Genomic DNA, 57,671 nt, shown 5'->3' on the forward strand with positions numbered 1-57,671 from the left:
CCTCCGGCGACCTGGCGTTCGACGACGTCCGCGTCACCGGGCCCATCAGCCCCACCCCCACGCCCTCGGCCACACCCACACCCACCCCCACCGCTTCCACGACCCCGTCCCTCACCCCGACCGCGACCCCGACGCCCAGCGCCACCCCCACGCCCTCGGCCACGCCCACCGCCCGCAAGACCCCGACGCCGTCGGCGACACCGACCCCGTCGGCCACGCCCACGCCCAGCGCCACTCCGACGGCTACGCCCAGCGCCACCCCCACCTCCAGCGTTACCCCGACACCCTCGGCCACGCCCACGGCCAGCGTCACTCCCACACCCAGCGCCACCCCGACCCCGTCGGTTACACCCACTCCATCCGTGACTCCCACAGCTTCGATAACGCCTACGCCCTCGGTCACCCCAACGCCTTCGGTCACGCCCTCGCCTACCGTGACCGCCTCCATCACCACGACCCCCACGTGCACTCCCACGCCTTCGGTGACCCCGACCCCGAGCAAGACCCCAACACCTTCGGCTACACCCACGCCCAGCGCCACCCCCACGGTCACTCCCACGCCGTCCGTCACCCCCACCCCGATCACCCCGACTCCTTCCCCCTCCCCGATTATCCCCACGCCTTCCATGACCCCGACCGTCACCCCGACGCCTTCGGTCACGCCCACCCCGAGCGTAACTCCGACGCCATCGGTGACGCCCACACCCAGCGGCACGCCGACCCCGTCGGTTACCCCCACCCCCTCGGCCTCGCCCACGCCCTCGGCTACCAGCACCCCGAGTATTACTCCGACGCCCAGCATTACCCCCACGCCTTCGGCCACTCCGACTTCAACCGCGACTCCGACTCCCTCGGTCACCCCCACTCCCAGCGTCACTCCGACCCCGTCGGTGACGCCCACGCCCAGCGCCAGCCCGACTTCCTCGATCACCCCGACCCCGAGCGTTACGCCCACGCCCAGCGCCACCCCCGCCACGTCGCCCACGCCTTCGGCCTCGTCCACCCCGACGGCGGCCAGCCCCTCGCCCACTCCTTCGCCGCGGGCGACGGTTCCCTACCTGGCCGTGGGCGGCGACGATTATGACGGGGACGGCACCACCGATATCGCCCTCTGGCGGCCGATCTCGGGGAAGTGGCTCTACAAGGCCAGCGGCAGCGGCCTCACCGTCACGCAGAAATGGGGATCTTCCATCGACGTGCCCGTTCCCGGGGATTACGACGGCGACGGGACCGTCGACCTGGCCTACTTCCGACCGCCGCTGGGCATGTGGTACGTGCGCGGGCTGACCAATTTCTCGTGGGGGGGCACCGGCGACATCCCGCTCCCCGGGGATTACAGCGGCAACGGCACGATCGAACCCGCCTTCTGGCGCCCCAGCGAGGGTAAGTGGTACATCCTCCCCGATCCCGACGATCCCGGGACCGGCTACGAGATCCAGTGGGGTCTGGGTTCGGCCGGCGACATTCCCATCCCCGGGGATTACGACGGCGACGGTTCCGAGGATTTCGCGGTCTACCGCCCCAAGATCGGCGGCTGGCTCGTCCACGATATCTACCGCCTGCGCTGGGGGGTGGCCTCCGACCTGCCCCGGCCGATGGATTACGACGGCGACGGCGTGACCGACCGCGCGGTCTGGCGCCCGGGCGTCCAGACCTGGCTCATCGACGGAGCCGCCAAAGTCAGGCTGGGAGCGGCCACGGACTGGCCCGTGACCGGCGATTTCGACGGGGACATGGTCAGCGACATCGGTATCTTCAGACCCGCCAGCGGGATCTGGTTCATCCGCTACGACGCGGTCACCACCGAGACGGTCAACTTCGGCCTGAACGGCGACGAGCCGGTGGTCGGCCGGCCCTATTAACCGGCCGCCTTCCCTACTCCCCCCGATGACGGGAACGCCCGTTGCGGTGCGTTGCGCTCCGTGTTACCTTTAAGAGAAACCGGAGAGCATCTGATGAAAATCCCGTATTCGTCTCTTATACTGGCCGCAGCCGTGATCGTGGGCGCCATCCCCGGCCCTGCGGGAGCGACCGCGACCAGGATCAGCGTCATGGCCGCCAACATCACTTCCGACGGACAAAAATACGGCCCCCCCGGAATCCGCTGTTTCCAGGGCCTGGCCCCCGACATCGTCCTCATCCAGGAGTTCAACCCTCCCGACGGGCAGACCCTGGAGCAGTTCGTCATGACCGCCTTCGACTCCTCCTTCGAATTCTACTGCGAACCCACCGGGAGCATCCCCAACGGGATCATCAGCCGCTACCCCATTCTCTCTTCCGGCTACTGGACCGACAGCCAGGTCCCCGACCGCAACTTCGTCTGGGCCGTGCTCGACATCCCCGGGGAGATCGACCTGCAATGCGTCAGCGTTCATCTTAAAAGTGAAGAAAGCGGCACCCAGAACATCGAGGCCAACGCCATCAAGGACTACGTCGCCGCCAACTTCGACCCCGACCAGTACATCGTGGTCGGGGGCGACCTCAACACCTCCTCCGAGGGCGCTTCCGCCATCGGCACCTTCGACACCTTCCTCAACGCCAGCAACCACCGGCCTCGTGACCAGGAAGGTGATAAAGACACCAATGAAAATCGAAACGCACCCTACGACTGGGTGATGCCCAACGCCCTCCTGGACGCCCGCAACACCGGGGTGGTCTTCCCTTCCCGGACCTACAACGACGGGCTGGTCTTCGATTCCCGGGTCTTCACCCCCCTCTCGGAAGTCTCCCCGGTCCAGGAAGGCGACTGCCAGCAGTTTCAGCACATGCCGGTGATGAAGTGCTTCAACATCCCCGTCACCACCCCCACCCCCGCTCCCTCGCCCTCGCCGCGGCCGACCATCGCCCCCCCCTACCTCCTCGACGAGGGTTTCGACGGCTACCAGACCGGGACCCGGCCCGCGGGCTGGACCTTCACCGGCTGCGGCCAGGACTCCGACACCTACCTGGAGACGGGCTATTACGGGCGAACCGCGCCCTCGCTCAAGCTGGACGGCGACGGGGACCGGATCGAAACCTCCGCCTTCGCCGGGCCCCGGCAGCTGACGTTCTGGTACCGCGGGGTTTCCGCCGGAGGCGGCGACGCCCTGGCATTGGAAGAGTTCTACGGCGCTTCCTGGCAGGCGATCGAGACCCTCTACTACCTCCCGGAAGGTGGAGACCAGAGCGGCCCCTGGGACTTGAACCCCTCCACTTCCCAGCTCCGCTTCACCTTTTATCGGACCTCCGGGGCCCTGGCTTTCGACGACGTCGCGGTCAACGCCATCGTCATCACCCCCTCCCCGACCGCCAGCCCGCCCCCCACCACGAGCCCCACCGCCAGCCCGGTCCCCACCGCAACCGCCGTTCCCACCTGCACTCCCCCTTCCAGCCCGACCCCATCGTCTACCCCAGCCCCCACCCCGACCCCGCCGCCGCGGCGTGCGGTGGCCGGCGACTACACCGGCAACGGGACCACCGATGTCGCCCTTTTCCGGCCCTCGTCCGGGCTCTGGCTGATCCGCGGCTTCACCCGGGCCTACTTCGGCGCCGGCACCGACTCCCCGGTGCCCCGCGACTACGACGGCGACGGGGCCTGGGAGATCGCCGTCTTCCGCCCCGCCAGCGGCAAGTGGGCGGTTGCGGGCGGAGCCACCGCCTACTATGGGGCGGCCTCCGACGTCCCCGTTCCCGGCGATTACGCCGGCAACGGCACCGACGCGATCGCGGTCTTCCGTCCGTCGATCGGGAAATGGCTGGTCCGGGGCTCGACCGGGGTCTATTACGGGTCGTCCTCGGACCGGACGGTGCCGGCGGACTACGACGGAGACGGATCCGTCGAGGTCGCCGTATTCCGTCCGTCGATCGGAAAGTGGCTGATCCGGGGCGGTAGCGGGGTGTATTTCGGCGTCTCCGCCGACCAGACCGTGGCCGCCGATTACAACGGCGACGGCTCCGCCGATATCGCCGTCTTCCGGCCGAACAGCGGGCGCTGGTTGGTGCGGGGAGGGGCCAGCGCCTACTTCGGCCTCTCCACCGACACCCCGGTCCCGGGGGATTTCAACGGGGACGGGTCCGCCGATTTCGCCGTCTTCCGGCCGGACAGCGGCAAATGGCTGATCCGGAACCTGAGCGCGGTTTACTACGGCGTTTCGACCGACGTTCCGGTCGTCCGTTAAGCCCTCCCCGGCCGAGGAAAGGGATCGAACGGGCGCGGGAGAATCAGCTCTGAAGCGCCTGGTCGAGCAGGGCCGCGAGTTGATCGCGGCCGACCGCGCCGATCTGGCGGTCGACCTCGGCGCCGCCCTTGAAGACGATCAGGGTGGGGATGCTCATCACCCCGTAGGAAGCCGCAATCTGAGGGTTCTCGTCGACGTTGACTTTACCCACCCGGGCCCGGCCTTCGTAATCCTGGGCCAGGGCCTCGATAGTAGGACCCACCATCCGGCAAGGCCCGCACCAGGGTGCCCAGAAATCCACCAGAACCGGAATCGGAGACTCCAGAACCTTCTCGCGGAAGTTACCGTCATTGAATTCGAGCGCCATGACAACCTCTCCTCGATTTAGAGTTAACGATTAAGGTGCTCCCGGGCGGCGATCGCCGCGACCGCGCCCTCTCCACATGCGATCGTGATCTGCCTAAGGTTCCCGGAGCGGATATCCCCGGCGGCGAAAATACCGGGCACCGACGTTTCCATCATGGCGCCGGTCACCACCCGGCCGGTTTCGTCCAGGTCCAAGAGGCCGCCCAACCAGGCCGTATTCGGCTCGTGCCCCACATATTCGAAGATGCCGCTCACCGCCTCATCCCATTCCCGGCCGGTCTCCCGATCCCTCAGGCGGATGCCCTCCACCTTCTTCTCGCCGAGAACGGCGACGGGGACCGCCCCCAGTGCCGTTTCGATCCGGGGATACTCCCCCAAACGTTCCTGGAGCAGGCGGGAACCCCGGAACTCTTGCCGCCGATGAACCAGCAGTACCCGGGAAGCGAACCTGGTCAGGAACATCGCCTCTCCCAGGGCGGCGTCGCCGCCTCCGATCACGGCCACGGACTTATCCTTGAAGAACGGGCCGTCGCAGGTGGCGCACCACGACACCCCCCGTCCGGCCAGTTCGTTTTCCCCGGGGATGCCCAGCCGCCGGGGACGGCTGCCGGTCCCGAGAATAACCGCGGAGGCGCGGAGATTCCTCCGCGAAGTCCGGATGCTGAATCCGGGCGACCCCGCCGAGAGCTCCAAAACTTCCTCGTTTTCCGCCAATTCGGCGCCGAATTCCCGGGCCTGCTCCGCGAATTTCAGCGCCAGCTCCGCTCCGGCCGCTCCCCCGGGGAAACCGGGATAGTTTTCGATCAGGGCGATGTTGACCGGTTCCCCTCCGCAGAGGCCTTTCTCGATCACGACCGTCCGAAAACGGTCGCGGCCGGCGTACACCGCGGCCGCGAGGCCGGCCGGCCCCCCGCCGACGACGGCGATATCGTATTCGTTGCCGCTCATTAGTTTTTCCAGGGGTGTTTCTTCCTTGAAAACGGTCATGGTAGCATTTCCAGGAAAGGATGGAAACCTCCGGGAAGCCAAAAAATTGACGCCGGAAGCGGGACAAACGAATATGATGCAGCCTCGTCCATGAGAACGTTGCCAGGCCATCACCATCGACCCAGTGGGAGAACGGGGATCGGGATCCTCCTGATGGCGGGGACCGTCATCCTCTGGGGAGTACTGCCGTTTTTCCTCAAAGCCCTGCTCGCCCAGATGGGAGCCATGACCATATCCTGGTACCGCTTCCTGATAGCGGCCGGCCTGCTGTACCTGTTCATCGCCCGCAGACGGGGACCGGGATTCCCCTTGGAGGTACTGAAGGGGCCGCCGCTGCTGCTGGCGGGGGCGGCCCTGGGCCTGGCCGGCAATTACATGACCTACGTCCTCGCCTTGAAGTACGTCGGGGCCGCCGTCGCCATCGTCGTCATCCAACTGGGACCGTTCTTCATGCTCCTGGGAAGCTTGGTTGTTTTCCGGGAACAATTTTCCGTCCGGCAGTGGATCGGCGCAGCGGTGCTCTTCGGAGGTATGGCCTTGTTCTTCAACCGGGACCTGCCCGCCGTCTTCCTCCCCGGTACCGCCACCGGAACCGGCGTGGCGATCCTGGTGGCATCGGCGCTGTTTTGGTCCGTATATTCCCTGGCGCAGAAACAGCTCCTGAGCCGATTCCCTTCCCAGGAGATCATGTGGTTCATCTACTGCGCGGGGGCCCTGCTGCTCCTGCCCCTGGCGTCTCCTGGGGAGATATTCCGCCTGAACCCGACCGGGCTGCTGCTCCTGGGGTTCTGCGCCGCCAACACGCTGGTGGCTTACGGCTTCTTCGCCGAAGCGCTGGAACACCTGGAAGCTTCTCGGATCAGCGTGGCCGTGACGCTTTCCCCCCTGGTCACCCTGGCGGTAGCCTGGGCGGCCGCGAAAACGATTCCGGGGTTGCTGCCGCCGGAGCCGCTCTCTCCCTCCAGCCTGCTCGGGGCCCTCATGGTCGTGGGCGGATCCATCCTCGCGGCCGCCGGGGGCACCAGGTCCCCCGACTTCCGCCGCTGATTCCCTCCCGCTCAGCCGGCGACCAGCAGGAGAATCCGGATGAGCGCTCCGTACCCGGCCCGGAAGGGGAAAAACGCCAGGTTCATCAGCCCCGGGATCAACCAGGCCGCGATCATGAAGACCAAAAACGCCTGAAACCCGCGGGCCTGCAGGGAAGCGTACCACCGCCGGGCCTCGCCCCGGAGGAAATAACCCAGTATCCAGGAACCGTCCAGGGGCGGGATCGGCAAGAGGTTGAAATTGGCGAGGATGAGATTGATCTGCACCACCCTCAGAAGCAGTGGGATTACCGCTCCCGGCAGCCCCGACGGCGAATGCCTTCCCAGAACCAGAACCGGGAGGCAGAGCAGGAAAGCGGCCAAGGCCAATAGAATATTGGCTCCCGCTCCCGCGAACGAGACCTTGACGTGATCCCGCTGGCCTCCCCGCAGACGGTAGGGGTTGACCGGGACCGGCTTGGCCCCCCCGAAGATGATTCCCGGCCCATGAAGCAGGGCGGACTGAAGGGCGAGAAACGCGGGGAGAAACAGGGTCATGAAGGGATCGATGTGGGGCAACGGGTTCAGCGTCAGCCGGCCGGCGTCCCGGGCGGTGGAATCGCCGCACTTCAGCGCCACCCAGCCATGGGCGATTTCGTGGATAATCACCGAAAAAATAAGGATGATCAGATTGGTTGCGATCTCGATAACCATGCTTCGGCTCCGCGGGGGCAACTATACCAGTTCGAGAGCTCCCTGAACACGTGCAAATACCTCCGTACGGCAAAAGCCGTCTTGCTTCGCACCGCTCCCGGCGCTATCATCGGCCATGATCCGGTTGGCCTTGAAAACCCGATCATACCTGGAAATGCTCACGGTCCTGGGGGTGATGGTCGTCCTCACCCCCTTGACCCAGAGCCGCGAAACACCGCTGGCCGATTTCATCCTTTCCTTTTCCTTCCTCCTGCTTCTTGTCGCCAGCCTGCAGACCGTATCCACGCGCGGGATCAAGCCCCGCTCGAAATGGGTCCGGGGGGGAATATACGGCGCCGCCGGCATCGCTCTGATATTGGACATCGGAGACCTCATCTTCGGGCGCCAGCATACCCCGGACATGCCCTGGCTGCGGGGGCTGAGCACCGCCTGCTACGCGGTCCTGCTCGGCGCCGTCTGTTGCGTGATCGTCAAGGACCTGTTTTCCGGGAAAAAGGTCTCCGTCGATAAAATCTACGGCGCGATCAGCGTCTACCTGCTGATCGGAATGTTCTGGGTCTGCCTGTACAGCCTTCTCTGCCTGGCCGATCCCATGGCCATAACCTACGCGGATGGGTCCCGGGTCAACGCTTACGGAACCATCATTTATTTCAGCTTCACCACCATCGCCACCGTGGGGTACGGCGATATCATTCCCCGCTCCCAGATCGCCATGACCCTGAGCAACCTGGAAGCGGTGACCGGCCAGATGTTTCTGGCCGTGGTCGTCGCCCGGCTGGTGGGATATTATATCGCCCAGTCTAGGGACCAGGCGCCGGACACGACGAACTGATTTTCCGGACTTGACTCTTTTTTTTACCGCGGTAGTATACCTACCGGTAGGTATACATGGAAATCGCTCCACAGACCAGGGAAACCATTCTCAAAGCGGCCCTGCAGGTTTTCACCAGTCGGGGTTTCGCGGGGGCCTCGATGCGCGAGATCGCCGAATTGAGCGGCGTGACCAAGCCCACCATTTATTACTATTTCGCCAACAAGGAAGAACTCTACCGCTACCTGGTGCGAACCATCCTGGATGACTTCAACGACAAGGTGGTGGCGGTAGCCTCGGGGACCGGCGCGCCCGGCCGCAAGCTGCTGGATGTCGCCCGGCTGCACATGAATTCCTGCCAGGAATTTCCCGATTACATCAAGCTGTTCATCATGGCGATCTACCGCCTGGATTCCTACGCTCCCCCCACCGATATCGCCCAGTACGGGAAACGCGGCATCGATTCCATCGCCGCTATCGTTCGGGAAGGTATCGATTCGGGGGCCTTCAGGGAGGTCGACCCCGTCAAGGCGACGTTACATCTCCTCGGGGCCCTGCATATGCAGGAGTTGCTCGTCATGAAACGGCACCATGACTATCTGACCCTGCCGGCCGCGACTCCCGAGGAACTGATAGGGCTCTTCCTGGAAGGAATCGCGCGACGATGAAAATAGCGCTGACGATCGGACTCTGTCTCCTGGTCGGGAGCGCCGGAAGAGCTGCGATCGCCCCCGCCCCCTCCCCCACCGTCCCGGTCTATACCCTCGCCGATTGCCTGGAAATGGCGTACGAGCGAAACGCTCAGATCGAAACCGCCGCCGAAGAGATGGAAGCTGCCGGCGGCATCCGGCTGCAGGCGATCTCGGACGCGGTCCCCCACCTCAGCGGAGACGCATCCTACACCTACCTCGACCGGATTCGATATTACGAATCCGGAGACGAGACTCTTCCCGTCAACCGGCACGACAACTACCACGTCGGGTTGACGCTGGAACAAAGCGTCTACCAGGGCGGCCGCGTCATCGCGGGGATCAGGGCGGCGGACCTGCTCAATGATTATTCCGAAGTCTACCTCGCGGAAACCCGGATGGACGTCGCTTACCGGGTAAAGGAGTTTTTCTATCTCCTCCTCCAGCAGGAGGAGGTGGCTCGGATCCGGCGCGACACCGTCAAGCACATGACCGATTACCGGGATACCGCGGAAAACAAGTTCGAACAGGGGACCATATCGGAGTTCGACCGTATCACCGCCGAGGTAAAACTGGCCAACTCCGTTCCGCCGATGATCCAGGCCGAAAACCAGACCGATATCTACAAGACGTCGCTGGCCCGCGAATTGGGGCTGAGCGAGCAAACCTTCGGCGTACACGGCCGGTTGGAGTACGTCGATTTCGACGTCCCCCTGGAGTCTCTCAACATTCTGGGTAAAGAATACCGGCCTCTTTTAAAACAAATGCGGTTGATGGAGGAGATGAGGGAACAGGAAGTCAACGCCGCCCGCGCCGGTTACCAGCCCAGCGTTTCGCTTTTCGCTTCCTGGGTGGGGGATTATCCCGACGACGAGACCCCGCCCGAAAGCGATTTTCAAAACGAATGGTTCGCCGGCGCTCGGCTCACCTGGCACCTGTTCGACGGCCTTAAAACCCCGGGCAAGGTCGCCGAGGCCCGAGCGCGGCTGAACCAGGCCCGGATCGCTTCCAGCGACGCCGAGCGCACGGTGCTGCTGGCCATCAAGCAGGCGTACCTGGATACGCTGGCCTCGAGGAAGGCCCTGGAGAGCCAGAAGGAAACGGTGGCGCAAGCGGAAAAAGCCTATCAGATCGCCAAGATCCGCTGGGATAACGGAATCAGCACCTCCCTGGAGCTTACCGACGCCGAGCTGAACCTGTCCGAAGCCCGGGTCATGTTCGAACAATCTCTGGCCTACTACCGGATTTCCCTGGCCGCGATAGAGCGTTCCGTCGGAGTTCCCCTGGAGGAAATGAAGCGGGTCGGCCCCAGCGGTGGCCGGGCGCCAATGGAGAGAGGAGATTCGGGTGAATAAAATCGTTGTTGTTATCGGTTTGCTGGCCGTTGTGGTCGTGCTGGGCGTTCTGGTCGGCGGCCGCATCCGGCAGAAAAACCGGATGCAGCCGGCGCCCACCATCGAAGAACTGCAGAGCGGTTCCGGTTACCCGGTCCGCGTCGCCGGGGCGGCACGGGAGGATATCGACGATCTGATCGAGGTGGACGGAACGGTGGAACCCGACCGCAAGGCGGTACTGGTCTCGCGATACGACCGGCTGATCGAAAGCATATCCGTCGACGAAGGCGATCCGGTGGCCGCCGGCGACGTCCTCGTTGTCCTCGAGCACAAAGCCGTGGAATTACGGGTCGAGGCCGAGCAAGCGGCTCTGGACGAGGCCGAGAAGAACCTGACCCGGGCCCGGGCCCTCTACAGTTCGGGGGCCATTTCCCGGCAAGACCTCGACCGGAGCGAAGTAGCGACGGACCGCATGAAGGCCTCCCTGCAGGAAAACCGGGAAGAGCTGGAGAATATGTATCTCGCCTCGCCTCTCACGGGGTTTGTCTCCCGCCGGTACCGGGAACCGGGAGAGCTGTCGGGGGTCGGGGAACCGCTCCTGGAAATCGTCGATATCGACCGGGTCGAGGTGCATTGCCGGATCTCCGAACAATTGATCGCCGGCATCCGCCGGGGACAGAACGTCAAGGTGCGTTTCGACGCTTACCCGGAAAAAACCTGGGAGGGGACGGTCGACACCATTAACCCCACCGCCAACTCGATCAGCCGCCTCTTCACGGTCAAGATCGGCCTGAACAACCGCGAACACCTCCTGCGCCCCGGCATGTACGCTCGGACCTCGATCGTCCGTGAAATCCACGAGCAGGCGGTTCTGATCCCCCGAAGCGCCCTGGTCAGGAATGAGGAGGGCGAGTCCGGAGTCTTTCTGGTCTGCGCCGGGAACTCCGCGCATTTCCAGCCCGTGCGCACGGGCATCGTCGCCCGGGAAATGGTCGAAATCCTGGGAGGCATGGACGGAGACTGCTTGGTCGTAGTCGAAGGACAGGACAAGCTCGCGGACGGCGCAACCGTCAAGGTGATCGCCGCGGACGAAAGCGGAGAGGAATAACCGTGTTTCTCTCGAACCTCGCCATCAACCGCCGGGTACTGACCCAGGTCATCATCCTCATCTTCGTCATCCTGGGGCTGGTCGGCTACCTGGACAGCCCGGTCGATCTTTTCCCCAAAGTCGATATCCCCTGGGTGAGCGTCGCCACCATCTACACCGGAGCCGGTCCACGGGAGATCGAAACGCTCGTGACCAAGCCCCTCGAGGAGGAGTTGAGCACCGTCGAGGGGCTGAAACACATAACCTCCCGTTCCGAGGAGGGCCTTTCCATCATCGCCCTCGAATTCGAACTGGGAATCGACACCGACGCCGCCGCCGCCGATGTCAGGGACAAGGTGGCGTTGGCCGAACCCGATCTTCCCGAAGACGCGGAGAAACCGCTGGTCAGCAAGTTCGACCTCAACGCCATGCCGATCATGTCCCTGGCGGTGTCGGGGAACCGGCCGCCCCAAGAGCTTTACCTCCTGGCCGACAACAAGATCCGTTCCGCCATTTCCCGGGTCAGGGGGGTGGCCAACGCCGACATCATCGGGGGCCAGGAACGTGAGATCAGGATCGCGGTCGACCAGAAGAGACTCAACGCCCTGCACCTGCGGTTCGACGACATCTTCTCCGCGATCAGGCAGGCGAACCTGGAACTCCCTTCGGGCCATATCACCGAGGCCAGCAACGAGTTCACGATCCGTCTGGCCGGGAAGATCGAGGAGTTGGAGGAATTCCGCAAAATCCCGATCATCACCAAGGAAGGAGAGACCATCCGCCTGGAGGATATCTGCGAAATCGAAGATACCGTCAAGGAGGTCCGGGAGCTCGCTCGTTTCCAGGGCAAGCCCTCGCTCGGAATCCTGATTCAGAAGCGATCCGACGCCAACACCATCGGCGTAGCCGACGGGATATATAGGACCATCCGCGACCTCAAGCGCCTGCTGCCGAGCGACATCGAAATCGAAGTCTCGACCGACAACTCCGTGTTCATCCGCAACTCCCTGGGCGAGGTCACGAACAACATCGTCATGGGGATCGTCCTGACCGCGGTGTGCCTCTTTTTCTTCCTCCATAATTTCCGCAGCACCCTGATTATCGCGGTCGCGATGCCCACCAGCATTATCTGCACATTCTTCCTGGTTTATCTTTTCGGCTTTTCCATCAATATGCTGAGCATGTCCGGTCTGGCCCTGGCCGTGGGGATACTGGTGAACAACGCCATCCTCGTCCTGGAGAACATCCATCGCTACCTGGAGATGGGAAAGGACCGGGTCACCGCCGCCAAGGTCGGGACTTCCGAAATCGCCGCCGCCGTCGCCTCCACCACCTTGACCAACATCGTCGTATTCCTGCCGGTCGCTTTCATGCAGAGTATCGCCGGGCAGTTTTTCCGCCAGTTCGCCATGGTGATCGTATTTTCCACCATCTTTTCGCTCTTTATCTCCTATACCCTCACTCCCATGCTGGCTTCCAGGTTCCTCCGCGAAACACGGGAGAAAAAGAAGGTGTTCCAGGCCTGGGAGCGTTTTTACGACCGTCTCTCCGAAAAATACGGCCGGTTGGTCGGTACAATACTGAGAAGAAAAGCGCTGGTGATCGGCCTGACCGTGGTCGCATTCGTCCTCTCCCTTCTGCTTACGCCCCTGATCGGTTTCGAATTTTTCCCGGCAACCGACCAGGGATCGTTCAAGATCGCGGTCGAGACGCCGGTGGGAACTTCCCTTCAGGCCACCGATGCGGTGGTGCGCCGGGTAGAGGCCCTGGCCGAAAGCATCCCCGAAAAAGAAAAAATCTTCGCCATGGTCGGAAAAACATCCAGCGCCCACGGGGGGAGCACCTCGGGGATCAACCTGGGTGAAGTCGATATCGATCTCGTCGACCTGGAGGCGAGAAACCGTTCGACCGGGCAGATTATGAACTCCCTCCGGCCGCTGCTGGCGGAGATTCCCGGAGCGTCCTTCACCCTCCAGGAGACCGAACAGGGCGGCGGCGGAGGCGACAAACCGATCAAAATCGAGATCAGCGGCGATGATATCGAAACACTCAACCGGCTGGCCGCCGAAATCATGAATCTGGCGGCGACCGTTCCCGGCGCGGTCGACATCGACAGCGACTGGAGGAGCGGGAAACCGGAACTCTGGTTCCTTCCCGACCGGGAAAAAGCCGCCGAATATGGGATCACGGTAGGAGACATCGCCCGGGTACTCCGTAGCTCCTTTTCCGGAGAAGTGGCTTCCACCTACCGGGTATCAGACGACGAATTCGACATCCGGGTAAAATTGCGCGAGGGGGACCGGCGATTCCAGGAACAGGTCCGCAACCTCACCCTTCCGGCCGCCGACGGCAAACCGGTTCCCCTGACCGCCGTCTGCCGAATCGAAAACGGTGAGGGCCCCACCACCATCACCCGCAAAGACCGGAGCCGCACAGTCACCGTCTCGGCAAATGTTTCCGGGGTCTCGGCCGGAGAAGTAGGGCGGAGCCTGGGCCGGCTCATCGACGAAAAGATGACTTTCCCCGAGGGCTATTCCTACTTCTCCGGGGGGGAGATGGAGATGATCGCCAAGGAATTCGGGGAACTCATCAAAGCCCTGATCCTGGCCATCTGCCTCACCTTCCTCATGCTCGCCGGGATTCTGGAATCATGGCGTTTCCCGGTCATGATCATGCTCAGCCTGCCCCTGGCCCTGATCACGATCCTACTGGCCCTCTTTCTCACGGGGGCGACGATCAATATCATGTCGCTGATGGCCATCATCATGCTGGTCGGGCTGGTCATCAACAACACCATCGTCATCGTCGATTACGCCAACCACCTGCGCCGCAACGGGAATGGAAACATTTTCGACGCCGTGGTCCAGGCCTGCCAAGTCAGGCTACGGCCGATCCTGATGGCGAACCTCACCACCGTTATCGCCATGATCCCCCTGGCCCTGGCCAAGGGAGCGGGAGGCGGCTACCGGGCCTCCATGGGGGTGGTTTCGATCGGGGGAATGATGGGAGGGGCATTTCTCGCCCTGATCGTGATGCCGGCCGTCTATGTCCTGTTCGCGTCGCCACGGGAGGCTTTCCGTTTCCGGAAGCGCCGAGTCGTCTCCTCCGGCGACGGCTGAGTAGAACTTGGCAAGACCGTCCGGTTCTGTTATTTTCAGTGCCGCACGACACTATGTCCGAAACGCAAGGGGGCTTACCGTGAGCGCCGATCCTATCTCCCCGAATGAATTGACGGTTTTCAGAATCATCTGGAAAGCGCGGCTGAAGATATCGGCGGCGACGCTGATCGTGGGGGTGATTGCGGGGGGGGTCAGCTTGTTCCTTTCCAATAAGTATTCCGCGACCGCGGCGATACTGGTTCAACAGCCCGAGCTGCAGGTCGAAGGCGAGGCTCCGCCCCCCAACGTCGAAACTCTGCGCACGCTGGTGGAGGCCGAAAGCACCAAGCGGGAGCTGTTCGAGCGCTTGCAAGAAGAAGGAATCCTGGCGCCGGAAATGGATTTCAAGTCTTTCGGCAGGAAATTATCGACCGAAATCCTGCATCAGCGCGACCGGGAAAAAACGGCTCTGCCGCTGATTCAACTCACGGCCGTCACCCGCGATTCCGAGCTCTCCGCCCTGATCGCCAACCGCTGGGCGGCCATCGTCCTGGAAAAGACCAGGAGCATTCATACCGCCGGGGTGGAGGAATTGGGTCAGTTCATCGGCACGCTGTTCGCCCAGGCGGAGAAATCGCTTAAAGAAAGCGAAACCCGCTACACCGAAGCGTACCTCTCCTCCGAAATCGAGATCAACCGATCCATCATGGAAAACCTGACGAAGACGAGACAGGTCGCATACTCCCGGTACCTGGACTACACCGAAGAACTGGTTCAGAAAAAGGCCATCCTCGACGTCCTCACCCAGACCATGGCGGAAGATGAAATCAACGGCATCTGGAGGGGCAAATATTATTTCGAGAAACTCCTGACCGGAGACAGCGCCGGATTCGCCTCTCAAACCGAGGGAAGGGACGAGTTGGCGATACTGGCCTCCAACCTGTATCGGAGCCAGGTTCTCCTGGCAGAATTCGAAGAAAAAAGCAACCTGCAGTTCAAGGAAATGCAGCTCAAGAACAAAGACCGCGAACTGGAACATATCTCTACCGAGATCGTGCAGGCACAGAATCGTCTGGCGGTCATCGCCCCCCAGTACGAAGGGTTGCAAGCGCTGCTCAAAACCCTCTCCCCCACCCTCCTCCTGAAGAAAGCGATCACCGACGACGCCCTGTGGAACAAATTTTTCTCCGAAGGGTTGCCCGGCAACGCCGATCTCCCGGTGCTGGCGGAGGAGGAAATCAATCCCGTCTATTCCTCGCTGCAGGGGGATTTGCTCAATAAGTCGGTGGAGATCAAGGGACTGAAGGAGCAGATCAAATTCTACGATCAGAAATTGAAGACCCTGCAGGAAGAAGTCAGCCTGCTGGCCAAGGAGATCAGCAGCCTGCAATCCACCAGAAAATCATATCAGGATTCGATCCAGCGTGATCAAAGCCTTTTCGACAACCTGGCCGACCGCTACAGTGAAAACCGAAAGACCGTCAACAACACCGCCTTCGAGGTCGACCGCCTACTGGGTCTGAGCCGAGCGCAGGAAGAGGAAGTGGCCCGAATCGACGGACAACTCCGGGAACTGGGACAGAAGATCCTCACCTGGCAGGATCGCCTTTCCGCCCTGCAGAGAACCGTGGAAAGCAGGCGGCAGATCCGCGATTCCCTGGCGGCGCGCGCCGGCGAAGTGGATATGCTCAACGTGTCCCTGCAAGACGTCTCCCGGTCGGGGATCGCGCTGCTCTATTCCGCCCAGGCCGATCCGGCCAAAGTCGGTCCGCACCGGGTCCGGTTGATCCTCGCCGCCATGCTCGTCGGCTTCCTGGCGACCTCGGCGATTCTGGTCGTCTCACGCCTGGGCCGAATTTCCTAAGCGGGAAACCGACCCCCCCTCCATGATCGACGGAGACAGGCAAATAAACCCTCGCGGGTGGGTTTTCTGGTTTCTACCCTGCCTGTGCGTTCTGGCGGCATTGCCGAAGATGATGTCGGGGAACTATCTTCCCAAAACATTCTGGGCTTCCCTGACCATCGGCGGCGGGCTGTTACTGTTACTCCCTCGCCCGAATTCCCGGCTGCGGATAAGTCCCTTGGGAGCGGTCTGGGTTCTTTATCTCGCCTGGGCGCTGATTTCCCTTGCCTGGGCGCCTTCTCCGCGGCCCGGCCTGGAGCGGTGGGGAGCCGTCTTCCTGCCGACCTGCGGATATCTCCTGGCTGCCCGCACCCGTTTCTGGGAAAACCGGGCCTGCTGGGGAGCTTTTTCCATTCTGGTCGGGATCGTGGCCGGCATCGGTATTCTTCAGTACATGTACGAGGAGCTTCCCCTGATCCACTGGTTTCAGGGGACCGCGGTGCCCCGCTCTACCATGGGGCAGCGAAACTACGCCAGCATGTACCTCATGCTCGCCATTCCTTTCCTGTTCTATGCCTGGTTCAAACTGAGAAGGGCGATGGCTTTCGTGGCCCTGGCCGCGGCCCTGCTCGGGGGCATATTCCTGCTCCTGGCGAAAACCCGGGGAGCGCTCGTCGGGTGCGGGTTGGGGCTGTTCTTCATTCTGGCGGCAGGCGGCCTGAAAAAAGTTCGTCAGGAACCGAAGAAATTGAGGGTTCTGTTGGTTCTGCCGATTTTGGTCGCGGCGCTGGCCCTGGTCGTACAACCTTCCCCGAAAGTTCGGGAATCAATCGGGCGAAAACGAAATCTCGCTCAAGTATTCCCGACCATCCTGAATCCGGCGCAGAGGCTCGACTTCTGGAGGCCGTGCCTGGGGGTTACCGACTTCTGGCGGGGGGCCGGATTCGGGAACTTTCCCGTCGTCGCCACTCCTTCAACTGCCCAGGGTCTGGTCAAAACCCTGAATTGGGAAGTCCACAACGACTACCTTCAGGCTTTTGTCGATCTCGGGCTGGTGGGGTTTCTGCTCTTTGCCGCCGCCTGCGGGCTTCTGCTCCGGGGCGCCTGGCGCGGGAGAAACACCGGAACGGGCTTGGCCGCGGGTGCGGCTGCGATCGGAATGTTGTTCATGCAATTCACCACGTTCACTTCCGAAAAGGTCAGTTCCCTGATCTGGTTCGCAGGGATTGCGGCCGTCATCAATACTCCGGAGCGAAAGCACCCCCTGCTTTCCCTCCCGGTTTGGCCCGGGTTTTCCCGGCTTGCCAGCCGTCTGGCCGGGCTCCTGCTGCTCTTTCTGGCCGCCGCCGCCGCTCTGGCCATCCGCTCCGACCGGCGATTCCGCCAGATAAGCGAGGAAGCGGCGGAAGCGGCGGCGATGGGACACGCGGCCGGAGAAGAATCGTCTCCGCAGAAAAAGCAGCGGATATATCTGCTGTACCGGCAGCGGAGGGAAATAGTCATGGCCGAGCTGGACGACCTCAGGGAAAACTATCTCCCCTGGTCCTGGTTCGATGCCAACATGCGCCATATTTCCCTGCACCAACTGGCCGAGATCTCCATGGACCTCGGGGACGCCTACCACGCCGACTTCTTTTCCCGGGAAGCGCTGCGGCTGCACCCCCACGACCGCACCTGCATCACCTTCCTCGCGTATAACGCCCTGCGCGAGGGCCGAACGGTCGACGCCGAACACTGGCTGGAGAGGGGGATGCAGGTCTTCGGGTGCGATCCCTACCTGCCTTTTTTCTGCGAAAAGTTGGCCGCGGTTCTCGAAAAACGCGGGGATACCAAGCGGGCGCGATCCATCCGGAGCCGCCAGGCCGCCAATTTCGTACGGGTACCGGCGTCGCCGCAGCCGCCCGACTGGACCGCCGGCGTCGAGCCGGAAACGAACCTGTCCTGGGGCCGGGAGGCCAACCGAAGCTACGACGTTTATTTCTGGGAACGCGGCGGACCCCAACCCCGATCCCCGGCCCTGGCGGTCGAAGGCTTCGACCCGGTGCGGCCGCCGATTCCCCTGGAACCAGGCAAAGTTTATCTTTGGAGGGTGACGGCTCAGGGGACGTTCGGGTCGGCTACCGGACCTATTTGGTCTTTTCGGGTGGGGCCGGTCGCCCTTGACCGGGAACAGCCCCTTGATTAGTATTTTACGTAATTCCTGATTCTATCGGAGGTGTCTTCTCATGAACTCGAGGTTGTTTCCGGCCATGGTGCTGGGCATAAGTTTTTTAGCCGTCAGCGGATGCGGGCCGAAACCCGACGAGGGGGAACCGGACTGGTTTAAATCGACCAGCACCGGCAAGAACCTGAGCAACCAGGCTCTGCTGATCAGGATCGACGACACCGACGATCTTTTTATCCTTTATGGGATGAAACGCCAGTACGTCATGCGAGGCGGAAAATCTCAAGCGATCGTCAAGGCTCTCGACGAACGAAGAGATCAAATCGTGGACGCCCACGACCGCCAAACGGCGATCCCCGGCAAACTCGATTTCATCGACTGGAACATCCAGCGCGTGGGCGACGGCTCCTACGAAGTATCGGCCTATTTCGTGGTCACGGGGAAAATGGATCGGGACTGGCGTTTCAAACTGGTGGCGAAAGTCGACGATTCCCACGTGGACAGGCTTCCGCCGGACTCGCGCAAAGAGAAACGCCTCCGGTATAAAATGGCCCCGGAAACTTCCACCTGGGAAGTGGGAGAACATAAAATAGTGAGTCATATCTTCAATTTTCAGCCGATCCCCTATGAAATTTTCGGGGTTTTCTACCTCTATCCCGAGGGGACCTACGGAGATACGTTCGAATACGGGTGGTTCGCCGATCCGGATCTGCAACCCGGCCCGACCCAGGCCGGCGAATGAAAGCCGTCATCCTGGCCGCCGGCCGAGGCACGCGCCTGGCCCCTCTCACCGACATCAAGCCCAAGTGTCTCGTTACCTCCAGCGGCCGACCGATTATCGACTTCCAGATCCGGGCTCTGATCGAGGCCGGCGTCTCGGAAATTATCGTCCTGGCCGGCTACCGCGCCGAAATGATCCGGAAATTTATCTCCGGGATTCCCGATCCTAAGCCGGGGATACTGATCAATCAGGAATGGGATCGGACCAACAACATGTACTCCCTGTACCTGGCCCGCAACCGCCTGGCCGGAGAACCATTCATTCTGGCCAACGGCGACGTCATCGTCGCGCCGGAAGTTATTTCCGGGCTGGTAGCCGACCCCCGCGACGATCTCATCGTCAGTCAACCGGGAGCGTGGAACGAGGAATCTATGAAAGCGGTCGTCGCTTCCGACGGTTCTATCTGCGATATCAGTAAAACTATCCCCCCCGAACAGGCCCACGGACTCACCTGCGATATCTACAAGTTCTCCGCCGCCGCCGGAGACGCTTTGATTCGAGAAGCGGAAAAAGTAATCGAAAGCGAAAATAACCGCAACGAATGGACCGAACTCGCGCTCCAGCGGCTGATGCAGTCCGGGAAGATAGCCATGGAACCCTTCGAAATCAGGCAAGAGCAATGGCTGGAGATCGACACCCTCGATGACCTGGCCCGGGCTGACACCCTTTTCAGCCCGCTTTCCCCCGAACTTCCGGGCATCAAAGCGGTTTTCTGCGATCTGGACGGGACCCTCTATCTCGGGGATTCCCCGATCCCGGGAGCCTCGGATTTCATCGGCCGGTTACGGGATCGAGGAACCAAGGTCTTTTTCATGTCCAACAATTCCTCCCGCGGCAAAGCCGGGTATATCGATAAACTGAAAACCATGGGGATACCGGCACGAGAGCCGGATATTCTCCTGAGCACGGACGGACTTATCGATCACCTGAAGAAAACCGGCGCCGCCGAAACCTGGACGATCGGGACCGAAGCCATGAAGACCCTGCTGCGGGAAAACGGCATAGCCACCGATTCCTCCGAACCCGATTATGTGGTTCTCGGATACGACACCGAGCTGACCTACCCGAAGATCCGTCAAGGCGCCCTGTTTTTAATCCGGGGGGTTCCTCTGCTGGCCACGCACCCGGACATGGTCTGCCCCACCCCCGACGGGCCCGTGCCCGACATCGGTTCCATGATGGCGCTGTTAAAAGCCGCCACCGGGGCCGAACCTGCAAAGGTGTTCGGAAAACCCAACCCGGAGATGCTCTCGCCGACGCTGTGCAGGCTGGGCATCACCCCGCAAGAAGCGGTCGTCGTCGGCGATCGCCTCTATACGGATATGGCGCTGGCCCGAAACGCCGGTTGCCGGGCGGTTCTCGTGCTCAGCGGGGAGACGACGAGAAGCCGGGCGGAAAACCTCCCCTGCCCCGCCCTGATCGTAGCAAGCGTGGCGGAACTCGCCTGAGCGGAACTTCTCATGGGAAGATTCCCGAAAAAGCTTCTGACGTTTCTGCGCATCTGCGCCGTTTCCATCTTCGGATGGGCGATCCTCGTTCCGCTTTCCCGGCTGTTCCCCAAAAAAAGAGGGTCGGTTCTTTTCATCGAACAGGCCCCGGGTTTGTTCGCCGACAACTGCAAATACCTGTTCCTCCACCATGCCCGCACCAGGGAAGGCGGCGTCTTTCTCACCCGGGATGCGCAAACCGCCGATCTGCTCCGTAACGTTTCTCTTCCCGTCATCAGGGGAAGGTCCCTGCGGGCCTGGGGCGCTTTGTTGCGCGCCGAAACCGTGGTGGTGGACGGTTTCAGTCTCAGAACCGGTATCAGGTTTTTCATTGCCTACGGCAGCCGTAAAATTCAACTCTGGCATGGGTTTCCGCTGAAAAAGATCAACCTGCAGCGTTATCCCTCGCCCCACTCGCTCCCGGCCCGGACCGCCCTGGCCTTCTGGACTTTCGCCGGGCGTTTTCCGCTTTACGACCTGCTCCTTTCCACCTCCTCGTTCTGCACGGAACGGGCTTTGGCCGGGGCGTTCCGGGCCCGCTCGGTCACCGACGCCGGGTACCCCCGGAACGACGTCCTTTTCCGCTCGCCAACGGCGGAAGATCTTCTGGGAACGGACGCTGCGGCCATGGCCACCCTGGGACGACTGAAGGAGCAAGGAAAGTACCTGATTCTGTACGCTCCGACCTTTCGGGACAGCGGCGGGGACGCGGTGTGCGACGGCGCCCTGGATCTGGAGAAGCTCGACGACTTTGCCCGCCGCGCGGGGGCTGTGGTCGTTTTCAAAGCCCATTTCAACGAGGACGTCCGCCCGGACGCCGCCCGGTATCGACACCTGCTTGTCTACGGGACCGGAGCCGATGTGTACCCGGCGCTCCCTCTTTTCGACCTCCTCGTCACCGATTATTCTTCCATCTTTTTCGATTACCTGCTGACCCGGAAACCGGTGGTGTTTTTCCCCTACGACTATGAAAAATACATAGTCCGCGACCGGCCGCTCATTTTCAACTACCGGGACATGACGCCGGGGCCGGTATGCTTCACCCAGCATGAATTGGAGGAAGCCATTCGTACGATCATGAGCGGTGACGATGCCTTTGCCTCCCGGCGGGAAGAAATGCTGGCCAAGGCGTTCACTTTCCCGGACGGGAACAGTTCCGAAAGGATACTCAAACTGCTGGAGACGGGATGGGAGAGTTGAGAAAGGGCCTGCGCGATTTTCTGGCCACCTTCGGCGGAAGAATCGGAGCCATGTTTCTGGGCATCCTCTCCCAGGTGATCCTGGCGCGGGTCCTGGGACCGGCCGGGAGAGGCTCTTTATATATCTGTCAGGTATACCAGTCCACCCTGGCCCTTATTTTCGCCGTCGGCTGCGACACCGCCGCCGTTTACTACGTATCCTCGCGCCGGTACTCCCTTTCCGAGGGTGTGACGTACACCCTGGTCAACGGCTCCATCTCGTCGCTGCTGGCGGTTGGGGCGGGCTGGCTGATGATTTATTCGGGACTGGAGTTCTTCGACAAAGCCTCGCCGGCCGATTTCCGGATTTCGCTGCTGCTGGTGCCGATTACCCTTTTCAGCATGGTCTTCCACACTCTCTTGACTGCCGTGGGCCGGTTCGGTGCTTTCGGCACCCTGGTCGTGATCCGCTCCCTGGTTCAAGTCGTCGCCACCATCCTGCTGGTACAGCTCGCGGGCTGGGGAGTAAGCGGAGGATTATGGGCGACTATCGCCGCCTATGCTTCCGCCCTCGCCGGAGCCTTATACATCCTGTTCGGCAGGGAACGGGCGCGACTGGTCAAGCCATGTCTCCCGCGCGCGCTGGAAATGTTTTCCTACGGAGCCCGTTATTATCTGGGAAAACTCAGCAACACCGCCAACATGCAGATCGGCCCCATCATCATCGGCTTCCTGGCCAAATCCGAAGCCGAACTCGGTTATTTTTCCGTGGCCCACCGGCTCCTGAAACAGATCGAATCCATCCCCGAAGCTCTCGTTACCACCCTTCTGCCGAGGGTGGCGGAAGCGGCCGACGGCCGCAAGCACCTGGTAGCCCAGACCGCCCGGGTGACGCTGGTGGTATGCGGAGGGATCCTTCTGGCCATAGCCCTCCTGGCGAATCCATTGATTTCCATTCTCTACGGATCCGAGTTCGCGCCCGCCGTCCCGCCTCTCCAGATCCTCTGCCTGGGGATCGGGATCAGGTGCCTGGGCAAGGTCGTCGTTCCCTACCTGGTCGGAACCAACCATCCCGGGTTCGCCTCCCTTGCCGTCGGCGCCGGCGCGGTCGTCAATATCGGGCTGCTCTTCCTCCTCATTCCCCTCCTCCAGATCGAAGGAGCGGCCTGGGGCATGACCGGAAGCTACGTCGTAAGCACCCTCATTATCCTCTACGGCTTCCACCATTTCAGCGGAGTGCCGATCTTGGAGATGTTTCGGTGCCGACAGGCCGATTTTGCCGATATGAAGATCCTTATGAAACGCCTCCGCCGGGGAAACCGGAGATGAGAATGGCCGCCGCGCTGACCGCGCTCTCCCTGTTGTTTTTCGCCGCCGGCGTCAACGGGGTGGATCTCGGCCTACCCGGCTTTATCACCGGAAAAAGGATAGGGCTGATCCTCCTGACCGCCGCCATGGTGATGGTACCCCTGAAAAGAGCGAGCATACCCCGGCCGGCTCGCTATGCTCCCTGGGTACTGGCGGCCATCGGGGTCTGGGGTTTGATCTCGCTTCTGATTTCGCCGGGCGATTTCGGCCTCGGCCTGGGATTGGTGACGGCCTGGATACTGACCGCTTATGCTACCCTGGCTTTCGCCCTGATTTTTTCCTGGATCATTCCGGATCAGAAACGCTTTTTCGTCACCTGCATGGTCGTATCCGGGGCTCTCGTCCCCATGGCCGCGGTCGCTCTGCTTTTCCGTCACGGGGGCCTCGACATTTTTTTTCAGCTCATTCCCCTGAGAATGGCCCTCGACTCCCTGGAAAGCGGGATGAGCCGGTTTTTGAACGGTCTGTTTTTCCTTTCTTTTTTACCGTTTGCCGCCGTACTGGGAACGGTTCGGGTCCCGCGGTGGCTCTACTGTTTATCCCTGGCCGGGATGGGGGCGTTTCTCGCCCTGGCGCTGACCTCGGGTTCCCGACAGACGGTGGGGGCGATCGCCGCATATCTTCTCACCCTTTTTCTGATAGGGACGCTGCTCGACCGCTATTCGATGATGGAGAAAACGATCACCGGAAAAAGAAAATGGCTGATGACCGTCTTCTCTCTGGCGGCATTTACGGTTGTTCTCCGAGTCATCTTTCAGCAGGAGGATCTCGAGGCCAACATTCATCGCAGATTCATCGAAAAGACCGATCAGCAGTTCAACGAGGGCCAGATCCGTCTCGAAATTTCGAAAATCGCCTGGAATACCGTCGCGGACCATCCCGTTTTCGGCGTGGGCCCGGGAGTTTTTCCGATGCTGCCCGAAAATTATACGGAATACAGTCCGCATAACGGCTACATCGGAACCATGGTAGAATATGGATTTCCGGCTCTGGCGGCTTTCTTGGCCCTTATAGCTTCGGCCTTGATCACAGCCTGGAAAAAAAGGAACGACGCTTACGTTCGGGGAAACGGCGATATTTTCAAGGCGACATTGAGTTTCTGCGTGATTTTCGCGATCTGGACCATCAACTTCAACGATCTGGCCCGCGAATATTTTTTCTGGGCAAGTCTCACGCTCATGATCGTTTCCCGGTTCAAACCTGACCTCCAAAAACCGGAGGGAGTGAATCAATGCCCGACCCGCTTTTCAGCGTAACCATAGTCACCCGAAACCGCCGGAAGGAATTGAAACGGGCCCTGACCTCGGTTTTTACCCAGCACTACCGTCCCATCGAAGTCGTGGTCGTCGACAACGATTCCGGAGACGGATCGGGGGAGATGGTCAGGGAGAAGTGGCCCGAAGTCCGTTTGATCGAACTCCACCGCAATATCGGCTGTCAGCCCGGACGCAACATCGCCATGAAGAACTGCCGCGGCGAATTCATCTTCAACCTCGATGACGACGGATGGCTGGCTGAGCGGACCCTGCAGTTGATGAAAGCGGAGTTCGACCGCGATCCCCTGCTCTGGGTCATCGGCGCCCGGATCGAAGTTCCCAGCGGCCTCTCCCGGGGGTGGAGTACTCCCCTGGAGGGAGAAGAGCGGCGGTACGCGGCCAATTTTCCCGGTTGTGCGTCAGCTTTGCGCAAAGAAGCGTTGGAGACGGCCGGGTTCTTTCCCGAATATGTCCGGGGTCATTCCGAGGCCGACCTCTCCCTGCGCATCCTCGACCGGGGAAAACGGATCCTGTATCTCCCCGAAGCCGTGGTTTATCACGAGCCGTCGGAAATCGAGCGTCAGCGAGGCGCCGTCCGTTATTGGGGCATACGCCATCGTCTGGAAACGGCTCTGCGGCTGGAACCGTTTCCTTATATCTTGTTCGATATTCCCTGGAAAATAATGCTCGACCTTAAGGGATCACTGAGAGATCGGACGGTTCTTTCCTTTCTTCGCGGTATCGGGCGCTTTGTTTACGAAATCCCACTGATTGCAAGCACCAGGAAGCCGGTCCGGATGGAAACCATGGTTTTGAAAGACTACCTCTCATCGCACCGGTTACGAACCGCGGACGAGTTCCCCTCGACGCTGCAGGGATATTCGCTCCTGGCCGGATTGCGGGACAGATTTTCCGGAAGACACTGAGATCGCAATGGATTTTCCACAGCCCCTTGTCGCCGTTTTCACCGCCACCGACAGCGACCCACGATACGCCAAGCGGGTTGCGCAACTGGCGGCAGCGGGACTCGAAGCGGTCGTGTTCTCCTTCACCAGACACGACCACCGCTCTTTTTGCTTCGCTCCCGAAACCGAGGTTGTTTCCCTGGGAAGCATCCGCGACGGCAAATATCTGCAACGCCTGCCTCTTCTAGCCCGGGCGGCGGCGAAAGTCCGCCGACGCCTGCACGGTAGCGGACGGAACCTCCTTTTTTTTACCACTTCCCCGGACACGCTGGCGCTGGCTCGTTTCTCCGGTTTGCGCGCGGGAATCCACGAGGTGGCGGATATCAGGACCGGCGAAGGGTTCGGCCGCTGGTTCTCCTGGAGCGAACGTTTTCTCTTTTCCTCCGTCTCCTCCTTGATCCTGACTTCTCCCTACCACTATCGGGACTTTTATCGGCCCCGGAAGCTGATCGACGCCGAGCGGGTCTTCATCATCGAAAACCGAGTGAACCCGGGCTTGGCGGACCGACGTCCGACAGCGGCGCCAAAGACTCCGGAACGGCTTCGGTTGGGCCTGATCGGCCTCCTCCGTTACAGTCGGCCCATCGAGTTCCTTCTCAGGTTCATATCCGAAAATCCCGGACGCTTCACGCTCGATTGTCACGGAGTCGGATCTGTAACCGAGGCGATCGTTCGCAACCAGGGACCGGATATCAGGTACCACGGTCCTTTCCGCAACCCCGAAGATCTGGCTTCCATCTACGGGAATATCGACCTGAACTTCGTCGTCTACGACGCCTCTTCTCCCAACGTCAGACTGGCGATTCCCAACAAGCTGTTTGAATCCACTTTTTTCGGAGTGCCGCTGCTCTGCGCACGGGAAACTGCGCTGGAAACGGAAGCAAAGATCTGGGGAGTCGGTTCGGGGATAAGCCTGATCGGTTACGAAGCATTCGCCCGCTCCCTGAGCGGAATCTCGGTCCCCCTGGTCGAAACCATGAAAGCGGCGTGCATGAGAATTCCATCGGAACGACTCCTCGATCGAGGCGAGCTGATCGTGGCCAGGGCCGTCGAGCGGGTTCTTTCTGACATTTACCCGGCATAGATATATAATTTTTTTCGCAGGAGCGTGCCTGGCGATATGAAACAGTTACTTCAGCATTTGCGGACCGGCGAGATCGAAGTCGCCGAAGTTCCCTCCCCCATTCCCGGTCCCGGGGAAGTTCTGATCCGGAACCGCTGCTCCCTGATTTCTGCGGGCACCGAAAGAATGCTGGTCGAATTCAGCCAGGCCAACCTTGTGAGCAAGGCGCGCCGGCAACCGGAAAAAGTCCGACAGGTGCTGGACAAGATGAAGACCGACGGCGTGGTTCCCACCCTGGAAGCGGTTTTCCGCAAGCTCGATCAGCCGCTCCCTCTCGGCTATTGCAGCGCGGGGGAAATCCTCGAGGTGGGCGCGAACGTACACGATTTCAAACCGGGCGACCGGGTGGCTTCCAACGGCAGCCACGCCGAATTCGTCTGCGTCCCCCGGAATTTATGCGCCCGCATCCCCTTGGGAGTCTCCTACGAAGACGCGTCTTTCACCGTGCTCGCCAGCATCGCCCTCCAGGGGGTGCGTCTGGCGCAGCCCACCCTGGGGGAAACATTCATGGTCTTCGGCATGGGGCTGCTGGGGTTGCTCTCCACCCAGATCCTGACCGCTCATGGCTGCCGGGTTCTGGCGGTCGACCTTCGGCCCGACCGCCTGGAGTTGGCGCGCGCATTCAAGGCGGTGCCCATCGATATTTCGGCAGGAATCGACCCGATTCAGGCGGCCGCCGACCTGACGGAAGGCAGAGGCGTGGATGGGGTCTTGATCACGGCCAGCGCCCGGGACGATCAAATCGTCCATCAAAGCGCGCGGGCCTGCCGGAAGCGGGGAAGAATCGTTCTGGTCGGTGTTGTCGATCTTAATCTTCGCCGCAGTGATTTTTACGAAAAAGAGCTGTCTTTCCAGGTTTCCTGCTCATACGGACCGGGACGCTATGATCCCGCCTACGAACAGGGCGGCCACGATTACCCCTTCGGATTCGTGCGCTGGACCGAAGCCCGAAATTTTCACGCGGTATTGGAGGCCATGGCGGCCGGGCGTATCGTTCCCGGACGGCTGATTACCGACGCCTTTCCTCTGCACGAAGCCGGGCGGGCGTATCGAAAAATCTCGGAAGATTCCTCGGGGTTGGGTGTTCTGCTCACCTACGATGCCGGCGCAGAGTATTCGAATCGGGTTTCCTTCCCCGGCATTTCTCTCCCGGGAAAATCGACCAACGCCGAGGGAGTCGGGGTAATCGGCGCCGGGAACTTCGCCTTTTCGATACTTTTGCCTCACCTGGCCAAGTCCGGGGCCGTGCTACAGACGGTGGCCGACTTCAATCCATCCGCCGCCCGCCAAGCGGCTAATAAATTCGGATTCAGAAATGCCTGCACCGATTACCGCGACCTTCTGTCGGATTCGGGCGTCGGAACCGTCTTCATCCTTTCCGGTCATAGTTCTCATGCCCGGTTGGTTCTGGAAAGCCTGGAAGCGGGTAAAAACGTTTTTGTCGAAAAACCCCTGGCCATATCGAGAGGAGATCTCGACCGGATCGCCGAATTGATTGCGCGAAGAACGGGGGCGCGGGAGCGCCCGCTCCTCATGGTGGGCTTCAACCGCCGGTTCAGCCCTCACATAACCGTTATGACCGATCTCCTGCGAGGACGAACCGGTCCGCTCTGCCTGAATATGACCGTCAACGCCGGCTATATCCCCCGCGGCCATTGGACTCAGGATCCCATTCTGGGAGGCGGCAGGATCATCGGCGAGGGTTGTCATTTCATCGATCTTCTCGCCTTCCTGACGGGATCGCGGGTGGAAGCGGTTTCTTCGTTCCGGGTCGGACCGGGAACCGAATGCAGCGACGACAAGACCTCGATCCTTCTCAAATTCTCAGACGGATCGATCGGAACCGTCAATTATTTCGCCAACGGCGCCCGCAGCTATCCCAAAGAAACCCTGGAAGTTTTCGGGGAAGGCCGGATTCTGCGCATGGAAAACTTCCGGATTACGCGGGGTTGGGGTTTCCGGGGCTTTTCACGATTTCGTACCCGGCGTCAGGAAAAAGGGCACCGGGAGGAAATTTCAGCATTTTTAAACGCCGCTGCGAGCGGACAATCAGAACCGATAAGTTTCCCGGAACTCTACAATTCTTCGTTGGCCGCCATTATGGCCGTCGAGGCGGCCGACACGGAAGCGGTCAAAAGCCTCGAAGTGCCTGGCTTCAAAACCGATTAGCGGGCATTTTCTTCCAACAACCTGTTTTGTGCAAAGCCGCGCCGCATGCCCAGGTCGTGACAGCACGAGGTAACAAATCTAATCGGAGAAACAACCGGTTCGGCTATGCCTTTCCCGGGTTCATGCCGTCCACGTCATCCGGAGAAATGGTTGCCCGATGAGTTGTGGTGAAAAACTGACGAATTTCGCCGGGGCGGGAGGTATGGCCGCCGTCGGCGGTCTGTCGGTATTTTTCGGCGGAATCGAACTGGCCGTCATCGCCGCCGCCATGGCGGGAATAACTTTAACCGGGATACGCGGAGGGGCCATCGCCGTGGCGGCGGCAGCCGTGGCGGCGATGTATACGGCATGGTTTCGGGCTACCCTCCCCCGAACTCCACCTCAGCCGGCTCAGGCGCTTCCTCTCCCCTTCAAGATAACCGTAGCGGCGGCGGGCATGCTCTACGTCGCTTTATGGTGGCTGGCCTGGACCATCCCCGATTTCGGATGGGACGGACTACATTACCATAACCCCGTGATCCATTTCTGGGCAGTCGCCGGCAAAGTTCACTGGATCGAGGCCGGAAACAGTCCCTGGAAGATCTACGTCGACAGTTTCTGGAACGGCATTCCCAAGGGGATAGAACTCCTGGGCTTCTTTCTGGTCAGAACTTCCGGCTGGAGCCGCCTTCTCAACGCTCTCAACCTTCCCCTGGTCCCCCTGGGGATTCTTTCCTGCTATACGCTTTCCCGAATGCTGGGGGCGCGGCGAAGCTGGTCATGGGCCGCCTCGATGCTTTTCATCGCGGTTCCGGTCGTCACGGCTCAATGTCTGACGACCTATGTCGACGCCGGGGTCGCCTGCGTCTATATCGCCGCCTTCGCACTGACCGCGGGGGCCGCGCGCGCCCTGCGCTCGGCCGTCATCCCCTGGAAACTGCTCCCCGCCCTGGGGTGCATCGGAGGCTTGGCGGCCGCGGCCAAAGGCCCCGGTTTCGCCGTTCCTGGAATCGCTTTTATTCTCTGCGCGGCCGTCGGATGGAAGATGGTTTCCAGGAGGAGCCTGGTCGCATTTCTGGCGGTCTGGACGGTACTCGTAACCCTGGTCGGCGGGTATTGGGCCGTCCGCAACTTCGTCCATACCGGCAGCCCCGTCTATCCGGTGGGGCTGCGGATCGGCGCCCACACCATCTTCCCCGGAGGCTGGCAGGATTTCCCTCCTCCCTACGAAGAGGAACAGGCCGAGTGGAGCCAGGGGAAGCGTATTCTCGTCAGCTGGCTCAATTTCGAGACCGACTGGAGCCGGGCTTACTCCACCAACTTCGGAGGACTGGGCCATCTCTGGATTTTCGGAGCCGTGCCCGCGGCGGCGATATGTATGGCTCTAGCCGTTTTTGCACGGGGTTCCCGCCGCCCGGACCCGTTGACGCTGGGCATACTCCTGGCCTTCTGCGTGCCGTTGTTTTTCTTCATGCCCTACCACCACAACCACAAGGTCCGCTATGTCGTCTGGCTCTACGGACTGGGGCTGCCGGCCTTCGCTTTCGTCGGCGGTCTGGCCTCTCGATCGGGCCGCATCTGGATGAAACGGCTCCTCCGGAGCTGGTGGGCGTTTGTGGTTATCGTCGCTCTGGGAGAGGGTTGGTTCGCCTTCTGGGTACAGGTGGAACGCCTTGATCGCATGCAGAACCCAGATGCCGATGCCCCCCTCAGCCTTAACCGCATCCTCAACGCATCCGTGGCCCCTTATCCGGCCGCTATCCGGTGGCCGACCTTGCGGGGGACCGTTTTCGAAGACGTTTTTCAAAGAACGGATAGCGTCGCCATCGCCGACTTGGTCGAAAACCACGAACTCCTGCTCGGGCACCTGACCCAAGGTCCGGCGCTGGGGAAACGTCGGATTTTTTTCCTCGACAGTGGGACGGCCAACGATCCGGAAAAACTGCGAAGTTTCATCCGCGACAACGGTATTCGCCTGGTCATCTACGAATGGGGAACCATACCTCCGGAACCGCTGAGGAAAACGGCGGTGATCCACGAACAGGTCGGGAAGCTCTTTCGGATACTGGCATTCGTTCCCGAGCCCTCGACCGAGAAGGAACACATGCCGTGAAGACCCTCCTGCGAACATGGCGCACGGTCAGGCACCTTCGCCCGGTTCAGATCAAGGGACAGATCCGGCGGCGGCTGCTGCAGGCGCTTCCGTATATGCCTCCGCGGCCGCCGGGAAGCGCTCTGGAAGCTTCCCCCATAGCTTCTCCTTGCCTTGTTCCCGAAACCGGATCGAACTCGGAATCGAGCATATCGAGCGGGCGGTTCGTCTTCCTCAACCAGTCCCGGGATTTAGGCCGGCCACCGGTCTGGCAGCGCGAAGATCTTTCCAAGCTCTGGCTCTACAACCTCCACTACTTCGATTGGCTGTGGCTTCTCGATTATTCCCGGGGCAGGGACGCCGTCGACGACTGGATACGCCGCTATCCTCCGGGAAAGGATAAAGCGGGCTGGGAGCCCTACCCCCTGACTCTACGTCTCGCCAACTGGGCCCTTTATTTTTACGGGAAATACAAAGAAGACCTGCGTATGGACCCCGCGTTTGTCCGTCTATTGGCGCCTTCTCTACTCCTCCAGGGCCGGATGCTGCGCAAAAACACGGAATACCACCTTTTAGGCAACCACTATTTCGACAACGGCGCGGTGCTGGCTCTCCTGGGAAGCATCTTCCGGGGACCCGAATCCGAAAAGTGGCTGCGAACGGGAGAGAAGATCATGTTCGAACAGATCCCGGAGCAGATTCTTCCGGACGGGACCCATTTCGAACTGTCCCCCATGTACCAATGCCGGATCGCTTTCCTCCTGATCCACCTCGTCGGCTACGGGCGAAGCCCGTTGGCGGAAATCGCCGGGGAAGCCCTGGGCCGGACCCTCGCTTCTCTCGAACGCCTGACCCATCCCGACGGGGAAATCGCCCTTTTCAACGACTCGGCCTTCGGAATCTATCCCCCCCCGAGCGCCCTGCACAAGAGTGCCGAAATCCTGAACATCGCCCTCCCCCGGTCGAGCCCCGGGTTCTGGGCCCTCCCCTACGCCGGGTACTACGGCTGGAAAGACGGATCCGGAAACTACCTGATCTGCGACGCCGGCCCGACAGGGCCGGACTATATTCCCGGCCACGCGCACGGAGACATCTTTTCCTTCGAGCTTTCATTGGCCGGAACCCGCTTCATCGTCGATACCGGAGTTTGCGGGTATTCCCCGGGAGGGCTGCGCTCCTATTGCCGTTCAACCGCGGCGCATAACACCGTCGAAATCGAAAAGACCGACCAGAGCGAGTTCTGGGGGTCTTTCCGGGTCGGTCACCGGGCCCGACCCCGCGAGGTACGCGCCGCGGAGAACGGCAACGGTTTTTCGCTCTCCGGCTGGCATGACGGCTATCGGCACTTATCCGGCAGGCCGATTCACCGGCGCACGTTCCGCTGGCAGTCCTCCCCTCCCCTCCTGGAAATCGAGGACACGATCCAATCTTCCTCGGACGTGCGGGCGCGGTCCCGTTTTCATATCCATCCCCGGGTCTCGATCGAGCGCGAGGGCCCGGAAACGCTGGTCCTGCGCCGGGGAACGACGGCCGCCAGGATTTCGTTCCCGGGTTGTCCCGGCGTCACGGTCGGCGCCGCCCCGTATTGCCCGGAATTTTCCACCGAGCGCTCCATGCCCGTTATCGTCGCCGAAAGCAGCGGACGCAATATCGTCTTCAAGACCCGGGTGTCATTGCTATAATGTAAAGCGGCACGAGGAAGGCGGCTGAACCCGGTGAATATCATCTTTTTTTCGCATTACTTTGTCCCGGAGGTCAACGCTCCCGCCAACCGGACCTACGCCAACTGTAAACGTTGGGCGAAGGCCGGCCACCGAGTCACCATTATCACCAGCGTTCCCAACTGCCCCCGGGGTAAAGTTTATCCAGGCTACCGCAACCGGAGAATCCAGCGCGAGAAGGTCGACGGCATCGAGGTGGTGAGGGTATGGACCTTCATCGCCGCCAATCAGGGGACTTTGTTCCGGATCGTCAACTATCTTTCCTACTTCGTCAGTTCCGTCATCGCTGCCGTAAGCCTGCCCCGCCCCGACGCCGTCATCGCCACCTCCCCGCAGTTTTTCTGCGGCTGGGCCGGACTTTGGGCAGCGCGCCTGAAAAACGTCCCTTTCATCCTCGAAATACGCGATATCTGGCCTGAGTCCATCAAGGCGGTTGGGGCCCTGCGCTCCTCCCTTCTGATCCGGGCTCTGGAACATCTCGAACTCAAGATGTACCGGGGGGCATGCAAAATTATCGCGGTCGGAGAAGGCTACCGGGAGATTCTGTTGAGTAAAGGCGTTGCGCCCGATAAGGTCGAGGTAATCCCCAACGGGGTCGATCGTGAACTTTTTTCGCCCCGGGAACCGGACCGGGATCTGGAGCGGGCACTCGACGCCAAGGGCGCCTTCATCTGCGCCTATGTGGGCACCATCGGCATGGCCTGCGGCCTGGAAATCGTCTTGGACGCAGCTCAAATCCTGCTGGAAACCGGAAGGAACGACATTCTTTTCCTCCTCGTCGGCGACGGGGCTCAGAAATCGGAATTGGAGCGGAAAGCCCGGGAGCGGGGCCTGAACAACGTCAGATTCACAGGCCAGGTTTCCCGGGAAGAGGTCCCTGCATATCTTTCCATCTCCGGGGTCGTTTTGGTTCATCTGAAGAAAACCCCCCTTTTCACCACGGTGATGCCCTCCAAAATCTTTGAGGCAGCGGGGATGAAGAAACCTATAATCTGCGGGGTAGCCGGAAAAGCGGCGGCGCTGATCGCGAAAGCGGAAGCGGGGGTGAACATAACCCCCGGCAGCGCCGAAGAACTGGCGGCGGCCGTTGTGGACTTGGCCGACCAACCGGATAAGCGGGAATCGTTCGGGGAGCAGGGGTACCGCTATATAGTTTCCCGTTTCGACCGGGAAGAACTGGCGGATCGCTACCTGGAAATCATCGTTCGGACAATGGAGAAACCCAGTAATGTTTGACCTTCTGCCGGGATATATCAAAACCTGGTATTTCCTTCCCGGCGTCTTCTGTTGCGGGCTCGCGCTCTCGCTCCTGATCACGCCCGGTCTGATCCGTTACGCCCGAAAACACGGAATCGTGGATCAGGGCGGTTACAGGAAAAAACATCAGGCGGCCGTGCCGGTCATCGGCGGAGTAGCCGTGCTTTTCCCTTTCGTCTTCATCTGCGCGGCGCTCGGGCTGCTGGGCCAGTTGGGAGTCGACCACTGGAGACTGGCCGCCAGAATCGGCGTGCTGGGCCCGGTCATGGAATTCGCTCGGGAACGTTTTTCCCTGCGGCCGGATCTTCTCATCCTTTGCCTGGGCGCCGTCGCGGCGGCTTTCCTGGGAATGCTCGACGACCTACGCGGCCTGAAAGCACGGGTCAAACTGCTGGGCCAAATCGTTATCGCTCTCTTTATCTGCGCCACCGGCCGCTATCTGAAGTTGATATATATCCCCTTCGTCGGCGGATTCGAACTCAATCCGGTCTGGGGCGTCATCGCCAGTTCTTTTTGGATCGTGGGATTGATGAACGCCTTCAACCTCATCGACGGAATCGACGGACTGGCGGCGGGAGTGGGGATGATCACCGCCGCCGCCCTGGCCGTACTCGGGGGCTTGAACGGTAACGCGTTCATGGTCATGGTCTGCGCCGCCCTGGTCGGAACGCTGGGAGGATTCCTGCGGTTCAATTTCGCGCCGGCCAAAATTTTTCTCGGCGATACCGGAAGCATGCTGATCGGTTATCTGTTGGCGGCGATCACCCTGCTGGGAACGTACAAGTCGGAGACGGCCTTCATCCTGGTCGCTCCCATCCTCGCCTTGAGCCTCCCTCTTTTCGAGGCTTTCATCTCCATGCTGAGAAGATTCATCCGCGGAGTCCCGATCTTTGCCGGCGATAATTACCACACCCATCACCGGCTTCTCTACCGGGGCTTGAGCGAGCGTAAAGCGGTGTCGATTCTGTACGCGGTGACGCTGTTTCTATCGGTTTCGGCGGTACTCAACAATATTATTCCCGAAAAAACCCGCTGGGCCTGGGTACCCCCCGTGCTTTATTTCGGTACCTTGATCTGGTTGACCTGGTGGGCGGGCTATCTGCGCCCTCAGGCGATCGGCAGGATATTCAGCCGGCGAGCCCGCAATTCGGTTCTCACCACCTTGGCTAAATACGCGTCGCAGACCATATCGACTCCTCACCGGGAAGTATCCCTGGAAGAAGTCTTCGATATCTGCCGACGGGAAATCAAATTGGATTGCCTCGAAGCCTGGTTCGAATCTTCGGGAACGGTTATCTGTTCCTGCCGGGCCCCGGGGTACTCGGGGGACGGCACGTCGGTTATCAAAATATCGCCCCCCACGGGAAGGACAGTCCTCGTCCGTTACACGTTCCGGGAAGGAATGAGCGAAGAAGAGCGGATCGACGCCCTCGCTTGCCTGGGCGGGATATTCGAACAAGCCGATACCGACGCCATTGCCCGCCGCCTCAACCTGCTCTGAACCGTTTCCCCGGAACCGGAGGCGCCGGAGTTCCTCCGTCCTGGGGAAAAGCAAAAGCCCGGGACCGCGCCGGTCCCGGGCTTGAGCCGTCTTCTCGTAGAACGAGTAGACGTCGATTACATATTCTGCATGGAAGTCTGCAGCTTCTGCATGGCTTCGGTGACCTTGGGGTCCTGCCCGAAGCTCTGCTGAATCTTCATCATCGCTCCCATCAACTTCTGAACGGTCTCGTCCATGTCGTTCAATTCGGCCTGAATCTCCTCGGGAACATCCTTGCCTTCCTTGATCCCCGGATATTTCTTGGCCATCTCTTCCATCCGCGGCCGGAGGCTCGTCATCGTCGCCGTCAGCTGATCGATGGCGGCGGCGGCCTGGTCGGCGTTCTGAGCCGATTCGACCGCGTCGGCAAAGTCGCTCATGGCGGCTTTCTGTTCCTTGATCAGATCGGCGTCGCTGCCGCCGCCGCCGCAACCCCCGACGATCGCGACCGCCATCAACCCGATTACAACCAAAGCCATCTTCTTCATCCTTACCTCCCCTTCAGGTTACAAGGTTTGTGAAATGCTACTACGCTCCGGGATTCGCCGCAATCGGCATTTTCGCTGTCGACGTCCGTCAGGCCCGGGGATGCGCGGCTTCGTAGACCTGTTTCAACCGCTCCTTGGAAACGTGGGTATAGATCTGAGTGGTGGTGAGGGAAGCGTGGCCGAGCAGTTCCTGGACCGCCCGGAGATCGGCGCCGGCGTCGAGCAGGTGCGTGGCGAAAGAATGCCGGAGCGCATGGGGCGACACTTTTTTCCCCACCGCCGCCTTCCGGATATACTTGTCGAAGAGGCCCTGGACCCCTCGGGCGGAAAGCCTTCCCCGGGAGCGATTAACGAACAGGGGCCTGGCGGCGGCGCCCGGGCCGCGCAAGGGATGATCTTCCAACCAGGCGTACAGCGCTTCAACCGCGTATTTTCCCAGAGGGCACAACCGTTCTTTCTTGCGCTTCTCCCGCACCCTGACCACTTCACCTAAAAGATCGAGATCGCCGATATTGACGGCTACCAGGGCCGAAAGCCGCATGCCGGTGCTGTAGAAAAGTTCGAGAACGGCCCGATCCCGCTTGCCTTGAAGAGAGGCGGGATCGGGGGCGTTCAAGAGCGCCTCCACTTCTCCCCTATCCAGAAACACCGGCAGCTTTTTCGTCTTGCGGGGAAGAGAAACGGAGCGGGCCGGGTTGCTCTCCGCCACTCCTTCCCTCTGCAAGAAGCGGAAGAATGATCGCAACGCCGATATTTTTCTGGCCACCGTGGCTTTTCCCGAACCGTTCTCCTGAAGTTTCGCCATGAAACCCCGGATGGTGGTATGGGTTATTTTCCCGATTTTTTCCGTGCCGGCGGGCGCGAACTCCTCGAGATAACTTCGAAACTGGCCGAGATCGGAAGCGTACGCCTTGAGCGTGTGCTCGGAGACGTTTTTCTCCAGACGCAGGTGGCGCATGAACGCGTCGATATACTCGTCCATCACGACTTCCCCGGCCTCGGCTCGCAGACGCCGTCCCGAATCCGGGAGCGCATCTTCCGGCGGTGCTTCGAGAGGTAACGACCGGTATATGATCCCCGGGCCGCGGCGATTTTTTCCGGAGGTCCTTCCGCCACGATGGTCCCGCCCCCCTCGCCTCCTTCGGGGCCGAGGTCGATGACCCAGTCGGCGTTATTGACGACATCGAGATTGTGCTCGATCATGATCACCGTGTTCCCCGATTCCGTCAGCCTTCGAATAACCTGCAGAAGACGGTCGATATCGGCAAAGTGTAGCCCGGTGGTCGGTTCGTCCAATATATAAACGGTGCGGCCGGTGCTCCGCTTGCCCAATTCCCGGGCGAGCTTGATGCGCTGCGCTTCGCCCCCCGAAAGAGTCGTTGCCGACTGCCCCAGGCGGATATAACCGAGCCCGACATCGTCAAGGGTCTGCAGCCGACAACGGATCGCCGGGAAATCGGCAAAATAGCCCAGAGCTTCGCTGACGGTCATCTCCAGGACGTCCGAGATGCTTTTTTTCTTGTACAACACCTCCAGGGTCTCCCGATTGTACCTGCCGCCGCCGCAGACCTCGCATTGGACGTAGACGTCGGGAAGAAAATGCATCCCGATACGGATAATCCCGTCGCCCTGGCAGGCCTCGCACCTTCCCCCCTTGACGTTGAAACTGAATCTTCCCGGCCCGTAACCGCGCATCCGCGCCAAGGGCAGTTTGGCGAAAAGGCTGCGGATGGGGGTAAACAAACCCGTGTAGGTGGCCGGGTTGGACCGGGGAGTCCTCCCGATCGGGGCCTGGTCGATGACAATGACTTTGTCCACCGCCTCCAGCCCCTCCAGTTCGTCATACGGCTGGGGAATTTCCCGGGAACGATAGAAGTGACGGTGCAGAATCCGGCTCAGCGTTTCCTCCACCAAGGTCGATTTTCCCGACCCGGAGACGCCGGTGATACAACAAAACAGCCCCAAGGGGAACCTGACGTCGATATCCTTGAGGTTGTGCCCCCGGGCCCCTTTCAGGAACAAAAAACCGGTCGGTTCCTTCCTGGGCCCCGGAAGAACTATCCGAAGGTCACCCCTCAGGTATCGGGCCGTCAGCGAGGCCGGTGACTTCATGATCTCATCCAGAGTCCCCGCCGCCACCACTTCGCCGCCTTTTTCCCCGGCGCCGGGGCCGAGATCGACGATGAAATCGGCGGCGCGAATGGCCGCTTCGTCATGCTCCACCAATAAGACCGTGTTTCCCAGATCCCGCAGCTTGCCCAGCGTCGCCAGGAGACGGCGGTTGTCCCGCTGATGCAGGCCTATGGAAGGTTCGTCGAGAACGTACAGAACGCCCACCAGGGCCGAGCCTATTTGAGTGGCCAACCGGATCCTCTGAGCCTCTCCTCCGGACAAGCTGCCGCTGGCGCGGGCCAGGGTCAGGTAAGAAAGGCCGACGTTCTCCAGAAACCCGATCCGCTCCCCGATTTCCTTGAGCACCTCTCTGGCGATGGCGGCTTCCCGGCGCCCGAGGGCGAGCCGCTCGAAGAAAGCGCGGGCGTCGGCTATGGAGAGGGAACAGATGTCCATGATCGATCTGCCTCCGATCTTCACCGCCAGGCTTTCCGGCTTCAGCCGCAAGCCCCGGCAGGAGGGGCACGGCTTCAGGGTGATGTACTTACTGAATATCTCCTCGCGGACATAATCCGATTCGGTATCCCGGTAACGCCTCTCCAGATTGTTGATCACCCCCTCGAATTGCTTGGCATAGCGGCCATAGCCGCGGGTATTCGACCACTCGACGTCGACCCGGTTCGCTCCGGTTCCGTACAACACGACTTTTTGCTGAAGCGGCGTAAGTTCCCGGAACGGCGTCTCGAAATCGAAACCGTATTCCTTCGCCACGGCTTCCAACTGCGACATATACCAGGACTGGGCCGAGCGCTTCCACCGCTGGCGACGGGTGGTTATGGGAACGCTCCAGGGCTCGATGGCGCCCTCGGCGATCGACTTCGCCCGATCCGGAACCACCAGATTAGGATCGACTTCCATCTTCGTACCCAAACCCGAGCACACGGTGCAGGCGCCGTAAGGACTGTTGAAGGAGAACATGCGCGGCGACAGTTCTTCGAACGAGAGTTGGCACTCGGGACAGGAAAATCGCTCGTTGAACACCAGATCGTGCTCATCCGAATCCCCGCGTCTGACCGCGAGAAGGCCGCCCCCCAGCTTGAGAGCGGTTTCGACCGAATCGGTGAGGCGATCCTTGCCCATCCCCGGCTTGATGATCAGGCGGTCGACGACCAGGTAGATGTCGTGCCGGCGGTTTTTATCCAAAACGATCTCTTCTTCGAGGGTCCGGGCCTCGCCGTCCACGATCACCCGGACGAAGCCCTGGCGGGCGACACCTTCGAGCACCGCCCGGTGCTCCCCCTTCCTCCCCCTCACCAAAGGGGAAAGTATCTGAACCCGGCTCCGCTCGGGGAGCTCCGAAACTGCGTCGACGATCTCCTGAACGGTCTGGCGGCTGATGACCTTTCCGCAGCGGGGACAATGCGGCACCCCGACCCGGGCGAAAAGCAACCTCAGATAATCGTAAATTTCGGTGACCGTGCCCACCGTCGAGCGAGGATTGGAGGAAGCTTTGCGCTGTTCGATGGCGATAGCCGGACTCAGCCCCTCGATGAATTCGACCTGGGGCTTCTGCATCTGCTGCAAAAACTGGCGGGCATAGGCGGAAAGGCTTTCGACGTATCGACGCTGCCCCTCGGCGAATATGGTATCGAAAGCGAGGGACGATTTCCCCGAACCGGACAGCCCAGTAACCGCGATCAACCGGTCTCGCGGCAGGGTTAAATCTATATTTTTAAGGTTGTGTTCGGCGGCGCCTTTAATAACTATGCTGCTCATCTTCAATCCCTGCAGCCGAATTTCCCGCTCCGGACAGGTAACCGTAACCGATCCCCGGCTCCGGGCCTTCGGCTTCTTGCGGACGAGGTACGGGACGGGTTACCGCGCGCCCCGGCCCTCTTTCGGAGAAACCGTCGTCTCCGGATCAGCCCGCTGAATCCGCACCTCCATCCAACGATCGGCTTGATAGTTGAAGTAGGGGAAACGTACGCATGCCCCCGCTCCACCCCGGGCATTCGGATATCGGTCTTCCCCCGGGAAAGCTTCACAGAAAAGACTATAGCGCGTTCCCCCCTTCTTCGCCGCCGGATTCCCGGGAATTTCGATCAACGCTTCCCCGCCGACCGCCATCCCCCCTCCCCATCCTCCGTAGTACTCGCCGATGAGACGCCGGTACCAGGCCGGTTTGACCGAAACGATATCTCCCGGAACGCCGATCGCCTTGAGTAACACGACGGCTTCCCGAAGAGGTTGGCGGGTGGGACGGCTGAAATAAGTCGTCAATGCCGCCGCCTGAAGCCCCAATAAGCCGACCGCGACCAGGTAGCGGGGAAAGCGACCGGCCAGTCGGTTCCAGCCCAAAGCCGCCGCCAGGAGCACGGCGGGGAGCGCCGGCAACGTCAGTCTGGTGACGAAAACGGGAACGACGCACAGGGAAACCGCGATGGGGAACAGAATAGGGAGCGCGATCCAAGCCGCCAGAATGGGCCGGGTCCCGGGGTGCGATGTTCCTGGGCGAACCGGCAGGAAACCGGTTAACGCCATAATGCCGAGAGCGGTCATGAGGGGGACGGATCCGGCGAACTGCCGCAGCATCCTTCCGATGTCCTCTGCGGCGAGCGGAGGGGTCCAATACCCCCCCCGGCTGAGTTCCCCGGCCTGGCGTATGATTACGAGCAACCAGGGCAGGTAGAGCGCCCAACAGATTCCCTGCAGGATCAGCCATCGCTTCCCCGGGACGGAGAAGTCCCTTCCCCGGAAAATCGCCATGAACGCCACTGCCGCATTCTGAGCCAGTAGCAATGAAAACGAGAATGTATGCGTGTACAGAAGCAGCGTCGTCGAGGCTACATACCCCGCGAGACACCAGCCCCGTCGGCCGCGGACGACTTCGAGAAAAGCGAGCATGGACAGAAGACCCAGGAAAATTTCCAGGGAGTACATCCTCGCTTCGCGGCTGAAATGGACTAAAAGAGGTGAAACCGAACCCAGGGCGGCGGCCAGCAACGCCGGGGCTGGACCGCCAAAAGACGCTCCCAGACGATATATCAGCACCACGGATAAAATTCCGAAGCCGGCGGAGAGCAGACGCAAAGCGGCTTCGCCGCCTCCGGCGATGCCCATCCATCCCCGAAGCATCAGGTAGTACAGGGGAGGATTCGGATCGACGGACGAGCCGCTTATGATCCGTCCCGGCGGAGCGGCGGCCTTAAAGTAGGAAACGCCTTCGTCCAGCCAAAGGCTTTCTCCGCCCAGGTCGGCGCATCTGACCGCGGCGGCCGCGGCCAGAATCAGCACCAGGAGGAGCCGGCGCGTCGACATCCGGTTCATCCCACTTTCAGCCCCAGGAAACGCCTGGCGTTGGCCGTGGTGATGTCGGCCAACTCCGCCGGATCTATCCCTCGGAGCGCCCCCAAGGCGGTCAGCGAGCGCCGAACGTCTCCGGGCACGGTGGGGATGAAATCCCGATCCTCCCGGACGGGAACGGGGCAGTCGGTTTCCAGCACCACCGATTCCAAAGGAGCCGTCCGCAACGCCTCCCGAAGCGGCGGGCTGTATCCGGTCGCGGGCGTTGCCGATATCAGGTATCCGGCCTCGATTATCTCTTTCAGAACCTCCCGCGGGCCGGTGTACCAATGGAAAATCGCCCTGGGGATCTTTTCTTCCCGGACACAGGCGAAAGCGTCGCGCCAGGCGCCCCGGCTGTGGACGATTACCGGCAGATCCAAGCGCCTGGCCGTCCTCAGCTGCAGACGGAACGCTTCGATCTGCAGTTGCTTCTTCTCCTCCCGGCCCGGCTGCTTCTTGCGCAAGGGCTTGATCCAATAATCAAGGCCGATCTCCCCCAGGGCGACCAACTTTTCCCTGTGGGTTTCGATCTGCTCGAGAACCCGTTGCAGTTCCCCGGGTTCGACCTCGTCCGGGTAGAGCCCGATCGCCGGGTAAACCGCAACCGGGGAGGAAGAGGCTATATCCAAAATCCGGGAGTTGGACGCGGCATTGATCCCCACGCCGACGATTCCGCAGACTCCGGCCGAGACCGCCCCGGCCAAGGCCTTCTGAAGATCGCGAAGTTCGTCGAGATGAGCATGACAATCGAAGAGTTCCATTTCCGCTTCAAGAACCCGCGTTCAGGATCAGGTAGTTGGCGACGGCGTTCATCAGAGTGTTGGAAGCCAGGATTGCGCAGTGCAGGTGATCGTCCGGCAGCCCGCCGAGATCTTCCAAAACCGCCGCGGGGGAGAGGGCCAGGGCTTCAGCCAGCGTCCGCCCTCGCGCCAACTGAGTGACGGCGCAACCGGCCGCGAGGGTGGCCTCGCAGCCGTCCGTTTCGAAGGTGGCTTCGCTGATCGTTCCCGACTCGATCTTCAAATAGATCCGCATGGTGTCGCCGCACAGCCCCTTGAGAATGCCGAAACCATTGGCCCTGACTACCGGGCCGAGATTGACGGGGTTCTCGATGTATTCCCAGGCGCGGGGGGGATAAACCTCCTTGAGCTTACCCCGGACGGCTTTCTTGATTTCCTCGGCGATTATCGCCATCCGTTCCTGTTCGTTCATCGCGCGCGCCTCCTATCCCCGATAGCATCAATGCAGGGTTTACAAACCCGATAGGGCGAAAAACCGTCGGCGGCCGGGAACCACGAACTCCGCTGCAAATTGGCTACGGCGACGCAGACGGGCCGCGGCGGTTCCGAACCCATCGGAGAAAAAGCATGAATCCCCCCGCAACAATCCGAAGCCGTCTCCGCCCATTCCCGGCATTGGCGCTGGTACGTGGACAAAGAAGAGATCCCTTCAGGCGAGCCCCGCCGGACAATAGCGTTCAAGGTTCAGGATCGACGCCGCGGCGGCAATCGTCACCCCGTAAAATACGACCGGGCACGGCGTCTCCAAAAACGGCTCGATGGTTCCGTTGACCAGCGTGGTGCCGGTCACCAGGGCCAGATCGCACCAATCCAGCAGGTCCGGAGCCTTTTCCCCTCGTTCGACCTTCACCCCGGATTTCAGCCTTCCCCAATTGTCGGGGTTCATATCGCTGACGCGCACCCGGCGAAGGCGGGAAAGAGCCTCCAACAGGGCCGGCTGTAAGCCGATCAAGGCGACACGCTCGACCCGAGGGCGGCCGGCCAGGAAAGATTCCAAACCCATGGCGCATTCCTCGGGCCCTCGGTCACGGCAGTGCACGGGCCGGTCGACGAGCCCAAGGTGAGCCATAACCGCGTTCAGGGCGGCGACGAAGACGGCGCGGGAGCGGTTGCTACCCAGGGACATCCCCGCGACTTCGCGCAGGGGACCCCGGAAATTCCCCCAATCGTCGGTGAAGGCGTGCCCCCGGGCATCCTTGAATCGGGCTTCGACCAGGCGCTCGACTCCTATGAGGATGGGGAAGTCGGACCGTGCCGGCGTTCCGATTCCTTCCCGCGGGGTCAGCGGACGCCCTTCGACCAGAATTTCATCCGCCTCCCACCCGTTTTCTTCCACCAGATTCCTGAAGTAGCCCTGGAGACGGGGATAGACGCCGATCGCGTTCACAACGGGCGGATCTCCTCCACTTTCAGAAACACCACCGAGCGGGGGGATGGAAACTGCGCCTCCGAACCCTTGCCGGTATACCCCTTGCGGATGTTGTCCTGGATCCGCAGGCTGAGCAGCCGGCGTCGTTTTTCCACCCACTTGGCCGCCATCTCCTGAAAAACCGGGCCCCGATCGACAACGGTTACCGGCCCGGCGAACCGATACCCGTGAAAATCCCGAACGTTGCTGACCGCCAGGCAGATACGGGGGTTGCTATCGACGTTACGCGCCGTGCGCCCGTCGTACAGTTCGAGATAACCTATGCTCGGATCTTCGCGGGAAACCGAAACCACGCTTTTCAGGGAAATGTTGGGCCGACCGAGAGGATCAACCGTCGCTACCGTGACCACATTGGCCTCGAGCAGCATCTTCTCCATTTCTACGCTGAAATCCATAGTCTCCGGCGAGCGTTCTCGGAAAACCTACAGACGCGGAGGCGGTCGATCAGATGGTTCCCCCCAAGGCTTTGATCCTGTCCTTGGCCTTCTGTTCCCACTCGCTCCCGGGATCGGCATATCTCAAATATTCCTGCCAGGTGGAGAGCGCCTTGCGGCGGTTGCCGGCTCCTTCGTACGCTTCAGCCAGAAAAGAAAGAGGGATTTTACGGTAATCGCCGGTCGTTTCCTTAAGGCAGTCCTCCAGGTATTTAATAGCCTTGGAGTAATTCTTCTCCTTGAGGTAAATCCGTCCCAGATACTGGTTGGCCCCGCGATGGTTGTCGCGCTGATCGAGCACATTTTCGAACTTTCGCCGCGCCTTATCGTATTCGCCGGCGTAAAACAGGTCCTTGCCGTCCTCGTAATCGGCGTAGTAATCGCTGTCCTCCTGCGCCCGGGCCGGCGGCGGCCGCAAACCCAGGAACCCGAGAGCCAAAGCCACCAGAATCGCGCTCGAGATAGATTTCATCCCCGTCCCCCTTGCTGTTGGTAAAACGCGCGACCGTCTTACGCTGGAAATTGAATATTGCGGCCGGCGGCAAATGCGCCATCGCGGCCGTTCCTGCTGTGTAGGATACCACGGCCGCATACGGGGAGCAATCCCATCTCCGGAACCCCCGGCCGGCGAGGGGCCCTGGGCCGATCAACGCGAGCGCCCGCGCAGGCTGCGGACAACTTCGACAACGGCTTCGGCGGCAACGCGGATTTCTTCTTCGACCGTGGCGGCTCCTAACGAGAAGCGGACAGCGCTCTGGGCGCGTTCCGGTCCGAACCCCATGGCGGTGAGCACGTGCGATGGCTCCAATTTCCCCGAGGAACAGGCGGACCCGGTCGAAACTTCGACACCCCGCGCGTCCAGACCCAGTACCAACGCCTCGCCGTCAACGCCCGCAAACGACAGGTTGAGGGTATTGGGAAGCCTTGCCGTCCGGTGCCCGTTGAAGGAAACACCCGGAAGCGAACTTTCTATCATGGTTTCGAGCCGGTCGCGAAGCGATGACACCCTGTCTCCGTATTTCCGCACCTCTGCGACCGCCAATTCCAAAGCCAGGGCGAACCCGATGATCCCCGCCACGTTCTCGGTCCCCGACCGGCGACCGTCCTCCTGCCCCCCTCCATGTATGAGCGAATGCAGTTCGAGGCCGGATCTGCAGTATAGAGCGCCCACCCCTTTGGGACCCCCGATTTTATGAGCGGAAACGGCCATCATGTCTCCCGGCGGGCACTCTACCGGAATTTTGCCTACGGCCTGAATGGCATCGACATGCAATAAAACCCCCCGCGGGGACAGGAGTTTCATGATCTCCCGCACCGGCTGCACCGTCCCCACCTCGTTGTTTGCCGCCATCACCGAGACCAAAACGGTTTCCGACCGGACCGCGGCCGCCACCGCTTCGGGGTCGATCATCCCGAACGCATCGGGTTTCACCCGCGTTACCGTACAGTCGGTCGATTCAAGATAACGACAGGGGTTGAGGACCGCCGGATGCTCGATCGCGGTGGTGACGATATGGCCGCCGCCACGGGCTCCAACCGATCCCTTGATCGCCAGGTTATCCGCCTCCGAACCGCCTCCGGTAAAAATAATCTCTTCGGGGAGGCAGCCGAGCGCGCGTCCGACCCGAAACCGGGCGTCTTCGATCTTCTCCCGGGCCAGGCGGCCAGAAGCATGCAGCGACGAAGGGTTGGCGGAAATCACTTCCGCCGCCGCGCGCATGATTTCCGCCACTTCCGGGCGGACCGGGGTGCTGGCGTTATGATCGAGATATACCCGCAATGCGCTCACCGCCGGTTTCCTCCGGCAATACCTTCGAAACAGCGGTAGCCGAACTCGGGTCCCGAAGACGGTCTCACCGGCATGTTCGCCAACTCTTCCCCGAGGTTCCGAGCCGAAGCCAGGATATCGGATACGCGCCGGATCTCTCCGGAACCGTCAACCCTTCGGCAAAGGACCCCCCCTTCCAGCGTAAAACCGACGGCGGCGAAAAAATACCGCAGGGTCCGCAGCATTCCGTCAAAAAGAAGCCGCCCCCCCGTCGCTCCCGCCAGCAGAGCCAGACCGGGGCGGGGAAGCCCGGCGGGCATGGGGCCGGAAGCCCAGGAAGCCTGCGCTCGATCCATCAAAGATTTGAGCGGTCCGGGAAACCCGTAAAAATAAACAGGCGCCGCCACGACCAAAGCATCTTTCTCCCGGATAGTGCTGAAAAACCGGGAGGCATCGTCGGTGTATACGCATTCGCCGCTCGAAGCACACGCCCCGTTGCCGCAACAAGGAGCGAACCTGAGATCCGAGACCGTGATTTCCTCCCAGCGGCTTTTCCCCCCGATCTCGACCCCCTCTTTGAAAGCGTTCAAGAGGATGTCGCTGTTCCCCCCCCGGCGGGGGCTACCCCTTACGGCCATTACTTTCATGAAGGGTCCCCGGCGTTCAACCGCCCCCCAAGCGCAGAAAAACCTGAATACGGGAATCCTCCAAAAGCTTCCGCGATAAGGGCAAGGACTCTCCGTCACGCGTCACCAGCAGGTGGCGAATCTGTTCCGGGGGGTACTTCAGCGATTTCGCCAGCGCTTCCTGCACCGTTACCCCGGAGGGAAGTTCCAGGGAGAGATTCTTCCCTCCCTCGGGGGCCCGAAGCGGGCCCCTCAGTTCGATGCTGACACGCATGACTCCACACATTGCCCGGCGGCCGGAAAGCGGATGCGGGCTTATTTCATTCCCTGTTTGGCGATGGCATCCAGCACTTTTTCGGGAGTGAAGGGGGCGGAGAACATTCTGATCCCCAGCGCGTTATAAATGGCGTTGGAGATCGCCGGCATCGGACCGTTGATACAGACTTCCCCCACGCTCTTCGCTCCATAGGGACCCGTTTCCTCGTAGGAAGGCACGAAGATGGTTTTGATGGGGAGGCGGTCACGGCTGCAGAAGATCTTGAAGTAATCGTAATTCGGATTGAGCAGCTTGCCCCTGGAATTGAAGATGAACCGTTCCACCAACGCGTAGCTCAGTCCGTTGACGACGGCTCCCATCACCTGTCCGTGGCAAAGAGCCGGATTGATGGGAGTTCCGCATTCCACCGCCTGCAGATAAGAAAGAACCTTGATCCGGCCCGTCAGGGTATCGACCTCGATCTCGACGAAATGGGCTGCGGTCGGAGGAGGAGATTCCTCGGACGTGCTCGATTCGCACGCGGCGATCTGAAACTGGTGCTTTTCATAGAGCGAATATGTCCCGACCTGTTTCAGGGTCACGGAAGCTCCGTCGGAACCGATCACCTTCGCTTTTTCCAGCCGGACCCGGTCAGGGGACGTCTCCAGCATCTCCGCACCGACTTTGAGGATCAATTCTTTGACTTTTTCCGCCGTTTTCTTCACCGCCCGGCCGGAAAGATACGTCGTCGAGGAAGCGTAAGCGCCGACGTCGAAGGGAGTCAGGTCGGTATCGGAAGCGTAGACGATAATATCGTCGGTGGCGACGGTCAACGTCTCGGCGGCGATCTGGGCCAGAACCGTATCGGAGCCCTGGCCGATATCGGTGGCCCCCAGATTAAGATTGAATGAACCGTCGTCGTTCATCTTGATGAAGGCGGAGGCCATGTCGATATATGGGATCGAGGACCCCTGAATCATCGGGGACATGCCTACTCCCCGGCGATAACGCCCCGAATCCTTTTTCCGGGCCAGTTTCCGCTTCCATCCGAATTCCCGGGAGCCGACCCGAAGGCAAGCGGCTAGTTCGAACGACCCGATCCTCGGGGCTCCGGTGGTGGCACCCTCCCCCAGTTCATTGAGAATCGGGACTTCGGCGCCGGGAGCGATGATGTTTTTCAAAAGCACGTCCACCGGATCCATCCCCAGTTTCACCGCCAACTCGTCGATGGCGCAGGCCGTCGGCAAGATGCCCTGGGTCCCTCCGTAACCCCGGTAAGCTCCGGCGTTGGGGAGGTTGGTGTAAGCGACATCGCTGGTAAAACGCATGTTCGAACAGGCGAACATGACCAACGTCCGCATCCCGACATTGCAGGCAACCGTCAGGCCATGGTTGCCGTAAGCGCCCGTATTGGACAGGGCGTGAAGATCGATGGCGTTGATCGTGCCGTCGCGGCCTGCCCCGATTTTAATGTTGGTCACCATGCCGTGCCGGGTGCGACTGGAGACGAAAACTTCTTCCCTGGTCATGCGGATCTTGACCGGTTTGCCCGTCTTCAGAGTCGCGGCGGCGACATATGGTTCCAAAACGATGTCCTGCTTGCTCCCGAAACCGCCTCCCAAGCGGGGCTTGATGACCCGGACCCGTTTGACCGGAATATCCATAGCCCGGGCGACGATTCTCCGTACGTGGTACGGGACCTGCGTCGAAGAAACGATGGTCAAACGTCCGTTGGGATCGAGATACGCCAGCGAACAGTGCGGCTCGATGGCGGAGTGCGCCGATATATGGTTTTCATATTCCCGGTCGATCCTGATCTCCGAGGCTTTGTAGGCCTTATCGACGTTACCGATGGCGGCGTCCACCCGAGCCACCAAATTGCGCCGGGGTTCGTAGGGGATGGGAATTATTACGCGGCAATCCTTTTCATCGTGGACGACAGGAGCGCCTTTCTTCAGTGCTTTGCGCACGTCCAGAAGAGGCTCGAGTTCCTCGTATTCAACCTCGATCGCCCCCAAAGCGCGTTCGGCGGCTTCCTCCGTGTCCGCCACCACCAGCGCCACTTCGTCCCCCACGAACCTCACCTTGTTGTCGAAAATGAACTTATCGTAAGGAGAAGGTTCGGGATAGCCCTGCCCCGCGGTCGTCACCGCTATCCGGGGCACATCCCGCCAGGTGATGACCGCTTCCACGCCGGGCATCCTTCGCGCCTTGGTGGTCCTGATCGATTTTATCCGCGCATGCGCCAAGGGACTGCGCAGTATTTTCCCGTGCAGCATTCCGGGGATATCGAAATCATCCGTATAGACCGGCTGGCCCGTCGCCAGCGCCACGGCGTCTACTTTGCGCACGCCCTTGCTAACTTCAGAAAATATTTTTCTCTTCATCTGTTCTTCCAACGGTTGAACCCTTACTTCTTCTTGGCCGATTTGCCCGAGGCCCGGAGGCGTTGCGCCGCCATCTTGACACCCGAAAATATCTGTTCGTAGCCGGTGCATCGGCAGAGATTCCCGTCCAACGCCCGGCGTATCTCGTCTTCGGTCGGATTGGCCTTCCGATCCAGCAGAGCCTTGGCGGCAAGAATCATCCCGGGCGTACAGAAACCGCACTGAATGGCCCCGGCGTCCATGAATGCCTGCTGGATCGGATGGGGACGCTGCTGGTCGCCGAGACTCTCGAGGGTCACCACCTCCCGACCGTCGGCGGTGGCGGCCAACACCAGGCAGGAGTTGACCGGCCGACCGTCCAAAAGCACGGTACAGGCCCCGCAAGCTCCTTCCCCGCACCCGAATTTCGGACTTTTATACCCCGACCGCCGCAGCAAATCCAACAGCGATTCCGCGGGACGAACCTCCAGGCTTTTCTTCAGTCCGTTGATGCTTATCGAGATAGGTATCATCGTCCTCCCTCCTCCCCCCGCGACAGACGTTCCAGGATATCCCGGACCAAAACCCCGCAAAGAACTTTCTTATATTTCAGAGTGCACCGGATATCCTTAATCACCCTGACCTCGGCCTCGGCCGCAGCCGAGGCTTTGGCCAGAACCGGTGCCGTAATCTTCGTTCCCCTCACCACCGCTTCCACCTTTTCCAGGCGTTGCGGCAGTGCCGAGGCCCCCCCCACCACCAAGGAGATTTCCCGGCACCTGCCCTTAACGATCCGGACCGCGGCGGCGACCTTGATCAGAGCGAAATCGTTCTCGGTCAGCGTAAAATCGCGATAACGAGCGACGGTCCCGTTCTCGAGGGAGGGGAAGACCACCTCCGTGACCAATTCGCCCGTCTTCAGGATCTGGCGCGGCGGGCGGGCAAAAAATTCATCCGCCGACAAGCTCCGGGATACGGCCCCGCCGGTGACTATATCCGCCTTCAGCGCCATGAGGGCCACCGGCAGATCGCACCAGATAAACGGCTGGGAAATATTGCCCCCCACGGTGATCAGGTTCCGGTTGAGCGTGGATCCTATCCGGGAAGCGACCGCCGTAAGTATGCCGTCGGCGTAGGAGGCGACCGGACGCGATTCCAGAAGATCGTTGATCCGGGTCATGGCTCCCACTCGGAGAGATTTTCCGGATTTGGCTATAAAATCAAGCGGCAGCCGGGAAAGACTCACCAGTTCTTCGGCCCGGTTGTACGGAGCGAAGGCGAAAGTGATCCCTCCGGCAATAGGAACAGCCCTGCCCTCGGCCGCGGCCAGGGCGGCTCCGGCCTCCTCCACCGTCCGAGGGAAGGAGACCCTCTGCAGGGAAGTCAAACGTATCATGGCACAACAACTCCTCGCTGGTTGGTTTTCCAATTTCATACCGCGCCGAACCCGGCGCGGCGATTAATCTTCCTTCAATTTTTCGGCTTCTTCGGCTGTCCGTTCCCGGAGAGAGAGCGCTCCCGCGGGGCAGAGGAAGGTACACATCCCGCAACCGATACAGCGTTCGGGATCGGTCTCCGGAAGCATATCCCGATTCAATTCTATGGCCAGGTACGGGCAGCGCGTGCAGTTTCCGCAATGAACGCAGAGGTCCTCGTTCACCGACGATATCTTCTTAACCGCCGACAATTCCATGAAATCCCGGATGGGGTTCGGCAATGCGATTCCGATCAGTTCGGCGACGGAACCGATCCCGCGGTCCTGCATCAGGTGGCTCAGCCCCTGGCAGAGTTCCCGGATGATCCCCACCCCGAAACGCTCGGCGATGGTGCAGAATTGGACGGTTCTGGTGCCCAAAGCCAGAAAATGCGCGGCGGCCATGTAGTCCATGGGACCCCCGTTGCCCGAAACATGAACCCCGAGGTTGCCGATCTTGGCCAAGGAAAGATAATTGATGGGGGCGATGGCGGCGCCGCTCATCCCGACCACCGCGCCTTCTTCCCACTGTTTCTTCTCCATCCACCGAAAATCCATGGAAGGGAATGTATTCCCCAGAGTGATTCCTGCCTTCGACTTCGGATAACGGTCGAATACCGTTTGGATGGCTTTGACGATGGTCGATATCTCGGTCACGGCCGGTGTCAATTTGAAGAGCTTGGGGATGTCAGGATCGCCGATTTCGAGTACCCAACCGATGATTTTGCAGGTGAGAGCCGCATCCTGGGAGACGATATCCCCCTCGGCTCCCTCCCCTCCCTGGGGGCAGGAGAGACTGTACTCGATCACTTGCGCTCCCGCCGCTTCGAGTTTCCGGGTATTCGCCTGCCAGGTTTTTTTATCTTCCTCGTCGTTGCCCGAGACCGTCCCTCCGGTGGATGCCCCGGTCAGCCGATCCGGGTAAAGCCGGTTAAGTTGGCCGATCTCGGCGCAGACCCGGTCAAGAGTATGACCGGAGACATTATCGCAATTGGCGAACGTCTCATCGTCGAACTGGAACATGTATTCACCCGGGATATGGATGGGAAGACCGTCGAATGAGGTCTTCATAATCCCCCCGGCCCAACCGGCTTCATAAGCCTTCTTCATCTGCTCCAAACCGTCGCTGGGAGGCGCGGCCGAAAGCAGGAACGGATTGACCAGCGTTTTTCCGAAGAAATCGGTGTCCAGCGAAACCGGCAGGAAGTCGTATCCGTCCAACATCAGTTCGGATTTATTGGGACGGCCGGCGGCAACCGTCTCGCTTCCGGAAAGAAAGGCTTCGACCGCGGCGGCGGCCTGCTTGCCCGAGGCCACGGCCTCCACCACGGTGGACGGTCCCAAGACATAATCGCCCGCGGAAAACACGGCCGGGTTATCGCAGCGGGGATACGCCGTCCGGGTTCCGATGGCGATAATAACCGTATCGATCCCCCGGCGCTCCTGGGAACAACCGGCCAGGTCGCTGACGCAGTCGAGGCTGAAACAGCGATCGGGAGGAATGGCGACCTTGGTCGTTTCCAATCCGCTGACGGCACCGTGTTCGGCCACTATGCCGGTCACTCTGGTCCTTCCGTTGATATCGACTCCGTTTTCCTGCAACTCCTGAAACTCCCGGGAGGTCAGGGGCATTTCCCCGAGGCTTTCCAGGGCGAACATCTCGACATAGTCGGCGCCGGCTCGTTTCGCCACCACCGCGCAATCGGCGGCAACGGCGCCTCCCCCGACCACTGCCACCCGGCCAGAAACCACAAAAGCGCCCGGCTGCAGCAGAAAATCGATCGCCGGGATGGCCAGTTCTTCGTTTTGAATACCCATGCGCACCGGCTCCCACCTCCCCACGGCCACGATTACGGCGTCGTAGCCTTCTCCAAGCAAAGATTCGGGGCGATCGACGGAGACTTCCAGTTTGAGACCGATCTTTCCCAGGGAAAGACAGAACCGGATATCTTCCTCCAGAACCTGAGAGTCAAGGCGATAGTCCGGAATGGTGCGCGCGGCTCCGCCGGGCCTCCCGGTCTTCTCGAAAACGTCCACGCTATGTCCGGCGGAACCCAGGACCGCCGCCGCGCTCATGCCGGCCGGCCCCGCGCCGATGACCGCGATTTTTTTACCGGTGGAAGCCGCCGGAACAAATCGGGGCATCACTCCGATTTCCCGGGCGCGGGCGATAATGTCGGCTTGAAGCGTGGGTATTTCGATGGGCCGGTCGAGATCTTCGTGAACGCATGTGCGTTGACAGTGCCAATCGGGACAGACTTGACCGCAAACCCCGCCGAAGGGATTGGCGGCCATGATCATGGCCGCGGCGCGACGGATATCCGAAGGCTTGCCGCCGCGCGCCGCCATGATGAAATCGGTGGGAGAAACACCCGCCGGGCAACCGTTTTCATTTCCGCAGCCGTTACGGCAGGGTTTTTCTTCGCAATATTCGCAACGCTCCAACTCGCGTTTGAACTGGGCGTCGGACATTTTCATCGTATCTTTTCCCATGACTTCCTCCTCCCGGGAATCAACTACAGACCGGTATTCAAGCCGAACATTTTAACCGGATCGGGAAAACGATGGCAACCTCGATCCCAACGGTCAACGGACCGCGTTTAACCCCGATCGTTTCAGTTTCTTCTCCATTGCCGGAGCGAACTCCTGCAGAACCCCCGTATCCAGGGACGCGATCCGCAATCTGGTCCGGTTATCCGGAGTCGATTCGAAAAACATCACGATATCCTCGTCCAGAACCTGGCCTCGAACCTCCACGCCGCGACAGACAAGATAATCGTCTCCCTCGGAGACGACCGCGGAATTCTGTTCGGTGAGCAGCCCCCGTAATATTTCCCTCAGCGTCTCCGCGTCAGTGGCCACCGTCAGAGCATCGAAATCGTTCCGGCGCGGTTCGAGAAGGTAATAGGCGAAGTGAACGGATACGAAACGGGCCAGATCGTTGTTCAGTGAAACTATGGCCAGGGCGGTTTGGTCGGCCGCGGTTTCGGTAAAAAAGTACCCCACTTCGGTGGTATCGATGGCGCGCGGGAACAACCGGTCGTAGCCCATGGTTATCAGATAACCGTCTTCTTCGTCTTCCAGATAGGTGACGACGCCCAGATAGTCGACGACCCCGGTAACGAGCGCGAAAGCCGTCGTCCGTTCGAACGGCAGGACATGGGTAAAACGCCCGGTTTTTTCATCCTCCAACCGGGCGAGCGAAGTCCCCGCGATCCACCGGAACACTCCGCAACCGCAACTTGTCACGACCAGGATCATGACCCCGACCGCACCGCTCCTGCGCAGAACCGTCTTCATGACTCCTCCTCCGGCGCATGGATAACGATCGCCTGGTCGGTAACGGAGACGATCCGCCCGGCGATGCTGGCATGAACCCGCGCCCCCAGAGCAGCGGCCGGAGGTTCCGCGACCACGTCTCCCGCGGAAACCGTGTCGCCTTCCGCGACCACGGGGACCGCCGGGGCCCCCGCATGTTGTTTGCAGGCGAGCCTGACCCGTTTCAGTTTCAGCGCGCCGTCCCGCAAAAGAGCGGGCCGCTCATAACGGGCGACATCGATCCGGGCAGCCAAACGCGACACGGGAACCTTTCGGCCCCATCCCCACGGATGCGGCTCGGAGGGAGGAGCGACGGGTGGTTTTTTGAATCCGGCGGCCTTCATGGCCTCCAGCAAGCCGGCGATCACCCGTGCGGGCGAGAGCGAAGTAGGGCAGGCGTACAAGCCGCATAAACCGCATTGGCAGCAAAACCACGCGCGTTCCAGATCTTCGGCCGGAATGTTCTCCCACTGCTGCTGTCCGACCAGGCGCATGATGACGTGCGGTTCGATCCTGTGCCCGAGCAGGTACCGGGGGCAGTAATCGGTGCAGTATCGGCATTGATCGCAGGCGCGACCGGCCCGGGCCACGTCCACCTCCACCGGCCTGGTCCTGGCCTCGATCAGCTTGTGAACGGCGGGTAGCACGATCAGGCCGGTAGTGGTCTTCTTCACGCTCGGACCGGAAATCGCCCCCATCACCGGGCCGCCGTCGATGACCCTGTAATCGGGGCACGAAACCCCTCCGGCGGCGGCGAGAACATCTTCGACGTATGCTCCCACCGGGACTTCAAGGGTTACCGGTTCGCGGACTTCCCCGGCGACCGTCAGGGTCCTGGTCGTCACCGGGATTCCCCGGGAAGCCCGGGCAATATTGATGATGGTGCCCACGTTACTGACCACCGCACCGACGTCCAGGGGGATGCCTCCTTCGGGAACGACTTTTCCGGTGACTTCACGCACCAAAACCTGTTCGTCGCCGGCGGGGTAGTAACTCCCCATGAGGTGCAGATCGACCGGGAGTTTCCGTCGGGCGATTTCTTCCCGAAGCGCCGATACCGCCTGGCGGTATTTTTGTTTCAACGCCACCACCGCCTTCCGCGCCCCCACCGCTTCCTTCAGCAGAACCAGGCCCTGCACCAGGTCCCCGGGACGGGCGGCCATAAGTTGTTGATCGACTTTGAGCAGGGGCTCGCATTCCGCTCCGTTGGCTATGACGACCGCCGCCCGGGCGGCGACTTTGACGTGGGTGGGGAACCCGGCGCCGCCGGCCCCCACCACCCCCGCTTCGCGCACGCGTTCTGCCAGATCCCGAGTCATTCCTGTCCGGCCGTGACGGGCGAGCCGGAAACGGCATCGCCGCCATATCGTTTGGTGACGGGTATTTCCCGTTTCCCCTGGATAACCAGCGCCTCGATCATCCCCGGGGTTCTTTCGGCCATCAGGGAAAAGACCACGTCCTCTCGAACGTCGTCGAGCGGTTTCACCCCCCCCTCCCCGTCGGTATAACGTTCCCGGTGGTTCCGGTAATATTCCCCGATCTCGGCTTCGGAAGGAGCGGCGCGAAGATGCACCTCCCGCTCCAGAAATAGATCGACTACGGCTTCCTTCCTGATCTTGGCCCGCAGGTCCGCCATCGTCAGTCCGTCGCGGGCCAGGGCTTCGGCCAGAGAGGCTTCGTCGGGAAATCGATCGAGAATCGATCGGTACTTCTCTTCCACGGAACCGTCCACCCCTTCCAGACCGGCCTTCTCGCCCATCTGGTAGAGGATTTCGCTTTCGATCATCCGGTCTAGTATGCTTTCTTCAAACCCGTCCCACGGTTTTTGCCCCCGCATCAGCAGGGGCTGGGCGGAAGCGTTGACCGCCCGGGCCAGGTCCAGCGACGAAATGCGGGTTTCCCCCACCACGGCGACGATCATTTCGGGGTTGGCGGCAACATCCGCATATCCGGAACGGGAGCGGTCGGGCCCCTCGCCGCAGCCGGAAAGACCGAGCATAACCAGGGCGGCCGGTCCGGCGGTCCTCCACAAAAACCGCGGATAGTTTCGAACGGAAGCGGGTTTCATCTTCTTCAACCTCCCAACAGGCTCAGCGCTTCGGCCCGGGTTCTGGGATCCGAGCGGAAAATCCCCCGGAGAGCTTCGGTCGTGACCTGCGTCCCCGGTTTCGTCACCCCCCTCATGCTCACGCAGAGATGCTCGGCCCGCACCTGGACCAGAACTCCTCTCGGAGACATCTTGTCCATCAGAAGGTCGGCGATCTCCGTCGTCATCCGCTCTTGGACCTGAAGCCGCCGGGAAAACAGTTCCACCACCCGGATCAGGCTGCTGAAGCCGGCGATCAATCCCTCCCGGGGGATGTACGCGATATGGACAACTCCGAAAAAGGGAAGCAGGTGGTGCTCGCAGACGGAGTAAAAACGAATATCCTTGAGAACGACGATTTCATCGAACCCTCCGTAGCGGAACACGCGAAGGACGTCACCGGGGTCGGCCCCGTATCCGCCGAATATTTCTTCGCAGGCTTGGCAGACGCGCTCCGGAGTTCGATCCAAGCCCGGACGGCCCGGGTTTTCACCCAACCCCGAAAGAAAATCGCGGATCGATTCCCGAATTTTTTCTTTATCCATCCCTCTTCACCTTCCCCGAATGTTCTATGATTTTCCGGGGACAAACCTCGATGCACTTTCCGCACTTTATACAAAGTTCATAATCAATCCGAGCCAAATTATCCTCGATCGTGATCGCCCCGACCGGACATTCGCGGACGCATTTGCCGCAGGCGATGCACCCGACCAGGCAGACCCTGCTCACTTCCCGGGCCGGATTCCGGGATGAACACCGGATATCGACCACGGCCGCGACCGGGACCAGACGAATCAAATGACGGGGACAAACCTTGACGCAGAGACCGCAGGCGACGCACTTGCTTTCATCGATCACCGGGTTGCGGTGGGAGTCGATATATATGGCTTGAAAAGGGCAGATGTCCAGGCAGCTGTAATAGCGGAGGCACCCGTAGTCGCAGGCGCTTACCCCTCCCCCGAACTGGTTGGCGGCAAAACAGTTTTGCACCCCGCGGTATTGATACCGCAGGGAAACGTCATGGCCGCCCCGACAGAATATCCGGGCGGTTTTAGGCGCCTTTTTCTCCGGAGCGCGTCCCAATACCTGGGCGATCCTATCGGTGTTCTCGGCCGAACAAACCGGACAGACTCCGACCTCGATCCGATTGTCGATCAGGGCCCGAGCGCAGGCCAGGCAACCGGAAAATCCGCAGGCCCCGCAGTTCGCCCCGGGCAGAAGATCGTTGACGATATCGAGCCGGGGGTCGGTCCGGACCCGGAAGAATCTGCTCCCCAGGCCCAGCGCCGCTCCGAAAACAAGCCCCAGGCCGGCCAGGGTGAAGATTGTCGCCAGAAGCGGCGTCATAAGCCCGCAAACCCGGTAAAACCCATGAAGGCCATCGACATCAACGCCGCCGTCACGAAAGCTATCGGAGCATCCTTCATGGCTTTGGGTAGGTCCACTTCCTCCAGGCGTTCCCGGATGCCGGCCATGAGAACCAGGGCCAGAGTGAACCCGGCGCCGGCGCCCAAGCCCTGACAAACGCTTTTCAGGAAACTTCCCGGAACAGGGCCCGCATCCGTGAAAAACGCATTGATGTTGAGCAGCGCCACGCCCAAGACGGCGCAGTTGGTGGTTATCAGCGGCAGATAAATCCCCAACGCCCGATAGAGAGCCGGTGCGGTTTTCTGGATAACCATCTCCACGAACTGCACCAGAGCCGCTATCACCAGAACGAAAGCGATGGTGGTAAGGACGGTCAGATCGAATGACCCGGGAACGTAATCGTTTCCCGCCAACCGATACCAGACATTGGCCGGTCCCGGAGCCAACAGGTAATGATAGACCAACCAGGTGACCATGGAAGCGACGGTCATGACGAAAATGACCGCGACGCCCATGCCCGCCGCGGACTTGAGATCCTTGGAAACCCCGATATAGGGGCAGATCCCTAAAAATTGCTTCAGGACAAAATTATTGACCAGGACCGCCGCGA

At 61.0% G+C, this 57,671-nt stretch carries 48 protein-coding genes (1 of these 48 running past the window's edge); 22 read left to right on the top strand and 26 right to left on the bottom strand.

Annotation, left to right across the window (positions count from 1 at the left end):
* Positions 1 to 373: hypothetical protein (locus PLZ73_03330; protein ID HOO76897.1), on the bottom strand; the 373-nt coding region annotated here is incomplete at its 3' end.
* On the opposite strand from PLZ73_03330, the gene PLZ73_03335 reads away from it, so the two are divergent.
* Complete coding sequence (locus PLZ73_03335) at positions 363 to 1,862, top strand: hypothetical protein (protein ID HOO76898.1); 1,500 nt, start codon at positions 363 to 365, stop codon at positions 1,860 to 1,862. The two genes, PLZ73_03330 and PLZ73_03335, sit on opposite strands and share 11 nt — an antisense overlap.
* A gap of 93 nt (positions 1,863 to 1,955) precedes the next feature.
* Positions 1,956 to 4,157, top strand: a complete 2,202-nt coding sequence (locus PLZ73_03340) for a hypothetical protein (protein ID HOO76899.1) — start codon at positions 1,956 to 1,958, stop codon at positions 4,155 to 4,157.
* A gap of 43 nt (positions 4,158 to 4,200) precedes the next feature.
* On the opposite strand, the gene trxA is transcribed toward PLZ73_03340, so the two are convergent.
* Both trxA and PLZ73_03350 read right to left on the bottom strand, forming a co-directional pair.
* Entirely contained in the window at positions 4,201 to 4,524 is a 324-nt protein-coding gene (gene trxA / locus PLZ73_03345) for a thioredoxin (protein HOO76900.1), read from the bottom strand.
* Between the two features lie 23 nt (positions 4,525 to 4,547).
* Positions 4,548 to 5,510, bottom strand: coding sequence for an FAD-dependent oxidoreductase (locus tag PLZ73_03350; protein ID HOO76901.1), 963 nt, complete (start codon positions 5,508 to 5,510; stop codon positions 4,548 to 4,550).
* Positions 5,511 to 5,600: 90 nt separating this feature from the next.
* Between PLZ73_03350 and PLZ73_03355 the strand changes: the two genes are divergently transcribed.
* Complete coding sequence (locus PLZ73_03355) at positions 5,601 to 6,557, top strand: DMT family transporter (GenBank protein ID HOO76902.1); 957 nt, start codon at positions 5,601 to 5,603, stop codon at positions 6,555 to 6,557.
* Positions 6,558 to 6,568: 11 nt separating this feature from the next.
* Here the strand turns inward: PLZ73_03355 and PLZ73_03360 are convergent, their stop codons facing one another.
* Positions 6,569 to 7,249, bottom strand: a complete 681-nt coding sequence (locus PLZ73_03360; GenBank protein HOO76903.1) for a site-2 protease family protein — start codon at positions 7,247 to 7,249, stop codon at positions 6,569 to 6,571.
* Positions 7,250 to 7,364: 115 nt separating this feature from the next.
* Here PLZ73_03360 and PLZ73_03365 point away from each other — a divergent pair, with 115 nt between their 5' ends.
* The 19 genes from PLZ73_03365 (at position 7,365) to PLZ73_03455 (ending at position 35,152) form a co-directional block, all read left to right on the top strand.
* Positions 7,365 to 8,081 (top strand): potassium channel family protein, encoded by a 717-nt coding sequence (locus PLZ73_03365; GenBank protein ID HOO76904.1) that lies wholly within the window; start codon positions 7,365 to 7,367, stop codon positions 8,079 to 8,081.
* A 56-nt stretch (positions 8,082 to 8,137) separates the two neighbouring features.
* Positions 8,138 to 8,728, top strand: a complete 591-nt coding sequence (locus tag PLZ73_03370) for a TetR/AcrR family transcriptional regulator (GenBank protein HOO76905.1) — start codon at positions 8,138 to 8,140, stop codon at positions 8,726 to 8,728.
* A complete protein-coding gene (locus PLZ73_03375) occupies positions 8,725 to 10,104 on the top strand; it encodes a TolC family protein (protein ID HOO76906.1) in 1,380 nt (459 codons plus the stop codon). Before PLZ73_03370 ends, PLZ73_03375 begins: the two co-directional genes overlap by 4 nt.
* Positions 10,097 to 11,191: an efflux RND transporter periplasmic adaptor subunit gene (locus PLZ73_03380; GenBank protein HOO76907.1), complete on the top strand. Its 1,095-nt coding sequence runs from the start codon at positions 10,097 to 10,099 to the stop codon at positions 11,189 to 11,191. The genes PLZ73_03375 and PLZ73_03380 overlap by 8 nt, the downstream gene beginning before the upstream one ends.
* 2 nt (positions 11,192 to 11,193) lie before the next feature.
* Positions 11,194 to 14,289, top strand: coding sequence for an efflux RND transporter permease subunit (locus PLZ73_03385; protein ID HOO76908.1), 3,096 nt, complete (start codon positions 11,194 to 11,196; stop codon positions 14,287 to 14,289).
* A 79-nt stretch (positions 14,290 to 14,368) separates the two neighbouring features.
* Complete coding sequence (locus tag PLZ73_03390) at positions 14,369 to 16,132, top strand: Wzz/FepE/Etk N-terminal domain-containing protein (protein ID HOO76909.1); 1,764 nt, start codon at positions 14,369 to 14,371, stop codon at positions 16,130 to 16,132.
* Positions 16,133 to 16,349: 217 nt separating this feature from the next.
* Positions 16,350 to 18,296 carry an O-antigen ligase family protein gene (locus tag PLZ73_03395; GenBank protein HOO76910.1) on the top strand — a complete coding sequence of 649 codons (1,947 nt, stop codon included), beginning with the start codon at positions 16,350 to 16,352 and terminating at the stop codon, positions 18,294 to 18,296.
* A 40-nt stretch (positions 18,297 to 18,336) separates the two neighbouring features.
* Positions 18,337 to 19,017: a hypothetical protein gene (locus tag PLZ73_03400; protein ID HOO76911.1), complete on the top strand. Its 681-nt coding sequence runs from the start codon at positions 18,337 to 18,339 to the stop codon at positions 19,015 to 19,017.
* Positions 19,014 to 20,504 carry an HAD-IIA family hydrolase gene (locus tag PLZ73_03405; GenBank protein ID HOO76912.1) on the top strand — a complete coding sequence of 497 codons (1,491 nt, stop codon included), beginning with the start codon at positions 19,014 to 19,016 and terminating at the stop codon, positions 20,502 to 20,504. Before PLZ73_03400 ends, PLZ73_03405 begins: the two co-directional genes overlap by 4 nt.
* Before the next feature lie 12 nt (positions 20,505 to 20,516).
* The gene (locus PLZ73_03410; GenBank protein HOO76913.1) at positions 20,517 to 21,743 is read left to right on the top strand and encodes a CDP-glycerol glycerophosphotransferase family protein; all 1,227 of its coding nucleotides are present in this window, start codon (positions 20,517 to 20,519) and stop codon (positions 21,741 to 21,743) included.
* On the top strand, positions 21,731 to 23,050 hold the full coding sequence (locus PLZ73_03415) for a polysaccharide biosynthesis C-terminal domain-containing protein (GenBank protein ID HOO76914.1): 1,320 nt from the start codon (positions 21,731 to 21,733) through the stop codon (positions 23,048 to 23,050). Before PLZ73_03410 ends, PLZ73_03415 begins: the two co-directional genes overlap by 13 nt.
* The gene (locus PLZ73_03420) at positions 23,047 to 24,345 is read left to right on the top strand and encodes an O-antigen ligase family protein (GenBank protein HOO76915.1); all 1,299 of its coding nucleotides are present in this window, start codon (positions 23,047 to 23,049) and stop codon (positions 24,343 to 24,345) included. The genes PLZ73_03415 and PLZ73_03420 overlap by 4 nt, the downstream gene beginning before the upstream one ends.
* Positions 24,321 to 25,271, top strand: coding sequence for a glycosyltransferase family 2 protein (locus PLZ73_03425; GenBank protein ID HOO76916.1), 951 nt, complete (start codon positions 24,321 to 24,323; stop codon positions 25,269 to 25,271). Before PLZ73_03420 ends, PLZ73_03425 begins: the two co-directional genes overlap by 25 nt.
* Before the next feature lie 7 nt (positions 25,272 to 25,278).
* Positions 25,279 to 26,394, top strand: a complete 1,116-nt coding sequence (locus PLZ73_03430; protein ID HOO76917.1) for a hypothetical protein — start codon at positions 25,279 to 25,281, stop codon at positions 26,392 to 26,394.
* A gap of 36 nt (positions 26,395 to 26,430) precedes the next feature.
* Positions 26,431 to 28,602 (top strand): bi-domain-containing oxidoreductase, encoded by a 2,172-nt coding sequence (locus PLZ73_03435; protein ID HOO76918.1) that lies wholly within the window; start codon positions 26,431 to 26,433, stop codon positions 28,600 to 28,602.
* Between the two features lie 157 nt (positions 28,603 to 28,759).
* Entirely contained in the window at positions 28,760 to 30,694 is a 1,935-nt protein-coding gene (locus PLZ73_03440) for a hypothetical protein (protein HOO76919.1), read from the top strand.
* Entirely contained in the window at positions 30,691 to 32,355 is a 1,665-nt protein-coding gene (locus tag PLZ73_03445) for an alginate lyase family protein (protein HOO76920.1), read from the top strand. Before PLZ73_03440 ends, PLZ73_03445 begins: the two co-directional genes overlap by 4 nt.
* 33 nt (positions 32,356 to 32,388) lie before the next feature.
* Positions 32,389 to 33,630, top strand: a complete 1,242-nt coding sequence (locus PLZ73_03450) for a glycosyltransferase family 4 protein (GenBank protein ID HOO76921.1) — start codon at positions 32,389 to 32,391, stop codon at positions 33,628 to 33,630.
* A complete protein-coding gene (locus PLZ73_03455) occupies positions 33,623 to 35,152 on the top strand; it encodes an MraY family glycosyltransferase (protein ID HOO76922.1) in 1,530 nt (509 codons plus the stop codon). Before PLZ73_03450 ends, PLZ73_03455 begins: the two co-directional genes overlap by 8 nt.
* Positions 35,153 to 35,268: 116 nt before the next feature.
* Here PLZ73_03455 and PLZ73_03460 read toward each other — a convergent pair whose 3' ends face one another.
* The 22 genes from PLZ73_03460 to PLZ73_03565 form a co-directional block, all read right to left on the bottom strand.
* Positions 35,269 to 35,679 (bottom strand): hypothetical protein, encoded by a 411-nt coding sequence (locus tag PLZ73_03460; protein HOO76923.1) that lies wholly within the window; start codon positions 35,677 to 35,679, stop codon positions 35,269 to 35,271.
* An 88-nt stretch (positions 35,680 to 35,767) separates the two neighbouring features.
* A complete protein-coding gene (gene xerC / locus PLZ73_03465) occupies positions 35,768 to 36,661 on the bottom strand; it encodes a tyrosine recombinase XerC (protein ID HOO76924.1) in 894 nt (297 codons plus the stop codon).
* The gene (uvrA, locus tag PLZ73_03470; protein ID HOO76925.1) at positions 36,661 to 39,567 is read right to left on the bottom strand and encodes an excinuclease ABC subunit UvrA; all 2,907 of its coding nucleotides are present in this window, start codon (positions 39,565 to 39,567) and stop codon (positions 36,661 to 36,663) included. The genes xerC and uvrA overlap by 1 nt, the downstream gene beginning before the upstream one ends.
* A gap of 99 nt (positions 39,568 to 39,666) precedes the next feature.
* On the bottom strand, positions 39,667 to 41,109 hold the full coding sequence (locus PLZ73_03475; GenBank protein ID HOO76926.1) for a glycosyltransferase family 39 protein: 1,443 nt from the start codon (positions 41,107 to 41,109) through the stop codon (positions 39,667 to 39,669).
* 5 nt (positions 41,110 to 41,114) lie between these two features.
* Positions 41,115 to 41,897: a TatD family hydrolase gene (locus tag PLZ73_03480; GenBank protein HOO76927.1), complete on the bottom strand. Its 783-nt coding sequence runs from the start codon at positions 41,895 to 41,897 to the stop codon at positions 41,115 to 41,117.
* A gap of 7 nt (positions 41,898 to 41,904) precedes the next feature.
* Positions 41,905 to 42,348 carry an iron-sulfur cluster assembly scaffold protein gene (locus tag PLZ73_03485; protein ID HOO76928.1) on the bottom strand — a complete coding sequence of 148 codons (444 nt, stop codon included), beginning with the start codon at positions 42,346 to 42,348 and terminating at the stop codon, positions 41,905 to 41,907.
* Positions 42,349 to 42,585: 237 nt separating this feature from the next.
* Entirely contained in the window at positions 42,586 to 43,323 is a 738-nt protein-coding gene (locus PLZ73_03490) for a DUF364 domain-containing protein (protein ID HOO76929.1), read from the bottom strand.
* Complete coding sequence (locus PLZ73_03495) at positions 43,320 to 43,760, bottom strand: pyridoxamine 5'-phosphate oxidase family protein (GenBank protein HOO76930.1); 441 nt, start codon at positions 43,758 to 43,760, stop codon at positions 43,320 to 43,322. Before PLZ73_03495 ends, PLZ73_03490 begins: the two co-directional genes overlap by 4 nt.
* 49 nt (positions 43,761 to 43,809) lie before the next feature.
* Positions 43,810 to 44,271, bottom strand: a complete 462-nt coding sequence (locus tag PLZ73_03500; protein HOO76931.1) for a tetratricopeptide repeat protein — start codon at positions 44,269 to 44,271, stop codon at positions 43,810 to 43,812.
* A gap of 174 nt (positions 44,272 to 44,445) precedes the next feature.
* On the bottom strand, positions 44,446 to 45,588 hold the full coding sequence (locus tag PLZ73_03505; protein HOO76932.1) for a cysteine desulfurase family protein: 1,143 nt from the start codon (positions 45,586 to 45,588) through the stop codon (positions 44,446 to 44,448).
* Positions 45,585 to 46,214, bottom strand: coding sequence for a flavodoxin family protein (locus PLZ73_03510; GenBank protein ID HOO76933.1), 630 nt, complete (start codon positions 46,212 to 46,214; stop codon positions 45,585 to 45,587). Before PLZ73_03510 ends, PLZ73_03505 begins: the two co-directional genes overlap by 4 nt.
* 16 nt (positions 46,215 to 46,230) lie before the next feature.
* Positions 46,231 to 46,467 carry a hypothetical protein gene (locus PLZ73_03515; protein ID HOO76934.1) on the bottom strand — a complete coding sequence of 79 codons (237 nt, stop codon included), beginning with the start codon at positions 46,465 to 46,467 and terminating at the stop codon, positions 46,231 to 46,233.
* Positions 46,468 to 46,508: 41 nt separating this feature from the next.
* Entirely contained in the window at positions 46,509 to 48,836 is a 2,328-nt protein-coding gene (locus tag PLZ73_03520; protein ID HOO76935.1) for a molybdopterin-dependent oxidoreductase, read from the bottom strand.
* A 23-nt stretch (positions 48,837 to 48,859) separates the two neighbouring features.
* Positions 48,860 to 49,348, bottom strand: a complete 489-nt coding sequence (locus PLZ73_03525) for a (2Fe-2S)-binding protein (protein HOO76936.1) — start codon at positions 49,346 to 49,348, stop codon at positions 48,860 to 48,862.
* Positions 49,345 to 50,211, bottom strand: a complete 867-nt coding sequence (locus PLZ73_03530; protein HOO76937.1) for an FAD binding domain-containing protein — start codon at positions 50,209 to 50,211, stop codon at positions 49,345 to 49,347. Before PLZ73_03530 ends, PLZ73_03525 begins: the two co-directional genes overlap by 4 nt.
* 63 nt (positions 50,212 to 50,274) lie before the next feature.
* Positions 50,275 to 52,782 carry an FAD-dependent oxidoreductase gene (locus PLZ73_03535; GenBank protein HOO76938.1) on the bottom strand — a complete coding sequence of 836 codons (2,508 nt, stop codon included), beginning with the start codon at positions 52,780 to 52,782 and terminating at the stop codon, positions 50,275 to 50,277.
* Between the two features lie 93 nt (positions 52,783 to 52,875).
* Positions 52,876 to 53,589, bottom strand: a complete 714-nt coding sequence (locus PLZ73_03540) for a hypothetical protein (protein ID HOO76939.1) — start codon at positions 53,587 to 53,589, stop codon at positions 52,876 to 52,878.
* Complete coding sequence (locus tag PLZ73_03545) at positions 53,586 to 54,902, bottom strand: SLBB domain-containing protein (GenBank protein HOO76940.1); 1,317 nt, start codon at positions 54,900 to 54,902, stop codon at positions 53,586 to 53,588. The genes PLZ73_03540 and PLZ73_03545 overlap by 4 nt, the downstream gene beginning before the upstream one ends.
* Positions 54,903 to 54,922: 20 nt before the next feature.
* Entirely contained in the window at positions 54,923 to 55,675 is a 753-nt protein-coding gene (locus tag PLZ73_03550; protein ID HOO76941.1) for a SurA N-terminal domain-containing protein, read from the bottom strand.
* Between the two features lie 5 nt (positions 55,676 to 55,680).
* A complete protein-coding gene (gene folE, locus PLZ73_03555; GenBank protein HOO76942.1) occupies positions 55,681 to 56,238 on the bottom strand; it encodes a GTP cyclohydrolase I FolE in 558 nt (185 codons plus the stop codon).
* Positions 56,231 to 57,040, bottom strand: a complete 810-nt coding sequence (locus PLZ73_03560) for an RnfABCDGE type electron transport complex subunit B (GenBank protein HOO76943.1) — start codon at positions 57,038 to 57,040, stop codon at positions 56,231 to 56,233. The genes folE and PLZ73_03560 overlap by 8 nt, the downstream gene beginning before the upstream one ends.
* Positions 57,037 to 57,671: the 3' portion of an RnfABCDGE type electron transport complex subunit A gene (locus PLZ73_03565; GenBank protein ID HOO76944.1), read on the bottom strand. It continues 28 nt past the right edge of the window; the window shows 635 of its 663 coding nt (coding positions 29-663); its start codon lies beyond the right edge, outside the window; the stop codon is at positions 57,037 to 57,039. The genes PLZ73_03560 and PLZ73_03565 overlap by 4 nt, the downstream gene beginning before the upstream one ends.

It is taken from the genome of bacterium (genome assembly GCA_035380285.1).
Taxonomy (GTDB): Bacteria; Auribacterota; Erginobacteria; order Erginobacterales; family DAOSXE01; genus DAOSXE01.

Coding starts and splice junctions, on each gene's coding strand:
- PLZ73_03340 (HOO76899.1), top strand. CDS start 1,956: ATGAAAATCCCGTATTCGTCTCTTATACTGGCCGCAGCCGTGATCGTG.
- trxA (HOO76900.1), bottom strand. CDS start 4,524: ATGGCGCTCGAATTCAATGACGGTAACTTCCGCGAGAAGGTTCTGGAG.
- PLZ73_03350 (HOO76901.1), bottom strand. CDS start 5,510: ATGACCGTTTTCAAGGAAGAAACACCCCTGGAAAAACTAATGAGCGGC.
- PLZ73_03355 (HOO76902.1), top strand. CDS start 5,601: ATGAGAACGTTGCCAGGCCATCACCATCGACCCAGTGGGAGAACGGGG.
- PLZ73_03360 (HOO76903.1), bottom strand. CDS start 7,249: ATGGTTATCGAGATCGCAACCAATCTGATCATCCTTATTTTTTCGGTG.
- PLZ73_03365 (HOO76904.1), top strand. CDS start 7,365: ATGATCCGGTTGGCCTTGAAAACCCGATCATACCTGGAAATGCTCACG.
- PLZ73_03370 (HOO76905.1), top strand. CDS start 8,138: ATGGAAATCGCTCCACAGACCAGGGAAACCATTCTCAAAGCGGCCCTG.
- PLZ73_03375 (HOO76906.1), top strand. CDS start 8,725: ATGAAAATAGCGCTGACGATCGGACTCTGTCTCCTGGTCGGGAGCGCC.
- PLZ73_03400 (HOO76911.1), top strand. CDS start 18,337: ATGAACTCGAGGTTGTTTCCGGCCATGGTGCTGGGCATAAGTTTTTTA.
- PLZ73_03405 (HOO76912.1), top strand. CDS start 19,014: ATGAAAGCCGTCATCCTGGCCGCCGGCCGAGGCACGCGCCTGGCCCCT.
- PLZ73_03410 (HOO76913.1), top strand. CDS start 20,517: ATGGGAAGATTCCCGAAAAAGCTTCTGACGTTTCTGCGCATCTGCGCC.
- PLZ73_03415 (HOO76914.1), top strand. CDS start 21,731: ATGGGAGAGTTGAGAAAGGGCCTGCGCGATTTTCTGGCCACCTTCGGC.
- PLZ73_03420 (HOO76915.1), top strand. CDS start 23,047: ATGAGAATGGCCGCCGCGCTGACCGCGCTCTCCCTGTTGTTTTTCGCC.
- PLZ73_03425 (HOO76916.1), top strand. CDS start 24,321: ATGCCCGACCCGCTTTTCAGCGTAACCATAGTCACCCGAAACCGCCGG.
- PLZ73_03430 (HOO76917.1), top strand. CDS start 25,279: ATGGATTTTCCACAGCCCCTTGTCGCCGTTTTCACCGCCACCGACAGC.
- PLZ73_03435 (HOO76918.1), top strand. CDS start 26,431: ATGAAACAGTTACTTCAGCATTTGCGGACCGGCGAGATCGAAGTCGCC.
- PLZ73_03440 (HOO76919.1), top strand. CDS start 28,760: ATGAGTTGTGGTGAAAAACTGACGAATTTCGCCGGGGCGGGAGGTATG.
- PLZ73_03455 (HOO76922.1), top strand. CDS start 33,623: ATGTTTGACCTTCTGCCGGGATATATCAAAACCTGGTATTTCCTTCCC.
- PLZ73_03460 (HOO76923.1), bottom strand. CDS start 35,679: ATGAAGAAGATGGCTTTGGTTGTAATCGGGTTGATGGCGGTCGCGATC.
- xerC (HOO76924.1), bottom strand. CDS start 36,661: ATGGACGAGTATATCGACGCGTTCATGCGCCACCTGCGTCTGGAGAAA.
- uvrA (HOO76925.1), bottom strand. CDS start 39,567: ATGAGCAGCATAGTTATTAAAGGCGCCGCCGAACACAACCTTAAAAAT.
- PLZ73_03475 (HOO76926.1), bottom strand. CDS start 41,109: ATGTCGACGCGCCGGCTCCTCCTGGTGCTGATTCTGGCCGCGGCCGCC.
- PLZ73_03480 (HOO76927.1), bottom strand. CDS start 41,897: ATGGAACTCTTCGATTGTCATGCTCATCTCGACGAACTTCGCGATCTT.
- PLZ73_03485 (HOO76928.1), bottom strand. CDS start 42,348: ATGAACGAACAGGAACGGATGGCGATAATCGCCGAGGAAATCAAGAAA.
- PLZ73_03495 (HOO76930.1), bottom strand. CDS start 43,760: ATGGATTTCAGCGTAGAAATGGAGAAGATGCTGCTCGAGGCCAATGTG.
- PLZ73_03500 (HOO76931.1), bottom strand. CDS start 44,271: ATGAAATCTATCTCGAGCGCGATTCTGGTGGCTTTGGCTCTCGGGTTC.
- PLZ73_03510 (HOO76933.1), bottom strand. CDS start 46,214: ATGAAAGTAATGGCCGTAAGGGGTAGCCCCCGCCGGGGGGGGAACAGC.
- PLZ73_03515 (HOO76934.1), bottom strand. CDS start 46,467: ATGCGTGTCAGCATCGAACTGAGGGGCCCGCTTCGGGCCCCCGAGGGA.
- PLZ73_03520 (HOO76935.1), bottom strand. CDS start 48,836: ATGAAGAGAAAAATATTTTCTGAAGTTAGCAAGGGCGTGCGCAAAGTA.
- PLZ73_03525 (HOO76936.1), bottom strand. CDS start 49,348: ATGATACCTATCTCGATAAGCATCAACGGACTGAAGAAAAGCCTGGAG.
- PLZ73_03530 (HOO76937.1), bottom strand. CDS start 50,211: ATGATACGTTTGACTTCCCTGCAGAGGGTCTCCTTCCCTCGGACGGTG.
- PLZ73_03535 (HOO76938.1), bottom strand. CDS start 52,782: ATGGGAAAAGATACGATGAAAATGTCCGACGCCCAGTTCAAACGCGAG.
- PLZ73_03540 (HOO76939.1), bottom strand. CDS start 53,589: ATGAAGACGGTTCTGCGCAGGAGCGGTGCGGTCGGGGTCATGATCCTG.
- PLZ73_03550 (HOO76941.1), bottom strand. CDS start 55,675: ATGAAACCCGCTTCCGTTCGAAACTATCCGCGGTTTTTGTGGAGGACC.
- folE (HOO76942.1), bottom strand. CDS start 56,238: ATGGATAAAGAAAAAATTCGGGAATCGATCCGCGATTTTCTTTCGGGG.
- PLZ73_03560 (HOO76943.1), bottom strand. CDS start 57,040: ATGACGCCGCTTCTGGCGACAATCTTCACCCTGGCCGGCCTGGGGCTT.